39 protein-coding genes and 2 pseudogenes are annotated in these 57,671 nt (G+C 58.3%); 14 read left to right on the top strand and 27 right to left on the bottom strand.

The window, feature by feature from the left end; genetic code table 11:
* Positions 1-15: 15 nt before the first annotated feature.
* Positions 16-846, bottom strand: coding sequence for an alpha/beta fold hydrolase (locus FHT77_RS20705; protein WP_183756791.1), 831 nt, complete (start codon positions 844-846; stop codon positions 16-18).
* Positions 847-1,227: 381 nt separating this feature from the next.
* Here FHT77_RS20705 and FHT77_RS20700 point away from each other — a divergent pair, with 381 nt between their 5' ends.
* The 5 genes and pseudogenes from FHT77_RS20700 to FHT77_RS20685 all read left to right on the top strand — a co-directional run bounded on the left by FHT77_RS20700 (position 1,228) and on the right by FHT77_RS20685 (position 8,282).
* Positions 1,228-1,479: a hypothetical protein gene (locus tag FHT77_RS20700; protein WP_183756790.1), complete on the top strand. Its 252-nt coding sequence runs from the start codon at positions 1,228-1,230 to the stop codon at positions 1,477-1,479.
* Positions 1,480-2,116: 637 nt separating this feature from the next.
* Positions 2,117-3,928, top strand: a complete 1,812-nt coding sequence (locus FHT77_RS32070) for an ATP-binding protein (RefSeq protein WP_183756789.1) — start codon at positions 2,117-2,119, stop codon at positions 3,926-3,928.
* A gap of 268 nt (positions 3,929-4,196) precedes the next feature.
* A pseudogene (locus tag FHT77_RS31485) lies at positions 4,197-4,324 on the top strand (DUF599 domain-containing protein); the annotation flags it as partial.
* A gap of 419 nt (positions 4,325-4,743) precedes the next feature.
* Entirely contained in the window at positions 4,744-7,671 is a 2,928-nt protein-coding gene (locus tag FHT77_RS20690) for a 2-oxoglutarate dehydrogenase E1 component (RefSeq protein ID WP_183756788.1), read from the top strand.
* Between the two features lie 317 nt (positions 7,672-7,988).
* Positions 7,989-8,282, top strand: a complete 294-nt coding sequence (locus FHT77_RS20685; protein WP_183756885.1) for a helix-turn-helix transcriptional regulator — start codon at positions 7,989-7,991, stop codon at positions 8,280-8,282.
* Between the two features lie 6 nt (positions 8,283-8,288).
* On the opposite strand, the gene FHT77_RS20680 is transcribed toward FHT77_RS20685, so the two are convergent.
* From FHT77_RS20680 to FHT77_RS20645, 8 genes are all read right to left on the bottom strand, one after another.
* Positions 8,289-9,287, bottom strand: a complete 999-nt coding sequence (locus FHT77_RS20680) for a GlxA family transcriptional regulator (RefSeq protein WP_183756884.1) — start codon at positions 9,285-9,287, stop codon at positions 8,289-8,291.
* Positions 9,288-9,386: 99 nt separating this feature from the next.
* Positions 9,387-9,938 carry a G/U mismatch-specific DNA glycosylase gene (mug, locus tag FHT77_RS20675; RefSeq protein WP_183756787.1) on the bottom strand — a complete coding sequence of 184 codons (552 nt, stop codon included), beginning with the start codon at positions 9,936-9,938 and terminating at the stop codon, positions 9,387-9,389.
* On the bottom strand, positions 9,935-11,728 hold the full coding sequence (locus tag FHT77_RS20670; RefSeq protein WP_246720011.1) for an acetolactate synthase 3 large subunit: 1,794 nt from the start codon (positions 11,726-11,728) through the stop codon (positions 9,935-9,937). Before FHT77_RS20670 ends, mug begins: the two co-directional genes overlap by 4 nt.
* A gap of 146 nt (positions 11,729-11,874) precedes the next feature.
* A complete protein-coding gene (locus FHT77_RS20665) occupies positions 11,875-12,480 on the bottom strand; it encodes a TetR/AcrR family transcriptional regulator (protein WP_183756786.1) in 606 nt (201 codons plus the stop codon).
* A gap of 56 nt (positions 12,481-12,536) precedes the next feature.
* Positions 12,537-13,490 carry an aldo/keto reductase gene (locus FHT77_RS20660; protein ID WP_183756785.1) on the bottom strand — a complete coding sequence of 318 codons (954 nt, stop codon included), beginning with the start codon at positions 13,488-13,490 and terminating at the stop codon, positions 12,537-12,539.
* A gap of 75 nt (positions 13,491-13,565) precedes the next feature.
* Entirely contained in the window at positions 13,566-14,798 is a 1,233-nt protein-coding gene (locus FHT77_RS20655; RefSeq protein WP_183756784.1) for an adenylate/guanylate cyclase domain-containing protein, read from the bottom strand.
* 33 nt (positions 14,799-14,831) lie between these two features.
* Positions 14,832-16,388: an MFS transporter gene (locus FHT77_RS20650; protein WP_183756783.1), complete on the bottom strand. Its 1,557-nt coding sequence runs from the start codon at positions 16,386-16,388 to the stop codon at positions 14,832-14,834.
* Positions 16,381-17,523, bottom strand: coding sequence for an HlyD family secretion protein (locus FHT77_RS20645; protein WP_246720004.1), 1,143 nt, complete (start codon positions 17,521-17,523; stop codon positions 16,381-16,383). Before FHT77_RS20645 ends, FHT77_RS20650 begins: the two co-directional genes overlap by 8 nt.
* A 380-nt stretch (positions 17,524-17,903) precedes the next feature.
* Here FHT77_RS20645 and FHT77_RS20640 point away from each other — a divergent pair, with 380 nt between their 5' ends.
* Positions 17,904-19,661, top strand: coding sequence for an MOSC and FAD-binding oxidoreductase domain-containing protein (locus FHT77_RS20640; RefSeq protein ID WP_183756781.1), 1,758 nt, complete (start codon positions 17,904-17,906; stop codon positions 19,659-19,661).
* Positions 19,662-19,697: 36 nt separating this feature from the next.
* Here FHT77_RS20640 and tehA read toward each other — a convergent pair whose 3' ends face one another.
* The 3 genes from tehA to FHT77_RS20625 form a co-directional block, all read right to left on the bottom strand.
* Positions 19,698-20,888, bottom strand: a complete 1,191-nt coding sequence (gene tehA / locus FHT77_RS20635) for a dicarboxylate transporter/tellurite-resistance protein TehA (RefSeq protein ID WP_246720002.1) — start codon at positions 20,886-20,888, stop codon at positions 19,698-19,700.
* 254 nt (positions 20,889-21,142) lie between these two features.
* Positions 21,143-21,517 (bottom strand): response regulator, encoded by a 375-nt coding sequence (locus tag FHT77_RS20630; protein ID WP_312859765.1) that lies wholly within the window; start codon positions 21,515-21,517, stop codon positions 21,143-21,145.
* Between the two features lie 326 nt (positions 21,518-21,843).
* A complete protein-coding gene (locus FHT77_RS20625; RefSeq protein WP_183756881.1) occupies positions 21,844-22,512 on the bottom strand; it encodes a response regulator transcription factor in 669 nt (222 codons plus the stop codon).
* A gap of 376 nt (positions 22,513-22,888) precedes the next feature.
* On the opposite strand from FHT77_RS20625, the gene FHT77_RS20620 reads away from it, so the two are divergent.
* On the top strand, positions 22,889-23,329 hold the full coding sequence (locus tag FHT77_RS20620; protein WP_183756779.1) for a hypothetical protein: 441 nt from the start codon (positions 22,889-22,891) through the stop codon (positions 23,327-23,329).
* A 226-nt stretch (positions 23,330-23,555) separates the two neighbouring features.
* Here the strand turns inward: FHT77_RS20620 and FHT77_RS20615 are convergent, their stop codons facing one another.
* From FHT77_RS20615 to FHT77_RS20585, 7 genes are all read right to left on the bottom strand, one after another.
* Positions 23,556-24,503 (bottom strand): AEC family transporter, encoded by a 948-nt coding sequence (locus FHT77_RS20615; RefSeq protein ID WP_183756778.1) that lies wholly within the window; start codon positions 24,501-24,503, stop codon positions 23,556-23,558.
* The gene (locus FHT77_RS20610; RefSeq protein ID WP_183756777.1) at positions 24,503-24,766 is read right to left on the bottom strand and encodes a hypothetical protein; all 264 of its coding nucleotides are present in this window, start codon (positions 24,764-24,766) and stop codon (positions 24,503-24,505) included. The genes FHT77_RS20615 and FHT77_RS20610 overlap by 1 nt, the downstream gene beginning before the upstream one ends.
* Positions 24,711-26,441 carry a ubiquinone-dependent pyruvate dehydrogenase gene (gene poxB, locus FHT77_RS20605; RefSeq protein WP_183756776.1) on the bottom strand — a complete coding sequence of 577 codons (1,731 nt, stop codon included), beginning with the start codon at positions 26,439-26,441 and terminating at the stop codon, positions 24,711-24,713. Before poxB ends, FHT77_RS20610 begins: the two co-directional genes overlap by 56 nt.
* Positions 26,431-27,606: an NAD(P)/FAD-dependent oxidoreductase gene (locus FHT77_RS20600; RefSeq protein ID WP_183756775.1), complete on the bottom strand. Its 1,176-nt coding sequence runs from the start codon at positions 27,604-27,606 to the stop codon at positions 26,431-26,433. Before FHT77_RS20600 ends, poxB begins: the two co-directional genes overlap by 11 nt.
* A gap of 11 nt (positions 27,607-27,617) precedes the next feature.
* Positions 27,618-29,249 (bottom strand): NAD-dependent malic enzyme, encoded by a 1,632-nt coding sequence (locus FHT77_RS20595; protein ID WP_183756774.1) that lies wholly within the window; start codon positions 29,247-29,249, stop codon positions 27,618-27,620.
* A 214-nt stretch (positions 29,250-29,463) separates the two neighbouring features.
* On the bottom strand, positions 29,464-30,114 hold the full coding sequence (locus FHT77_RS20590; protein ID WP_183756773.1) for an HD domain-containing protein: 651 nt from the start codon (positions 30,112-30,114) through the stop codon (positions 29,464-29,466).
* A gap of 234 nt (positions 30,115-30,348) precedes the next feature.
* A complete protein-coding gene (locus tag FHT77_RS20585) occupies positions 30,349-35,955 on the bottom strand; it encodes an AAA family ATPase (RefSeq protein ID WP_183756772.1) in 5,607 nt (1,868 codons plus the stop codon).
* 383 nt (positions 35,956-36,338) lie between these two features.
* On the opposite strand from FHT77_RS20585, the gene FHT77_RS20580 reads away from it, so the two are divergent.
* The 5 genes and pseudogenes from FHT77_RS20580 (at position 36,339) to FHT77_RS20560 (ending at position 39,899) form a co-directional block, all read left to right on the top strand.
* Positions 36,339-37,283 (top strand): sugar ABC transporter substrate-binding protein, encoded by a 945-nt coding sequence (locus tag FHT77_RS20580; RefSeq protein ID WP_183756771.1) that lies wholly within the window; start codon positions 36,339-36,341, stop codon positions 37,281-37,283.
* A 24-nt stretch (positions 37,284-37,307) separates the two neighbouring features.
* On the top strand, positions 37,308-38,369 hold the full coding sequence (locus FHT77_RS20575) for an ABC transporter permease (protein ID WP_183756770.1): 1,062 nt from the start codon (positions 37,308-37,310) through the stop codon (positions 38,367-38,369).
* Positions 38,347-39,090 (top strand): ATP-binding cassette domain-containing protein, encoded by a 744-nt coding sequence (locus FHT77_RS20570; RefSeq protein WP_183756880.1) that lies wholly within the window; start codon positions 38,347-38,349, stop codon positions 39,088-39,090. The genes FHT77_RS20575 and FHT77_RS20570 overlap by 23 nt, the downstream gene beginning before the upstream one ends.
* A gap of 70 nt (positions 39,091-39,160) precedes the next feature.
* On the top strand, positions 39,161-39,577 hold the full coding sequence (locus FHT77_RS20565; protein ID WP_183756769.1) for a response regulator transcription factor: 417 nt from the start codon (positions 39,161-39,163) through the stop codon (positions 39,575-39,577).
* 99 nt (positions 39,578-39,676) lie between these two features.
* Positions 39,677-39,899 (top strand): annotated as a pseudogene (locus FHT77_RS20560) (hypothetical protein).
* Between the two features lie 466 nt (positions 39,900-40,365).
* Here FHT77_RS20560 and FHT77_RS20555 read toward each other — a convergent pair.
* The 5 genes from FHT77_RS20555 to FHT77_RS20535 all read right to left on the bottom strand — a co-directional run bounded on the left by FHT77_RS20555 (position 40,366) and on the right by FHT77_RS20535 (position 47,968).
* On the bottom strand, positions 40,366-44,187 hold the full coding sequence (locus FHT77_RS20555) for a vitamin B12-dependent ribonucleotide reductase (RefSeq protein WP_183756768.1): 3,822 nt from the start codon (positions 44,185-44,187) through the stop codon (positions 40,366-40,368).
* 590 nt (positions 44,188-44,777) lie between these two features.
* The gene (locus tag FHT77_RS20550) at positions 44,778-45,365 is read right to left on the bottom strand and encodes a hypothetical protein (protein ID WP_183756767.1); all 588 of its coding nucleotides are present in this window, start codon (positions 45,363-45,365) and stop codon (positions 44,778-44,780) included.
* Between the two features lie 197 nt (positions 45,366-45,562).
* Positions 45,563-46,060: a xanthine phosphoribosyltransferase gene (gpt, locus tag FHT77_RS20545; protein ID WP_114712411.1), complete on the bottom strand. Its 498-nt coding sequence runs from the start codon at positions 46,058-46,060 to the stop codon at positions 45,563-45,565.
* Between the two features lie 179 nt (positions 46,061-46,239).
* A complete protein-coding gene (locus FHT77_RS20540) occupies positions 46,240-47,082 on the bottom strand; it encodes a universal stress protein (RefSeq protein WP_183756766.1) in 843 nt (280 codons plus the stop codon).
* 109 nt (positions 47,083-47,191) lie between these two features.
* Complete coding sequence (locus tag FHT77_RS20535) at positions 47,192-47,968, bottom strand: competence/damage-inducible protein A (RefSeq protein WP_183756765.1); 777 nt, start codon at positions 47,966-47,968, stop codon at positions 47,192-47,194.
* Between the two features lie 221 nt (positions 47,969-48,189).
* Here FHT77_RS20535 and wrbA point away from each other — a divergent pair, with 221 nt between their 5' ends.
* Positions 48,190-48,786: an NAD(P)H:quinone oxidoreductase type IV gene (gene wrbA / locus FHT77_RS20530; protein WP_016553685.1), complete on the top strand. Its 597-nt coding sequence runs from the start codon at positions 48,190-48,192 to the stop codon at positions 48,784-48,786.
* 72 nt (positions 48,787-48,858) lie between these two features.
* Here the strand turns inward: wrbA and FHT77_RS20525 are convergent, their stop codons facing one another.
* From FHT77_RS20525 to FHT77_RS32065, 3 genes are all read right to left on the bottom strand, one after another.
* The gene (locus FHT77_RS20525) at positions 48,859-48,996 is read right to left on the bottom strand and encodes a hypothetical protein (RefSeq protein WP_016553686.1); all 138 of its coding nucleotides are present in this window, start codon (positions 48,994-48,996) and stop codon (positions 48,859-48,861) included.
* 230 nt (positions 48,997-49,226) lie between these two features.
* Positions 49,227-49,913: a response regulator gene (locus FHT77_RS20520; RefSeq protein ID WP_246720000.1), complete on the bottom strand. Its 687-nt coding sequence runs from the start codon at positions 49,911-49,913 to the stop codon at positions 49,227-49,229.
* A gap of 7 nt (positions 49,914-49,920) precedes the next feature.
* The gene (locus tag FHT77_RS32065; RefSeq protein ID WP_183756763.1) at positions 49,921-51,393 is read right to left on the bottom strand and encodes a histidine kinase; all 1,473 of its coding nucleotides are present in this window, start codon (positions 51,391-51,393) and stop codon (positions 49,921-49,923) included.
* A 381-nt stretch (positions 51,394-51,774) separates the two neighbouring features.
* Between FHT77_RS32065 and FHT77_RS31935 the strand changes: the two genes are divergently transcribed.
* Positions 51,775-57,671: peroxidase family protein (locus FHT77_RS31935; protein ID WP_183756762.1), on the top strand; the 5,897-nt coding region annotated here is incomplete at its 3' end.

Below are 57,671 nucleotides of genomic sequence, written 5' to 3'. Positions count from 1 at the left end.
CGCGGACCCACATGCTTAATCCAGGAAGAACTCCAGCAGGTCGGCGTTGATAACTTCAGGGTGCGTCGTGCACATGCCATGCGGCAAGCCGGCATAAGTCTTGAGTATGCCGTGCTTCAAGAGCTTGACCGAAAGCGGAGCGGAGTCGGCATAGGGAACGATCTGATCGTCGTCTCCATGCATCACCAGGGTCGGTACCGAGATTCGCTGGAGATCCTCGGTAAAGTCCGTTTCGGAGAAGGCCTTGATGCAATCGTAATGCGCCTTTGCACCACCCATCATCCCCTGCCGCCACCAGTTTTCGATGACGCCCTGACTGACCTTGGCACCCGGGCGGTTGAAGCCGTAGAAGGGGCCGGTGGGTACGTCTAGGAAGAACTGCGCACGATTGGCGACGAGCGCCGCACGGAACCCGTCGAAAACCGCGAGCGGCAGGCCGCCGGGGTTCTTGTCCGATTTGACCATGATCGGGGGGACGGCGCCGATCAGAACGGCCTTGGCGACCCGGCCGGGCTTCGCACGCGCGACATAGTGAGCAACCTCGCCGCCGCCGGTCGAGTGGCCGACATGGATGGCGTTCTTGAGATCGAGCGCGTCGGTTAGCGCGATAACGTCCGCCGCGTAGGTGTCCATCTCGTTGCCCTGCCACGTCTGGCTGGAGCGGCCGTGGCCACGCCGGTCATGGGCGATCACCCGATAGCCCTTGTCCAGAAAGAACATCATCTGCGCATCCCAGTCGTCTGCACTGAGGGGCCAGCCATGATGGAAAACAACAGGCTGGGCGGTGGCCGGACCCCAATCCTTGTAGAAGATTTCGGTTCCGTCCGTGGTCTTGATGAATGGCATGATCAGGTCCCTCTCTCTGGATGTGATTGCTTCGATGGTGGCAAGGCACGCCAGCATCCTTCCGACGCCCATATTATGGAGCGTCCGGCTAGAGCTGGCCCACCGCGCTGCCGTACTACGTCATCATCATGACGCGGCTTTAGCGGCGCTGCGAACCAACGGTAACTTGAGGCAAATATTACAGAATGGAAGATGCCGTTTTGAAGAAATGGTGCGCAGGAGAAGTTAGCCGGTCGTGCCTTCGGACGGACGCGGGGCAGGGGACGCATTCGTTATAGATCGGTCCCTGATTGGGAACACGGAGTGTCTACGAATTCAACGGGGCACTGGCCATGATATCGCCAAAGTCAGCATCGACCTTCCTGGAAGGGAGGCGATCTGATGAACGCTGACGAAAACCGCTATATCGAGATCACCACGCGGCTCCGTTCCGCGCAGTCGTTCTGCGAGTTTCTTGCGCACGGCGGCACTGTCCGCATCGCGCAGTCCGACGGTGCGCCATTCCACGACGTGAGTCACCGACTTCTCCAGCAGCATCGCCTGGAGGTCGAAGCCTTGAAGCGTGTCCGTAGGCAACTGTTTCCCGATCGCGTCGATGACGACATCAATCCTTGCCTCTACAGCCTGAACTAGCTGCTCGCTGTCACGCGATCGCATTCGCAGCGATACCGGCGGCGAGGCTGGTGTGATCAACGCAACGTCAAGTTCGAAAACTGTGCGAGTTGCCGAGCCCTCGAATTGAGCTCCAAAAATTATCCTGGATTGCAGTGCCGCCACGTCGTCGGGGATCGTCGCGCGCATGTTGACGTGAGTTCGAGGGTGGGCGGGCGGAACCGTGTCACCAATTCCGGAGCGCCGCCATTGTACGATGGTGTCGGCGAAGACCCTGGTACAATCGACGCTGGCACTCGACGGTGTAGGATCTGGCAGTGTGCAAAGATTTCGCACGGGGAGTTTTGAATGGATCGGATCGACGCGATGAGTTTTCCTTGCGGCAGCGGGCGAGGGCGATCTGGCTGGTGTGGCGCGAAATCGAGAGGCAGCAACGGACTTCTCGATCGTCTGTGCGATCGGCGTCACCAGCTTTCCTGCGCAACCCTTCGCTTAGCGTTCCGACGCGACGTCGGTGATGGCGCTGGACAACGGAACGCAAACTGAAGATCATTGCCGCGAGCTATGCCCTTGGGAGACCGTCTCCTCGGCGGCTTGACGACATGGAGTTGCGCCGAGCCTTCTTCGCGGGCGTCGGCTCCTGAGCGAGGGAGGCGCGGTGGCCGTGGTTTCCGACCAGCCTGTGACTGGCAGTTGCAATGCAAAGAAGCTGGAAGATCGGGTGCGCAGCCTTGAGACTATTCTCAGACGCAAGGTGTTGGAGAATGAGGCCCTGCGAGAAGCTCTTTCCAATGTGCAATCCGAGAAACCGATTGGGATACCCTTTGACGCCGGAGCCGCGATCAAATTCTCGCAGGCTCTTTCCCGCAACCTCCTCCATTCTGCACTCGTTGAGCGTCTTTTGCAGATCTCCGTGGATTATGCAGGCGCCGAGCGCGGCCTCCTGATCTTCATCATCGATGATGAGGCGACGATCAAAGCGGAGGCTGTCGTTCGGGCCTCCGGCATTGAGGTCCAAGCACGAAATGATGCAGTCGGCATGTTCAAGGAGTTGCCGATGGCGATCTTGCAATACGTGATCCGAACGAACGAACCGGTGATACTCGACGATGCATCAACCGACGCTGTCTACGGTCGCGACGAAACGGTGCTCTCGCGAGGAATGCGTTCGACACTTGCGCTTCCGATCCTCTCGCAGTCGAAGCTCATCGCGATACTCTTTCTCGAAAACAACTTCGCACCCTGCGTGTTCACTCCGGATCGAGTCGCGGTGCTCGAACATCTTGCATCGCAGGCCGCGATCTCCTTCGAAAGCGCCGATCTTTACGCCGAATTGGAAAAGAAAGTCGCGCTCCTTGACGTCCTCCCGGTATCCACTTGGATGCTCAAGCCGAATGGCACTCCCGAGTTCGTAAACCGCTCCGGACTGGAATTTGCCGATCAATCTTTGGCTCATATAACGTCACATCCAGCCTCATGGATGGACGCTGTTCATCCGGACGATAGAGAGGCAGCAACTCGGATTTTCCGTCGGGGTGTTCAGCTAGGACAAGACTTTTCCTTCGAGACACGAAGCCTTAGCGCCCGCGATGGAAGCTACCACCTGCATTTGCATCAAGCGGTTGCGCTACGGGACCGCGAGGGTCAGGTGGTGAAGTTCGTTGGAACGACCACCGATATCGACGAACACAAACGCGGTGAGGAATCGCTACGCACAACACAGTCAGCGCTTGCCCATTCAACCCGGCTTGCCACCCTTAAAGCAGTTGTAGCTTCGCTCGCGCACGAGGTGAGCCAACCGCTATCGGGAATATGGGCGAATGCAGACGCCGGCGCGCGGATGCTGGCTTTAGATTCTCCTGATCTCTCCGGTGTTGCAGAGTCGGTCAAACGAACAATGAGAGACGCAGTGAGGGCAACGGAAATCGTCCAACGGATGCGAGCGATGTTCGCTGAGGCCGCGCCGACTTCAGCAGCGGTGAATATCAACAATGCCGTCAATGAGGTCGTAGCGCTTATCGCGGGCGAACTGGAGAAGGGCGGCGCTACAGTACGAACCAGCCTGTCCGACAGAATGCCGCTTGTCGCCGGCGACAAGATCCATTTGCAGCAGGTGATGCTAAACCTGCTGTTGAACGCGATTGAGGCTATGGCTTCCGTTGATGATCGCCCCCGGATTGTCCGGATCGAGACCATCTATGACGATCGGACCGACGGTGTGCTCGTGAGTGTTCGAGACGTCGGGATTGGACTGGACAAAACGAGACTGGAAAAGCTGTTCCAACCATTATTCACGACCAAAGCGAGGGGGCTTGGTGTCGGCCTTTCGATCTGTCGAACGATAGTCGAAAATCATGGCGGGCGTATATCTGCCGCCGCCAACGCGCGTGAGCCGGGAGCATGCTTTTCGTTCGTCCTTCCGACGTACGAAGCGTCGGAAAAGCAGGCCCCGTCGAAATCGTCGGCCTAAGCCGTGAGGGTGCAAATATGATCGTGCAATGGCTCAGCTTGGACGGTCAAAGTAAGCTCCGTTAAGTCATCAACACTCGATGACTAGCCACCGCACCCTTGACGATCCGCTGTCGTCACGCCGTAGCGGACGCTTGTCGTACGATGCAATGGTTTTCGTTGTTTAGCCTAGGTGTGCTGCATCGGGTGACATGGTCGCGAAGGCACGCAGTCGCTGCGACGGTGGGAAGTTTCGAGAGGCACCGGTAAATGCTCGATGTGCTTGCACTCTGCTTTTTGCGATTGTCTGGGTCGCGATCGAGCCGCTGAGGCGCTCGGCTGGCCTATGCAGAATGACAACCTCCCGAAGGATATGGTGGTAGTCCGGCATGCTTGGATGCGCGAGGTGCTGACGCGCCATCGAAAAGGTGGGCCGTCTCTAAGGCGGAAGAGACGGCCCAAGCGGGCCTCCGCAGGCCGCTGGCCCCGGTGGAGGGGAGGGCGCCGGGACATGTCGCCAGTCTTGAACGTGCGTTCGAGAGTGGGAGGTCAACGACAGGTCCAGGGTAACCCGCTGCGGCAGACGATTTAAGTGCACTTAGGTATTGGTCAGAGGGTCTGCGCCCCGTGGAGAAATTCCCGATACCATGGTGCAATTGGAGGAGCGAGCACAGTGGCAGATTGTAGGCGCATCGATCGGCAGGATCTGCAGGGCCTTTGTCCGGAATTGCCTTCTGAAGCCGCTCTCGGACAACAGCCATCCCGCTATTGTGTTGGCACGCAGTCCGCTCGGTCAACGAAGTGCAGTGTGTGAAACAACCGAACCTGGGTGCTGAAATGAACAGCGCGTTTACAAGACAGCCAGCGAACGAGGCCTTCCGCCAGACCGCATTCCTCGACAGCACGAATGCTTCCTATGTTGAGGAGCTACAGGCGATGTTCGCCAAGAATCCGAACTCTGTGGGTCCCGAATGGCGCGATTTTTTCGACCAGCTTGGCGACGACATCGGCGACGTCGCGAAGGGGGCGTCATGGAAGGATGCGAATTGGCCCGTTCCACTTCAAGGTGAACTCATCGCGGCGCTGGACGGCAACTGGCAGCAGACAGTGTCGGCAAAAGCCGAGGCTGATGCGACCGGCGATCGTACGGTCTCTGCAGAGTTTGACGCACGGGACACCGCGCGTGCCCTGGCGTTGATCGGGAGTTACCGGACCAGAGGACATCTTGCGGCGGACCTGGATCCCCTCGGTTTGAGTCCACGCGCACAGAACCGCGAACTGGAACCATCGTTCCATGGGTTTGAAGAGGTGGATCTGGACCGTCCGGTCTACATAGGCGGCGTCATGGGCTTGGAGTCGGCGAGTGCACGTCAACTGGTCTCGGCCTTGCGCAGCGCGTACTGCGGAAAGATAGGCTTTGAATACATGCACATTGCCGACCCCGCCAGGCGCGAATGGATGCAACGGCAGGTCGAAGGGCAGAGGTATCAACCGAACGGGACGAAGAAGCGTGCCATCCTTCAGACACTTGTCGAGGTCACTGGGTTTGAACGCTTCCTCGGCAAGAAGTTCGTGGGTACGACGAGGTTCGGGATCGATGGCGCGGAAACCACGATCGTCGCACTTGAGGAGATAATAGCGCGGGGAGCTGAACTGGGCGTTGCCGAAGTGGTCCTGGGCATGGCCCACAGAGGGCGCCTCAACGTACTGGGCCAAGTCATCAAAAAGCCGCACCGGGCCATCTTCAGCGAGTTCAAGGGGGGATCCTCCTTTCCTGACGACGTGGAGGGATCTGGAGACGTCAAGTATCACCTTGGAACCTCTTCGGACCGCATCGTCGATGGCAGGCAAATGCATTTGTCGCTGGTGGCGAACCCCTCCCATCTGGAGGTCATTGACCCCGTCGTTCTGGGCAAGGTGCGGGCCAAGCAGGAGCAGAGGGGTGACTCCGTCGAGCGATCAAGCGTGATGCCGTTGCTGATCCACGGAGATGCGGCCTTCGCAGGCCAAGGCGTCGTCGCGGAAAGCCTGGGGCTGTCTGGGCTAAAGGGCTATCGAACCGGTGGATCAGTCCATCTTATAATAAACAATCAGGTGGGATTCACGACTGATCCAAGTTATGCGCGTTCTTCCCCTTACCCTTCCGACGTCGCCAAGGCTGTAGATGCTCCCATTTTTCACGTCAACGGAGATGATCCGGAAGCCGTTGCATGGGTCGCGCGGCTTGCGACCGAGTACCGGCAGACGTTTCACCTGCCGGCGGTCATCGATCTGATATGCTTCAGGTTGTTCGGCCATAACGAGGGCGACGAGCCTTCATTCACGCAGCCGGCGATGTACAGGGAAATACGATCGCATCGGTCAAGTCTGGAGCTGTACGTCCAGCGGCTTGTCGCCGAGGGGATTATGACCGAAGCCGACGTTGACGCAGCCGGGGCAACATGGTCGGCTTATCTCGAAACAGAACTGGAAGCGTCAAAGAGCTACCGGCCCAACAAAGGCGACTGGCTCGACGGCCGATGGGCGGGATTGGAACGTGGTGAACCTGAAAGCGAAGAAACGTCGGATAGTCCGACAGGTGTTGATCTCGGAGTGCTACGGGATATCGGGCGGGCGATAACTGCTCTCCCCGATCGCTTTGCAGCGCATCCGACCGTCATCCGGTTCCTCGAAGCTCGCCGCAAGGCAGTCGAGAGCGGACGGGATCTCGACTGGTCTACGGCCGAGGCTCTCGCCATGGGTTCTCTTGCGAGACAAGGCGATCGCGTGCGCCTGTCCGGCCAAGACAGCGAAAGGGGAACCTTCTCTCAGCGTCATTCCGTGATCATCGATCAGGAGACCGGCGACCGCTATCTACCGCTATGTCATCTAAGCGTAGACCAGGCGCCGTGCGAAACCTTCAACTCGATGTTGTCTGAGGTTGCCGTGCTGGGATTCGAGTACGGGTACTCTTTGGCGGAGCCGCATTGCCTCGTCATGTGGGAGGCTCAGTTCGGAGATTTTGCAAACGGAGCCCAGGTGATATTCGATCAATTCCTGTCGTCGGCCGAAAGAAAATGGCTGCGCATGTCAGGCTTGGTCTGCCTCTTGCCACACGGATATGACGGACAAGGGCCTGAGCATTCGTCGGCTCGCCTCGAGCGCTATCTGCAGAACTCCGCAGAGGGCAACTGGCAGGTCGCTAATTGCACTACTCCTGCCAACTACTTCCACCTGCTGAGACGACAGGTAACGCGGCCTTTTCGCAAGCCGCTCATTCTCATGACGCCGAAGAGTCTTCTGCGGCATAAGAGATGCCGCTCCGATCTCAACGAACTAGGTCTCGGATCGTCCTTTCGGAGAATTCTTCGCGACGATGCGGAGAACGACGGCGACCTCGTCGAGACTCCGTCGATGCGAAGAGTTCTCTTGTGCTCAGGCAAGATCTATTTCGATCTCGAGGCAGAGCGACGCAAGCGCGGCGTCACCGACGTCTACGTACTGCGGCTCGAGCAACTCTACCCGTTCCCCGCAAAGGCGCTTGCTCTCGAGCTGAACCGGTTCGGGACAGCCGAAATATGTTGGTGCCAGGAAGAGCCGAAGAATATGGGCGCTTGGTCTTTCGTCGAAGCCTACGTGGAGTGGTCATCGGGGCAGGGACGCGGCCTGGCGCAGCGGCCAACCTATATCGGCCGCCCCGCGTCGGCCTCTACTGCTACTGGACAGATGTCACGGCACGTCGCCGAACTCCAGGCGATAATGGACCGGGCCTTCGCTACCGATTGATCTCTCAAATTGGACGGGCCGATCGAATGGCACTTGAACTTCAAACAGCCAACGAGAGCACCAAGCGTTCGCATGCGGCTGACGTACTTGAATACTACCGGATGATGCTCTTGATACGGCGCTTCGAGGAGCGCGCAGGCCAGATGTATGGGGCAGGCCTGATTGGCGGCTTTTGTCATCTGTACATCGGACAGGAGGTGATCGCGGTGGGAATGCGGGCCGGCCGCCGGCATGAGCCCGCGATCAGTTATGGCGGAACTCTCGAGAAGGCCGTTCGCCAACGCTGCAAACGGCAAATGACAACTAGGATATCAGATATGGATTCCGCGACCATCATCAGAGCGCTGGCCCATCCAACGCGACTAAATATCCTAAAGTGGCTGAAGGATCCTGACCGGTATTTTGGGCCGCAGGAATATCCAATTGATCTAGGGGTTTGCGCGAGCCAATTCCAGCGCGACGGACTGGCTCAGTCGACGGCATCCGGTCATCTCAAAGTACTAACGGACGCTGATTTACTGAGCGCCAGGAAGATCGGGCAGTGGAAGTTCTACCGAAGGAATGAGGCAGCCATATCGAGCTTTCTGCATCAGCTCACAACAGAAATTTAGGCCGGCTCAAGCGCCCGTCGCAGTGAATATTTCTTTTGGCGGTGGGGTGGCGCCCCGACGGAACCGACTTCTGTATTCGACCGGCGTGACGTTGATACGGCGGACAAAAGCTCGCCGAAAGGCGCTCTGATCGTTGAAGCCGCACAAGGCTGCTACGCGCTTCAAGGGAACGTCGCCCTCTTCAAGCATTCTTCTCGCGGCATCCACCCTGACGGCTTCGACGTAGTCCCCTGGCGTCATGTCAGTTTCGCGTTTGAACGTGCGGGCGAAGTTGCGCGCGCTCATCCCAAGACGAGACGCCAGCGTCTCCACGGCGAGATCATTGGCGATATGTTCCGCTACCCATTGAGTTATCTCGCGAATAGGCCCCATTTCAGAGACCTGAGCTTCAAGATGCACGCTGAATTGCGACTGACCGCCTGGACGCTGCAGGAAAAGTATTAGCTCTTTCGCGACCCTCAGCGCCACGCCCCGACCGAAATCTTCCTCGACCATCGCGAGTGCGAGATCCATGCTCGCCGTTACGCCGGCACTGGTGTAGACGGTTCCGTCTTTGATGAAAATCGTATTCGGCTGGACGTCTATCGCTGGGAACATCTTTCTGAGCCTTGTCGTGGAATTCCAGTGCGTCGTTGCGCGTCGTCCGTTGAGAAGGCCTGCGCTGCCCAGCAAAAAAGCTCCGGTGCAGATAGAAGCCAGCCGGCGCACCTGGACGGATCCGCTCTTCACCCAATCGACCAACTTGGGGTCCGCCTCGAAGTCTTGAACGCGCGGGCTGCCAGCAATTAAAAGCGTGTCGAACCCTTCCAGCGATTCGTCGATGGTCCGATCAGGGAGCAGGCGCCCGCCGTTGGACGCCACGACCGGCTCCCTGTCCCGCCCGACGACAGCTAGCTCGTATCCGGTCCTCCCATTAATCAGCTTGTTCGCTTCAGAAAAGACGTCCATCGGTCCCGCGACGTCCAGCATTTGCACGCCGGGCATGGCTAGTATCGCTATGCGCATGAGCCTACTCCTCGCGCCGGCCACCAGAGTCCGCCGAAATCTTCCGCGCCTACTTTGCCGGCGGCGGTGGCTGTCGGACAATAGTACTTTGGCATCGACTTACTCGTAACTCGCTCGGAGACGAGCGTACTCCTCAACAAGGCGCTGCAGCGAAAACGATCGATTTAACCCGCTGGGATTGGGCAGTACCCAGACCTCCGCGCCGGCGAATGTCATGGCTTGCCGGCCCCAGTCAAAGCGTTGCGATGCGCAGACACTGGCAAATGCCGGCTTCCCAAGGAACGCCAGCCTTTTCGGCCGAAAAGCCCGTAACTTGCGTTCGAATTCCGGCGCGGCGGAGGCGTAGTCCTGGGGACCGAGTTCGACGGCGCTTTTTGTCGCACGAGATACGAAGGCCGTGACGCCGCAACCGTATTCCAGAACCTGGCGCTCCTGATCCGCGCGCAACAGATAAGGGGTGAACCCGGAAAGATGAAGGACGCGCCAAAACCGGTTGCTCGGTGATGAAAAGTTGTGCCCGTCCCGGACAGCAGAGGTAGCCGGGTTCAGCCCGCAGAAAACTACAGAGAGGTCAGGCGCCAAGACGTCCGTCAGCCCCGCGGGTGAGACCGTGGGGCCCGGCGCCTCGTTCTGGGGACCTCGCTCACTCATACAAGTGCGCGGCCATCCCCGGTGATCACTGAACTCAGATCGACCGCCTCGTCGGAAAGGATCATTTCGTTGTGGGGTTTTCCGGATGGAATCATAGGCAGACAGTTTTCCGTCTTTTCTACTCGACAGTCGAAGATTACGGGACCGGGGTGGGCCAGCATCTCAAGGATCTTTCCATCCAGTTCCGCCGGGGTCTCAGCTCTCATTCCCTTGGCGCCGTAGGCCTCCGCCAACTTCACGAAATCGGGCAGGCTTTCCGAGTAGGAGTGACTATATCGCTCATCGTGTAGCAACTCCTGCCATTGTCTGATCATCCCCATGTACTCGTTGTTCAAAATGAAGATCTTGACGGGAAGCTTGTACTGCACCGCCGTGGACATCTCCTGCATATTCATCAGGATGGAGGCTTCTCCTGCGATATCGATGACCGTGCTCGTCGGATGGGCGAGTTGAGCCCCGATTGCTGCGGGGAGGCCGTAGCCCATGGTGCCAAGCCCGCCTGAAGTCATCCAGCGGTTCGGTTCATCGAGGCTGAAGAACTGTGCTGCCCACATCTGGTGCTGCCCGACTTCGGTCGTCACATAAACGTCCCGGTTAAGGGTGAGGGCGCGCAATCGTTCGATGGCATATTGTGGTTTGATGACCTCGTCGGACTTCCGGTAGCCGAAGGCGTTGCGTGATCGCCACTTTTCGATCTGTTCCCACCAGGCCGAGAGCTGCTCTTGGCGGCTTGTGGTCGAGGTTTTCGGCCAAGCGGCGATCATGTCGTCGAGCACCGAGCAGGCGTCACCGACAATCCCGACGTCCACCTGGACGACCTTGCCGATTGACGAGGGATCGATGTCGACATGGATCTTGCGCGAACCGGGAGAGAATGCGTCCAGCCTACCCGTGACGCGATCGTCGAACCGGGCGCCCACGCAAAACATCACGTCGCAGTCGTGCATCGCGTGGTTCGCCTCGTAGGCTCCGTGCATCCCAGGCATTCCAATCCAAAGCGGATCGGAAGCAGGAAACGCACCCAGACCTGTCAACGTCGATGTGACCGGGGCGCCCAGAAGAGCCGCGAACTGTCTAAGCCGCTGGCTCGCCGCTGGGCCTGAATTGATTATCCCGCCGCCGCTGTAGATGATCGGCCGTCGTGCTTTCGCCAACAAGGCTATCGCCTGGTCAATAAGTAAGGGGGATGCCTTGGTCTGCGGCTCAAACCGATGCAGAGGTAGCGCTTCCGCTGGCCCGACATATCTTCCTATCTTGACCTGAATATCTTTGGGGATGTCGATGACGACTGGACCCGGCCTGCCAGTGGTTGCGATACGGTACGCCTCATGCAACACGTGGGGCAGTTCGTCGACGCTTCTGACCAAATAGCTGTGTTTGGTACACGACCTGGTTATACCGATGGTGTCCGCCTCTTGGAACGCGTCCGTACCTATCAGATGCGTGGGCACTTGGCCCGTGATCACGATAAGTGGGATCGAGTCCATCAGCGCGTCCGCAATTCCGACAACGGTGTTGATCGCTCCGGGTCCGCTCGTGACGAGCACGACGCCCGGCTTTCCGCTGGAGCGCGCATAGCCTTCAGCCGCATGTGCGGCACCTTGCTCGTGGCGAACCAGAATATGCCGGAGCCTCGGCTCGTCGAGCATGGCATCATAAATCGGCAGAACGGCGCCACCGGGGTATCCGAAAAGCACTTCGACGCCATGATCTGCAAGCGCCCGAACAACCATCTCCGCTCCCGACATTTCGTCCGGCGCGGACGGCATAGCGTATTCGTTTGGTTTCATCCTTAAATTCCATTCGGTACGAGAAAGCTTCCACTTCGCTTTCGTGCCAGTATATAGAATTCGAGCATGACCGAATTGTCTTGCTGGGGGCAAAAACGGACAGATGCGCGTCCATTGCTGCCAGCGTCACTACCGATGCCTGAGCTTCATGGCGCCGGGGGTATTCCAGCGATGTGCGCCATGAGCCTTCTGACGCTCAGTTCCTGGTCAAGCTCGTTCACCAGCAGTTTGAACCAGCTTAGGCCGACCCAGAGAGTTACCTTGTCGTCTACGTCCTCTGCGCGAACCTGACCTCGTTCCGCGCCCCTCTTCAGCATCTGTCTCACGTCGGCGGTGCGGGCGGGCAGGAACCGCTCCCGCAATGCGTCCAGAGCCTCGGACGCGCCCTGCGCTTCCGCAATGAGACTTTTCAATGCTGCGCCAGCAGGATGCGAGGCCCAAAAGCGCCACAAGCTGACAGTGTACTGCTCCAGGTCGTCCAAGAGATCACCGGTATCGGGAACTGGAACTGAAAGATGGCGCTCCGCCGTGTAGATCGCGATGAAAAGGTCCGCCTTTGTAGGATACCATCGGTAGATCGTCGTCTTGCCCGATCCCGCCCGGCGAGCGACTTCCTCGACCGAAAATCCGATGTACCCCTTCTCGGAGATCACTTCGCGCGCCGCCGCAAGCACGGCCGCCTCCGCCTCGGGATTGCGGCGGGCTCCGGTGGACTTGCGAGGTTTGGCGAGAGGCTTTGGCAGACTGGTCATCCTTCAGGGGTAACTCAGGTTGCAGGTCAGGATCAACAGCGAAGCGCGAGCCTTATTTAGAAGCTTGACGGTCGCGCGCGCGGGATGAAGCCCGGAACGCCAGTGTCGACGACCGAATTGAACCGGATTTCGGTCTCGATCTTCTGGTCGATCTCGACCAGCGCTTCCTCTGGAATAGAGAGAAGGTTCGCGTTCTCCATGATGCGACTTGGCGTCACGGACGTCGTCAGAAAGGCCGTTCCTCGCTGAGCGGCCCATGCAAGAGATACCTGCGCTGGAGTCATATGAAGGCGGGCGGCGACGCTCTGGATAACCGGGTCCTCAAGGAGGTTCGGTTCCATGCCATGTCCCAAGGGTGCGAAGGCCAATAATACGATTCCTTCCCGCTTGCAGTACTCGAGCATCTCCCATTCAGGAAGATAAGGGTGTGATTCAACCTGAACGATGGCGGGCTTTATCCTTGCTGCTTCGACGACGAGCTTCAGTTTCGGCAATGTGACGTCGGAGAGACCGATCGCCCTGCATTTCCCGCCATCGACAAGTGCTTCCAGCGCGCGCCATGTGTCGATCAAGTTCACCTGATCATCATAGATGACGGCGCCATGCTCATCGCGTGGATCGTGTTCATCTCCCGGCTGAAAGGCAAACGGCGTGTGTATGAGGTATGCGTCTACGTAGTCCACCTGCAGCCGGCGGCAGCTCGCTTCAAACGCGGCCTCGACCCGCTCTGGCCTGTGATTGGTGTTCCACAGCTTCGTGGTGATAAAGATGTCCTCGCGGCCGACCAACCCGGCGCTGAATGCATCCTGTAAAGCCTCCCCGATCACATGTTCATTCAGATAGCGCTCCGCGCAGTCGAAGTGGCGGAAGCCACTTTCGATGGCCAGCTTGACCGCGCTCTTTGTCGCCATAGGGCTGGGTATCAACGTCCCGAAGCCGACAACCGGAATATGGCCGCGGCCGTCCAGGAGAGGAAGGCGGCGATCGCGAGGCGCTACCGTTTCTTTCATTGTATGCTCCTTGGTTGAGAAAACATCGATGCGACAGCGCTCATTGCGCTACGGCAACAGATGTCTCGGTCGAAATTACTGCGAGGCATCCACGTCGACCCGTCGTTCGATCGTGAAAAGTTCTTGAGGGCGGCTGACCCCTCGTAAAGTGTGAGCGCCAACCGACAGCAGGCAGCCTCCGTTGTCCGCCTCCAGCGCTGAGGCAAATGTCGACGATATCAGGAGGTTCCTTTCGAGCGAGCGGCAGAGCGAGGCAATCCTGCTCACCTCGTTCACCGTCGGTCCGATGACCGTGAAATCCAATCGCTCCCGTCCGCCAATATTGCCGTAGAAGACGTCGCCGAAGTGCAGAGCCAGATAGACTTCGGTCACGGCGCGGCCTTCGATCCTGTGGCGCGCGTTCAGATCAACGAGCTTCTTGTCGAGCAAGCCCCGCCCGTGCAGCGCTGCAGCGCAGGCCTCCTGCGCAGTAGCTCCTCGAAAGATCGCGAGAGTGCCGTCGCCCATCAGCTTGAGCACTTCGCCGCCGGCAGCATTCACCGACGAAATGACCGCCTCTGCGTAGTCGTTGAGCATCGGGATGATCTCCTGCGGATCGGATAGGTCCGAGATGCGGGTGAAGTTTGCAAGATCCGAGAACCAGAGAGCGGCGGCAATCTGATCGGTCTTGTCTCGACGCATCTGGCCGAGCAGCACATGTCGTGCAGCATCCTCACCGAGATAAACCTTGGCAATTGTCCGCGCGACGCCACTGATGGCGACGCACTTCGTCGCGAGCGCCAGACAGGGTGCGAGCGCTTTAAGCGCGTTGAGATCCGCTTTCGAAAAGCCGCCGGGTGCTCGTGTTGCAAACTGCGAAAAGAAGCAATCGATCTCCCCGATCGTTCCGTTGTCTCCGAACCTATGTGCTAAGGCCACAAAATCTGTGAATCCATCTGCCTTCATGGAGTCGAGCAGATAAAAGTCACCCGCATCACCATCGCAAAACCGCCTCCTTACTTCGAGGTCGCCAGTCGTACGCAGGTAGAAGAAGGCGGTCCGTTCCCAGTTTATCGCGAGGCTTCCACCCGTTCCCAATCCGAACTCTGACAACCTCTCGATCGCCTGATTAGCGTCCCATCTGAAAGCGCGACGCTCGTACATGGGATGCAGCGCCTCGATCACCGCACTGGCTCGTTCCACCGGAACGCCAGACGCCGCGCAACGTACGCAGAAGCCGGCCAGCAAGTCGGCCTCGGGCATTCCTTCGATGCCCGACTGCATCAGCCAGGCGGTCAACTCTGCAACTCGGTTGTCTTTTATTGGCATGTCAAAGCAGTCTGTTGGCAAGAATCTGCGATTTTAGCGGGTCGTAAGTGGATGCGCGGGTGAGGGAGCCATGAGAGAGACAACGAGCAGTCCAGCGACCGCTGCAGCGAACGTGAGCCAAAACCCGTCGATATAGGCTAGAACATTAGCCTCCCTTTGCACGATCGAAGCGAGCACGCCCAATCCCCGCTTTAAAGCATCCGCGGACGTCGAACCGCTCGAGGAACCGGAACCGAGACTGGAGAGCATCGAGTTCCATCCGGGCGTCGTGCCGGTGACGTGAAGACCGATGAGGTTGGAGTGCAACTGCTCGCGCTGCCGAATCCAGGTCGTCATCGTGGTGGCGACGGTTTCAGAGCAGATCAGACGCATGACCTGAACATATGCTGTGAGCGACACGGCCCGCGCAGGATTCACGTTGCTGAAAAGCGTTGCCACGGCGGCAAGGAACACCAGCTCTTCTCCAAACGTTTGAAGAACGACTATCAGGCGGTATTCGGGTAGCGCCCACAGGTTGGTGAGTTCGGTGCCCAACCATGCCGAGACAAGAAAACATGAGAACCCGAGGATCAGGGTGGCCCTCTGCTTGATCGTCCTTACCAGCACCACAGCGGTGCCGGTGGCTACCAGGAGGAGTGCAATAGCAAGCGGCGCCGAAAAGTCGCCCACTTGCTCGGGGCGCAGTCGCGTGACCGAGACCAGGAAGTTCGGCTCGAGAAGCGAGCTCCCCAAGCTGGTGGTCATGAAACAAGCGATTGCCGCAAAGCCCAAGGCCACATTCCGAGAGAAGAGCACGGAAATATGCGCCCACGGATGCGTTACGCGCGCCTCATGCAAGAGGAATACGAGGACTAGAAAAGCGCTGGCGATCATCAATGAAACGACCATTCCAGATCGAAACCAATCCAATCGATTCCCCTGATCCAATGCAAAATAGAGCGTGGTCAACGCGACGCCGAAGAGCGCCATGCCGCCCCAGTCCGCACGGCTCAGCAACTCCCGGTCCGTTACGACCGGCTTCGCGCCGTACCAGAACAGGATTCCGACCATGGGAGCAATCAAGGCGCCCTGCCAGTACAGCCATTGCCAACCGATCGTCTGGGTGTAGCTTCCCGCCGTGTAGAGACCCAGATTCTGGGCGAACGGTATCCGGAGCACGTAGAAAGCCAGCGCGAATATCCAGTACCTGCGGTCGAGATTCTTGAACGCTATCATCAACGTTGCGCCGACGAACATTCCGAGGACCACAGCTCGCAGCGCGTGCAGAACTGCAAGCACTTCGAACGAATGCTGGAAGGGGATGAGAACCGACACCGTCGAGTAGAGCGCCACGGGCACAGTCATCACTCGCTTGACGCCAAAGACGGCTATCAACCAGCCGACGCTAGGGGCGACCAGTATCTGAGGCGCTGTCGCAAACGTGCTCAGCCACGCGCCTTCGTCGAAGCTCAACCCGAACGCTCCGCGCAGGTCCGCAAGGCCGATGTTTGCCGTCCGAACGTCGAACGCGGTCAGTATCGACGCCAGAACCATTGCCACGGCAACAAAACCTTGCCGCGGCAGGTCGCTGCCATTTCCGGTCTTAATCATGGCCTTCGGCCTCGGTGTCTATCTTCGTGATGACCGACATTCCTGGCCGAAGCCTTTCGAAGTGCGGCTGCTTTGCATCGAGCTCGACGCGAACCGTCAGGCGCTGAGCAACTTTGGTGAAATTGCCGGTGGCGTTGTCGGGTGGAAGCAGGGCGAAGGTCGAGCCGCTGGCAGGCGAAATCTTCGAGACGGCGCCATGAAACGTCTCTCCGGGAAGGAGGTCCGCTGTCACCTCTACCGATTGCCCTTCGCGAACTCTCGAGAGCTGGTTTTCCTTGTAGTTCGCAAGAACGTACACGTGGGGAAGAGGGACGATCGAAATGAGACTGGTGCCAACGCTCACATAGTTGCCGATTTGCACATTTCGTCTGGCGACAATGCCATCGATCGGCGCACGAACGGTCGTATACCCGACGTCCAGCCGCCGAGCAGCGACATCCGCTTCGGCCAAGTCGACATTCGCCTGCAGGACTTCGCGTTGTTTTGCGAGCACTTCCAGCTTCACCTGTTGCGCATCTACATTCGCTTTGGCGGTCTTGGAGTTCGCCGAAGCTCGCTCGAACGCCGCCGTAGCCTTCTCGAGGTTTTGAACGGAGCTTGCTCGGCCGTCCAAACCCAGCCGGGTCTGACGCTGGAGCTCCTTGTCCGCCTGGACCTTATCGGCTTCCGACGCTTCGCGTTGCGCTGCAGCTACGTCGATCTGCGTGAATTGAAACGTACGCTGCGTCGAATTGTCTTCGAGCTGGGCGCGCGCGGCCTCAAGCTTCGCCTCGGCGGAACGCAGTGCCACTTCGTATGGCTTCCGATCGATCGAAAAAAGAAGATCGCCGGTTTTGACACGCGTGTAATCGGCTACAGGCACCAACTCGACTGTCCCGCCGATGCGCGCACTTACGGACGAGACATCGGCAAAAACCGCTGCGTCGTCGGTAGATTGAACGCTTCGCGCCGCGACCCATGAGTCCCAGTTCGCCCCGGCTGCGACCACTGCGCCCAGTGCTATAATGATTGCCGAACTGGGGACGATCAACGATGAACGGTTGCGGACTGCGGCCACCGGAGCCTTGGGAGCCGCCGACGCTTTTGCTTCCCCCGGCTGCGGCACGAGCGCCGTTACATTGTTTTCGTGTGCCAAGCTCCAATTCCTTTTCTTTGACCACGCCATGACTTCATCCGTCGTGATGGACCTCGCGGTCCGCGATTGCAGAATTCGTTCGCCGCTTCCGTCGCTGGAAGGCGGGCCGTCTCGTCGACGGACAACCGTAAGAATCCTGAGACGCTTCATATATACGATACGTATCGTATCGAAAAGGACTGTTTCATGAATTCTCGCCGGTACTGCTATTCGTTTTTGCTGACACTGGACCGGGGTATCAGATCATCCGGCGGCGCTACACGCCACAGGACTTAGGTATCGCCGATACTATCGTATGATGGCTCGACAGGTTGTGAGATGGTTCGATAGGCGCGCTGGACGCTCCGCCCTCGATGGCAACGAGACTTTGAGGTAACCCGATGGCCCGACTACTATCTGTCAACGTAGGTTTGCCCAAGACCATCTCCTGGCACGGCAGGGAGGTCCGGACCGGCATCTGGAAGGAACCCGTTGCCGGGCCCAGGATGGCAAGGCGCCTGAATATCGATGGGGACGGCCAGGGTGATCTGGCGGGGCACGGCGGTGAGAACCGTGCGGTGTACGTGTACCAGATCGAATCCTATGACTACTGGCAACGTTTCCTCGGTCGGAGTGACTTTGTCTTCGGACAATTCGGCGAAAACTTCACGGTAGAAGGGCTGTCAGATGCGGAAGCGTGCATCGGAGACCAATACCGGATTGGCAAAGCGTTGTTCGAAATCTCGCAACCACGCGTGACCTGCTATCGCCTCGGGATCCGTATGGATGTCCCAGAGATGGCGTCGCTTCTCGTCTCCCATGGTAGGCCGGGGTTCTATATGCGGGTCTTGGAGGAGGGGCTGGTCGAGGCGGGCGACGACGTCGAGATGGTCGCCGCCGGACTCAACCGGTTGACGATCTCGGAGGTCGACGCCCTGCTATATAAACCCGACCATCCCATCGACCGTCTCGACCTTGCGATCGACAATCCGGCATTGAGTCTGGGCTGGCGGCAGTCCTTCGAGAAGTTGAGGGACGCTAGCCTCAACGGTCGGGCCAGCGGAAACGCAGGTCTGGCCGCGTACCCGCAGCCTGATCCGGCCTGGGAGGGATTTCGCGAATTCCGAGTGAGCCGGAAGACATTCGCGAGCAGCGACGTCGTCTCGCTGGAGTTGGAGCCGCGCGACGCGCTCCCGATCGGCGACGCCCTTCCTGGGCAATTCGTCGTAATCGAGTTGAAGCCGACCGCTTCGACCCCGTGGCTGAGAAGCTACTCCCTATCAGCGCGGCCGGATAGTAGAGGGTTTTCCATTAGCGTGAAGCGTGAAGTCGGCGGAAGCGCTAGCGGCTACATCCACGACACCCTGGTCGTCGACGACGTCGTCGGCTTGAGCGCCCCGCGTGGCTCGTTCGTTCTTCCGCAGGGTGACGGTCCCGTGGTGTTAACAAGCGCCGGGATTGGAGTGACGCCAGTGCTTGCAATGCTTGAGGCGTTGGCGGAAGAGGGGACAGAACGGGAGATCTGGTGGCTCCACGGCGCGCGGAACGGTCTGCAACATCCGTTTGGTGAAACTGCCCGTCGGTTCCTGTCATCGATCCCACGCGCCCACAGCGTGATCTGCTACAGCTCACCGACGTCGATGGACGTCATTGGACGCGACTACGACCGCAAATCCCGGCTGAATTCGGATGTGCTCAAATCCTTGTCCTTGCCCCTCGACGCCGAATACTGCATCTGCGGTCCCGCCGAATTCATGAGCGATCTCATTGAGTTTCTCCGATCGTCGGGAGTCGATAGGAGCCGCATCCACTCCGAGGCATTTGGGCCGGTTTCCTCGATCACGCCCGGCATCGCGGCGGTCGAGGGACGTCGTCCGCATCAGCCCCCCGGAGAACGGGGAACTGGACCATTGATCACATTCGCCAGGAGCGGGCTCAGCGTCGCCTGGAGTTCAAACTACGACAGCCTGTTGAATTTTGCCGAAGCCTGCGACGTCCCGGTGCGCTGGTCTTGCCGTGCTGGTGTCTGTCACACGTGCGAGACGGCGCTAATTTCTGGTGCCGTCGTCTACGATCCCCAGCCGTTGGACACGGCTGCGAAGGGAAACGTCCTCATCTGCTGTTCCAAGCCCAAAGCGAATGTAATCCTCGATCTTTAAGTTTATGGAGCCGCCCGCTGTTGCTCGTGCCGTGATTTATCGCTTCAGGAGCCATCGAATGCTCCCGATTGCGATGGCCAGCACGATCGCACTTGAGATGATAAGGAGGAACGGCGCGATCATCCCCAGCACTGGACCATCAGTCCGCGCTGCCATTTTCATCGATGCACTGGTGAGCGCCGTGAGCCCGAACGTAATTCCCCAGTAGGATAGATCGAGAGGCTGCCGCCTGATCCACGGGATCAAACGGGCGAGTATCAGTAATTGAAGCAGGCCATATCCAAAGAGAGCATGCGAAAGCGGATCCGGGTGCCCGGTGGTGCCACTCAGATATGCAAGGCACCCGACAGCAGGCGGCGCCAGTTGAATGCCCAGCATGGGGCGGAGCAATTCTGGCAACTCCTTGTTCGTGAGAAGCCTGTGCAGGACCACCGACTCTATCGCCAACCAGGAGAAGAACCCGGCGCCAAACGCCAACTGGCTCCAGTCTGAATGGCCGAAAGCGCTTGCGGCGATCGCGGTCACGAACGATCCCGCGCCGGCTGGGAGATATAGGGCGGCCGTGGTGGAAACTGGATCGCGGTTTCCCTCCCACAAGGAACCTGTCAACCAGACTCCGAAAACGACCGTGAATATAGCCCCAAATGCGAATAGGCTCACTCCCGCGAGCCAGGAATATGGCAGGACACCGAGCGCAATGAGCATTGACGACACGCCGAGAAGGCCGACGAAGCAGCTCTGCACCGGATTGGAGAATTCGGCGAGTGCTTCATCTCTCGCGAGCGCCCATTTGGTTAGAAACAGAAGGCTGAATACTACCCAGATCGCGCCGGCACACAGATACAACGCCTCGCCGATAATCGTCGGAAGCCTCCACAATTCCGCAGCGAGGCGCCAGTTCGTCGCCAACCCGGATAGACCCAGAACGCACCCGAAATAACTTGCCTGGACTCTAGGAAATAGCACCGCACCATAGGTGGATCCCAAGCTTCCGTTGGTCGATAATCTGCTCACGAACGCCTCCATTTTTATAGTCAAGCGCCTTCGATGGTCGCCGACGGTCTCCGGATCGGGCAAACGCGTTGCTCTGACGCGCCTCGACAGGTGGGTGCGGTTGATCCAGAGAGGCTCCAAATCTGAAAGGATGAATATCTGCGGCAGGTTCTGCAGCGGTCGCGTCGCGGCAGGAAAGGACAATCTGCACCGCAGCCGAAGCTGCGCCGGCAAGCACCTTCCTACGGATGTGATGCGCAAACGCAATCATCGAACACTCCTGCCTTTCGAAGCGGAAAGCCTCTCACTGAACCGAGTTTCGATCTATTGCACCATGGTGTCAGGGAGCCGGCGAAGCGATCTATGTTCAGTCGTTCGGACCGTCCGAAGGAAGCCGCGGCTACCCCTGTGTCGCGTCGAGAGCTCAGTAGCGCCCCCCATGTGGGACCGTCGTCAGAATCTCGAACCGTCGGCCGACCGAGGCTTTATCAACGATGGAGTGCAGAGGCGACTGCCTTGCGAAGTTCGTCAACGCACAGCGGCTTATACAGGCAGTCGATCGCTCCCATTGATATCAGCCGGTCTCGAAGAATTTCGTCCTCGACGCCCGTGATGAATACGATCGGAATATCGCGTCCGCTGGAGATCATTGATTGAAAAAGTTCCGGGCCAGACATTACCGGCATCGCGACGTCCAGAACGATGCATTCCACCTCATCTATCCGAGGAGAGCGCAGAAAATCATTCGCGGATGAAAATGTCTCGACGTCGAACCCGAGAGAACCAAGCAAACCAGACAGAGATTCGCGCACCGACACATCGTCGTCTACGACGGATATGAGCGCACGCAGATCCACCATCATCACCTCCGGAATTGGGTTCCAGCTTGCCCTCTTTTGCGACCACCTCTGGATGTCTCATGGCGCACAATCAGGCATATGCTTCCGACAACCAAGAGTATATTGGACAATGGTATCGGATGTGCTCTCGATTGCGGTACGGCTCGATCTCGAACACGAGCTCGATGGGCACCATCACGCGAAAGAGGGAGGGATGATATTGTACGAAGGTGTGTTCGCTACCTCGGTAGCGGGTCGAGGAGGCAGGCAGGATCGGACAATCGCGGTTTCACTAAAACCGGCGCTCTCGTCTGTCGGCACGCTCATGGGCTCGCCGCGAACGCGTTCCCCTAGCTTTGCTTCTTGACGTTCAACAAAGCCGCCATGGTCACAAGATCGGGAAGCGAACGGGCATCCATCTTTCGCATGACCTGGCCTCGGTGCGCCTTCACCGTGATTTCGCTAATGCCAAGCTCGTATGCCACCTGCTTGTTCAGCAACCCGGCAACCACAAGTGCCATCACCTCTCCTTCGCGCCGCGTCAGGGAACCGTGTCGCTGGCGTATTTGGCTAAGGTGATTTTCTTCCTGTTGGATGGACTCGTTTTGTGCGATCGCCGTCCGTATCACCGCAAGGAATGCGCCCGGATCGATTGGCTTGGTCAGGAAATCGCTAGCTCCGGCCTTCAGAGCCCTTACGGTCATCGGTATGTCGCCCACGCCTGAAACAAACACTATGGGCACCCGGCTTCCCCTGCTGGTTAGAGCCGCCTGTAGGTCGAGGCCGTCCAGTCCGGGCATATTAACGTCCAGAACCAGGCAGCTTGGGAGCTGCCGTGGAAGATGCGATAGGTAGTCTTGCGCAGATGAAAACAGCAGGGGTGTCCACCCCACGGAGCGTACGAGCAATTCCAGCGATTCTCGAACGGAAGCATCGTCATCAATGATGATGATAACGGGACGTGGCGGCACCGACAGCGCACTAGGCGCCGATTGGCATCGATCTGTTGGAGGGTTCATGTTCTGCAAGACATCCTCCTGTGCGACGACCGTTGGAAATCTGCCATGCCTCAGCGGCCTGTGCCAAAGGCCTTCGACCCGGCAGCCGGATCACACCGTATAGGCCAGTGTAGCATAACACACAGGCCGAGCTTCAATTGTCCGAAAGTATTGGTTTGAAAACAAGTCGCGGGCGCGCCGCGTCATCACCAAGAATAATACATCCTACGTCCGACGCTCGATTCACACCCCGACTCCTTAAAAAAGAAGGGCTACTGGACGATGGTGTCGGCAATACTTTGGTGTCCCAGATACCTTCGCACAAGTGCGCTCCAGCGACCCGTTGCACATACTTCGCCTGAAGCCTCTAGGAGCAGCGCTTCGACAGGAGCAGGCGATGACAAATCAGGACGAGAGACCACGCCAGGGCTGCGGCCTTCCGCTTTTCGCTATCGCTGCCGCTATGACTGCGATGGCCGCATCACTGGCCGTCGTACGGCATCCAGCCATCCAGACTCGGGTCTGGGTACCAGGCCTGGAGCAGATGTCGGCTGATGGAGCCGAAACTGCGCGGCGTGGATTTTGTGACAAAGAGTTATTTCAAGGCAAGGGCAATATGTTCAGAACATTCGATAACCAAGCTGCCAAAAAGCACTTGGACGGCGCGGAAGTCGCTATGTTGCGCGTCGTCCTGCGAGACTTCTGCGAGACCCACGGCTTCGCGCTGGACGATCAACGAACACTTCACGCGGCTCGCAGACTTATCCGCCTTTTTCAGAGCGGAGAGAGTGACTGTGCGCGTTTGCGTATGTTGATGGACATGCAATCACTGAGCTGAGATCGGCGGGAAGGCACGACGAGGAAGATACTTCTGCCGGCGCATCTCCTGATCAAGCTGCTCGCCGAGCGCCACACTCGCCGAGGGGTTCGGTGTCTCATTCGATACCGGGCCGATATCGCATCTCTGCAACGTGAGGCCGACATTGTATGATGGGGCAAATTGAGGGAGGGCGAAGCCAGCATCGACCCACGCTTGGAAACTGCCCGCTTGGATGCTCGTGGAGCTACTCGTCAAGCAGCACGGCGACCGAGACGCCCGCCGCGATGGTGAATATGCTTGCCAGCACACTGGCCAAGGTACTGCCCGCGGCCCGATCCCGATAAATATTCCTTGAGACCGCTATGGCGGAAACCTCTGTTGCTGTGGGCAGTACGCCCAGTAGAAAAGTCTGGGCCAAAAGCGCCCCTCGCAACCCCACGAGATAGGCGGTGCCAAAGATCACAATGGGTTGCAAGATGTTCTTCACGAACACATTGAACGTCACCTCCTTGTTGAGCTGCAAGCTGATCCCCGACAAAGTCAGACCAAGGGCGAAAAGCGCTGCGCCCCCAGCCGCTACGCCGATCTCGCTTGCTGCGGTCACGGCAAGTTCAGGCAACTTGAATCCGGACGCCGCGAAACCGGCGCCTGCAATAGGCAGAAAGACCAGGGGCTGCTTTGCCGCATTCCACAGCGCCCTGCCGATCCCGATCCGATGCTCTTCATCGGTAGCGCTCCGTGCAAGGACGACAAGCGTGATCGGGACGACGATCAGCGTCACGATCAGATTTCCGGAGACGACCATCAGAAGCGCCGACGACCCGACGGATGCGACCAGAACCGGTGGGCCGCAGTAGGCGATGTTCGGGAAGGAGCAGGCCAAGGCCTGCAGAGCGCTGTCCGCCTCTCCATGCTTGAAAAGCAAGTGTCCGGCAGCCCAGCCAATGAGGAACGTCAGGCCAAACCCGATCAGGAGAGAGAGTAGGATCCTGGCGTTGAAGATGTCTGCCGGATTGGCCTTCGCCGCCGCGAGAAAAAGTGCGATCGGAAGTGCGAACAGCACGACGAATCTCGCTAGCGCGCGTCCGTACTCGATCGGCATCATCCCGAGCTTCCCAGCCATCCATCCCAAGGTTATGCAGAAGAAGATGGGCGCGAGTGAATGAGTCGTGGTCGCAAGAATGCTCTGCATCAGTAATGCTCCTGTTCTGGGCTCACCTTGCCTTTGAAAACGAAGTAGACGAGCAGGGTGTAGACGATCGTGATCTGCAGAACGAAGATGCCCGCTCCCCAGAACATGGAGGCTAATGTCGATTGGGGCGCGACCGCCTCTTCCAGAGTCACCGCAGGAGGGATGACATAAGGGTAGAACGACACGGCGAGCGTCCCATCCTCCTCCTCAGCGCCGCAGGAAGTTCGATACGGTGAGATCGACGAGTTGATCGCCTCGGCCATTCATTACCGCCTTCAAAGCCCATACGCCGAAGCCTTTCACCTGCGCGGCCTCGATCTTCGGGGGCATTGAAAGCTCCTCGGTATTCGTGACCACGTCGAGCAGGGCGGGGCCGTCATGCGCGAGTACCTCGCGCAGCGCGCTTTCCAACTCGCCTGGATCCTCGACGCGAACACCGTGGATCCCTGCCGCCGCGGCTACCGCAGCAAAATTCGGGTTTGAGAGATCGACGCCGGTTTCAAGAAAGCCCGCGGCCTTCATTTCGAGAGCAACGAATCCCAGAACCGAATTGTTGAAGACAACGATCTTTACCGGAAGCTTCTGTTGCACGAGCGTCAGGACGTCGCCCATCATCATCGCGAAACCTCCATCCCCGGAAAGGCTTATTACCTGTCGGTCGGGGTAGGCGGCTTGAGCACCGATCGCCTGCGGAAGCGCATTTGCCATCGAACCGTGCACGAGCGAACCGATCATCCGTCGTCGGCCATTCATGACAAGGTACCTTGCGGCCCATACGGTGGGGGTCCCGACGTCGAACGTGAAGACCGCGTCGTCGGCAGCGAGATCGCTTACGAGCTTGGCGAGGTACTGTGGATGGATCGGCTTGCGGCCCGGCTTGCCGGATGCGAGGTCATCGAGGCCTTCGCGAGCTTTTGCATAATTTTTCAGACTGTCGGACAGATGCGAGGTGTCCGACTTTTCGTCAATCCTAGGCAGCAACGCTCCGACGCTGGCCTTGACGTCGCCAACGAGGCCAATGTCGAGAGGCGCGCGGCGCCCAAGGCTTTCCGGTCTGATGTCGATCTGAGCGATCTTGGCGTCGGTGGGATAAAACTGCCGATAGGGAAAGTCCGTGCCGAGCATCAGCAACGTGTCGCATGCGAGCATCGCCGTGTAGCCCGAAGAGAACCCGATGAACCCTGTCATGCCAACATTGTAAGGGTTGTTGTGTTCGATGTATTCCTTCCCACCAAGGGCATGCACTATGGGCGCCTTCAGGCGTTCGGCGAGAGCGATAACTTCGCCGTGGGCGCCCCGGCATCCTCGACCACAAAGGATTGTCGTCCGCTCACTCTTGTTCAGGAGGGCTGCGAGGCGATCTAGTTCAGGATCTCGTGGGAGTACCGTGGGTGCATGAATCTTGAGCCCCTCGGGCTGCGAGATCGGGGCGTCGTAGTTCGCCAGCGCAATGTCGCCCGGTATGACCACCACCGCCACGCCCTTCTTGCCGATCGCCGCCCTGACAGCGGTCTCCAGAACCCCCGGGAGCTGCTGCGGGTTTGAAACCAGTTCGCAATAGTGACTGCATTCCTTGAAGAGGTTGTCTGGATGCGTCTCCTGGAAATAGCCGCGGCCGATCTCCGTGGAGGGGATCTGTGCGGCGATGGCCAGGACGGGTACTCGAGAGCGATGTGCGTCGAAGAGACCGTTTATCAGGTGGAGATTTCCCGGTCCGCAGCTTCCCGCGCAGACCGCGAGCTCACCGGTAAGGTGCGCCTCGGCGCCCGCGGCGAACGCCGCGGTTTCTTCGTGCCTGACATGCACCCATTCGATGTCGCCTCGACTTCGCATAGATTCTGTCAAACCGTTGAGGCTGTCTCCGACGACGCCGTAGATGCGGCGCACGCCGACGGCGTGCAGGACTTCGGTGATGATATCTGCTGCTTTATGCGGCATGACCGCCTCCTTGAGTGGCGCTATCCCGCTTGAGCGAGCGTTGGACATCCGAGGGTACCGGAGTGGCAAAAGATGAAGGGTCGCCGTCTGATATGAGTCTGGCGCTCCGCTGACGCGTCACGAACGCCCAGATCCAGTCGAGCGCGACTGAGGTCTTGCTGCGAAATCCGATGAGAAACATCACGTGCACGAGTGACCAGAAGACCCAGCCCGTGAAACCGGATAGCGAGATCTTTCCGACGCGTACCACCGCGGCCCCGCGTCCGATAACAGCCAGGTCTCCTTGATGACGATACTTAAAGGGTGGGGGCAAGGGCTTCTGCGCCGCATGTGCCTCGATCACCTTTGCGACATAACTGCCCATTTGCTTGGCAGCGGGAGCGATCCCCGGAACCGGCTTCCCATCCGAAGTCGCGACGCACGTATCACCGATCACGAATATCTCGGGGTGATCACCTAGGTTAAGGGTTGGCGACACAGCGAGCCACGACAAGCATTTTTCAGAAAGTTCCACCGGAAACGCGCGAAGAAGTCTTGGCCCGGCCTCGACCACCACAATCCGCATCGATTGCGTGTCGATGGTCCGGAACTCGCCCTTCAAGGTCCTGTGTGTCAGCTCCGCGGCGGCACCCGCCATTTCGACGCCAGTTGCACCGCCACCGACGATCACTGTCGTCAAGCATCGACGCCTCTCCTCTGCATCGGGCGTCTTGTCCGCAATTTCATAGGCGCGTAACAAATTTTCGCGCAAAGCCCTTGCGTCTTCAATTGTCTTCAATCCGGGGGCGAAGGGTTCCCATCCTTCGTTGCCAAAGTACGCATGCCTGGCGCCCGTGGCGAGTACAAGATAGTCGTATGGGACGATGGAGCTGCCATCCGTAACGGTACGCGAGCGAGTATCAACGCCGCTGACCTCCATCATCAGGACGCGTGTGTTCCTTTGAGCCGAAAAGATGCTTCTCACCGGCCAGGATATCTGGCCCGGCGACAGCGATGCCGTGGCGACCTGGTAGGGCAATGGCTGGAAGAGATGTAAGTTTCTCCTATCCAGCAACGTGATATCAACCGGCGCAGACCTGAGACCCCGTGCGACAGCAAGGCCTCCAAAGCCCGCGCCGACGACGACGACGCGGGGCCGGGGTGCAGCGGGAGGACGGTTTGCCACGACCAACCCTCTCAATTCAAATGCCGGTAGACAGGCCTGTACGTCTTGCTGCTGATGAGTTGGGCGACGTCGGCTGGGCGTTCGACATTCGCCAGACCTTTGTCGAAGATATGCTCGGCAATTTTGCGGGCGACGTGCAACGAAGCCTCGAGGATCTTGCTCTGTGGCGGATAGATCAAACCGGCGTTCAGGCTATCCTCGTCCACCTGTTCTGCGACGGCCTTGGCTGCAACGATAAACATCTCGTCGGTCACAAGTTTGGCTTCGGTCGCGTAAACGGCCATCCCCATGGCCGGAAAAATGTACACGTTGTTTCCCTGGCCGGGAACCAGACGGTGCCCGTTTAAGGTCAAAGGCGGGAAAGGGCTCCCGCTCGCGAACACCGCTTTTCCTTGCGACCACGTGTACGCCTCCTCGGCGGTGCATTCGGACCGCGAGGTGGGATTGGAATAGGGGAAGATGATCGGGCGATCGTTTATCGCCGTCATCGTCTCGATGACGGTTTTGGTGAAAAGCTTCGGGACGGTGCTGACTCCGATGATCGCGGTGGGTTTCAGAAGCTTGATCGCATCGACGAAGTCCGCGACGGGTTCGTGATCGACGACGAACGGCTTCTGGAAGTCCTTCACTGCGCGGGACGCCACGAGGAGACCATCGACGTCGAACAGCGAACTACGACGACGAGCTTCCGCAAAGGGAAGACCCTGCATCGCCATGCCCTGAGCGATCAAATCCGCGATGCCGGTTGCAGCAGATCCGGCTCCAAGGAATAGGAACCGCTGATCCGTGAGCTTTCCCCCCGTGATCTTCAGCGCTGCATAGATGCCTGCGAGAGCGATCGAGGCGGTGCCCTGGATGTCGTCGTTATAGGTGCAGATCTTCGTCTTGTAGCTCGACAGGATCGGGATAGCGTTGAAGTTGGCAAAGTCTTCCCACTGGATGCAGCATTTCGGAAAGAGGTCCGTGACCGCCGCGACGAACTCGTCAATGAACGCGTGATAGTCATCGCCGCGAATGCGGTCATGCCGAAGCCCGAGATAGAGCGGGTCGTCGAGTAGCGCGGGATTATTGGTCCCGACATCGAGAGTGATCGGAAGGCACACCTCCGGAGGGACGCCCGCGCATGCCGTATAGAGAGAAAGCTTTCCTATTGGGATTCCCATCCCGCCAACGCCGAGATCGCCCAGGCCAAGAATTCGTTCTCCGTCAGTGACCACGATGAAACGGACGTCTCTCTGCGGCCAGTTCGAGATGAGTTCTCTGATATGTCCCTTGGCGGATATCGGGATGTAGAGCCCGCGAGCTGAATGAAAGATGTGGTCGAACTTCTGACAGGCCTCGCCAACCGTGGGAGTGTAGACCAGCGGCATAAAGCCTGCCGGGTCGGACATCAGGACTGCGTAGTACAGGGTCTCGTTTCTCGCCTGGAGGTCCGAAAGCAACAGGTACTTCTGGAGGTCGTCCTTCAATGCGCCGAGCTGCGCATTAATTCGCGCAACCTGGCTTTCGATCGATGTAGGTGTCGGCGGAAGAAGCCCCTCAAGGCCATACCTGTGGCGCTCATTGCTGTCGAATGCAGTCCCTTTGTTCGTGTGGGGGTCACGCAAAAGGGCATAGCCGTTGGACATAGCTTCTACAGCCATGGTCAAGCTCCTTGGTTGTTTGATTGTTCGGATTGTAGGCCAACCGAGGCCGGACGGGTGTCTCGATACGGGCTCGAGACACAGTCTGCCTGCAGGGCGTCTTGCTTTCGGTCTTGCCCTACGGTGCACGACCACTCGCTCGAGGCTTCCTTAACTCTGACGGAAGACTAGGCTTGGGGACTGTCTCCGGCAACACGTACGATGGTATCGATCCTTACGTCGTCCATTTCGAGGCCAGAACCGCTTCCGTGAAATCCGTCCGCCTGTAGGTCGGGTCCATTTTCGAAAGTACGTCCGCCTTGATGTTTCCGAAAGTCGTCTCAGGTTTTCGGATGGTGCCCATGCAGAATGAGGAAAGGATGCCTTGCTTGAATTTCAGGCCCCGCGGATGGCACGCACATACGTCGTTCCGCTGTTTGGACGTGAACTCTTCGAAACCGATGCCGAGGACGTCCATTTCGACGCCTGCAGCAACCAAGGACACAGTGGATCGCTTGTGCTTTGGGATCCCCGGCGTCGTATGTAGGGCAATCGAATCCCATACGTCGTCGACATCCCGCTCGGGCAGTCCATAGGATTGGAGAAAGTTTCGGGCGGCATTCGCTCCATCCACCTCGAAGCGTTCGTTGGGGCTCGCATGTGCATCCATAAGGCCAATGTCATGAAACATCGCCCCGATGTAGAGTAGCTCGGCGTCATACGTGACGCCCCGTCGTTCGCCAGTCAGCGCGCCAAAGAGGAAAACGCGTCTGGAGTGGTGATAAAGGAGCTCCGTTTCAGCGTCACGAACGAGTTCTGTCGCTGCCTGGGCCATCGTGCTGTCTGGAATTCCCACTCCTGCAATCGTTCTGGGATCTGTGGACATCCGTGCTCTCCAACCGTGAACACCGGGCCAGCCGGCTGCAAATTTCACCTGAAAGTTATCTGCAATTCGGCGGGAGCGTATTGGACGAGAGTACGATTGACGGCGAGCGCTTTAGCGGCGCCGTCTGGCTAATACCTAAGTGCAATGGAAGCAGGAGCTCTCAGCGGTATTCTCGACGCCGGAACAGACGAAGAAGATCAGTAATGATCGTGTCGGAGGACGGGAAGCTAAATTTCAGTCGCCGACGGTTCTATCGGTGGGCGCCGTCGCGGTACCGTGGACGTTTGGTGAATCTGTGATGCGTTTTTCCTCTGGGGTAGGAAAATGAAGATTGAAGACGGCCCCTGTCGGCAAAGCTGGCTCGGCCCACAGCTTGCCGCCATGCGACTCGATAATCGACCGGCAAATCGAAAGGCCCATTCCCAATCCTTCGGGCTTCGTGGTGTAGAACGCCCCAAAAACCCGCTCTAAATTTTCCTTCGCAATTCCCGGCCCAGAATCCTGGACTGATACGTGGACTCCACCCGACTGGGATTTGGCCGAACTGACCAAGATGACGCCCCGCCCACCGGCAACGTCGTTGATAGCATCCAGTGCGTTCATGATCAGATTCAGCACTACCTGCTGCAACTGAACCCGGTCGCCTTGGACAGGCGGCAAGCCCTTGGTGAGTTTTGCCTCCAGTAGAATGCCACTCTTCTGCGCCTGACTGCGGGTCAGGCTGATGACCTCATCGATAACATCGTTTATTTCGAGTGACGATTTCTGCGGAGGCGCCTTTTTGATGAGCGTACGGATCCGGCCGAAAACTTGACCGGCGCGGGTGCCGTCGCGCACGACGCGAGCTAGGGCCTTTCGGGCTTCGGGCAAGTCAGGCTCATCGTTCAAAAGCATAATTGCTGTTTCGGCGCTAACGACTACACCCGAGAGAGGCTGGTTCAGCTCATGGGCTATGGACGCTGCCAAGTGTCCCATGGCGGAGACACGGTTCGCGTGCGCGAGAGCCAATTGGCTCTCGTGGTAGCGCCGCTCGCTGTCACGGGCTAATCCCTCGGCCCGCCGGCGATCCGTAAGGTCGATAACGAACGCAACACCTTCCATTGGTCGTCCGTCAAAAAACGCGGCACCAATCAGAACGGGAACCCGTGAACCATCTTTCTTGACGTATTCTCCCTCAAACGGGGTAGCGACGCCGGTCGCGCGCATCTCCTCCATCACGCGATCGTTTTCTGGATCCCACTCGCCCGGCATCAGGCTCTTCCAGCGTAGGTCACCTTCCTCCAGATCCTCACTTTCGTAGCCAACAATCTGAAGGAATGCATCATTAGCATCAATGATCCTCCCGTCGAGGTTCCAGGTAAATATCCCAATGATATTGGCGTTGAAGAGGCGCCGAATACGAGATTCGCGTTCTTGAAGGTCTCCGTAAAGACGAGTGTTCTCCAGTGAGATAGCAGCTTGCGTCCCCACGAGCTCCAAGAGCCGCGCTCGATCGCTCGTGAAAACGTGCGATGCCAAACTATTTTCAAGATAGAGAAGACCACTTAGATAGCCTTGACGAATAAGTGGGACGCATAGGATTGACCGTGGGCTCTGCGCGGTCATGTAGGGATCATCGGAAAATAGGTGGCGCTCTGCAGCGTCGTCAACGATCAGCGTTTCTTGGGTTCGCATGACGTATCGGATGATGGATCGAGGAACTGGTGGAGCTGTGAAATCTTTATGACGCAGAACAACCGAGTCTCCTTCCAGCACAGCCTCAGCTTCGATGCTGTACCCACTCGGATCGGGTAGGATCAGGAGCCCGCGGTCGGCACCTGCTGTCTGCATGGCGATCGTCATTAAACGTTCAACCAAATGAGGCAGTAAAATTTCGCTCGACAGTGCCTGCGATGCCTTGAGAACAGCGTCGACATCGACATCGACGCCTTCAAGGTCTGAGTTGCCAGCAGCTCCCGGCTCCTCACGGCCCGAACGATGTTGCTTAGCGTTCAATAACTGGGGATGGAGCGACTCAAGCTGTTTCACTTTGCCTAGCGCGCCCCAGCGTAGGTAACAGTCTCGCGCCTTCGTAAGGTAGGTATCGCAGAACTCCTGAAAGCCCTGGGCGCCGTAAAACTGTGCGGCAGTTTCATAGGCTATCGCTTCGTTATGGAGAAACCCGTTTGCGCGAGCAGATTGGATCGCGAGTTCGTAAAGTCGCTGGGCCTCGAAATCGCGCCCTTCGAGTCTCGCAAGTTCGGCGCCGACCAAAGCGGCGCGGTTCTCAAAATTTTCTGGGCAATTCCCTGCCCACGCCATTAGCTGTCTGTGATGAGCACCCAGAACATCGATGGCGGCCTTTGTAGCTGCGGCTCCAATCCTACGCTGATTTCCAGCAACAGATAAGGCTGCGTAGAAATGGTACTCTGCCAGTTCGAACATTGCGGCAGAAGTCCAGAGTAGTTTTTTCGCTTTCGCAGCGGCGTTCAAGGCCACGGAGAAATCCCCAGCAAAAAAGCGTGCTTGCAGCTTCCGAATCCAATACCAACACTCGGGTTGCTTGGTGGAAGGGTCGATTGCATAGCGCTCTTCCAAGTCGCTCTCAGCGACTTGTTCGTCGTCGAAGGAGCCAAATCTGTATGTAAGTCCGCGCAAACTTCGGATAACGCCGAGCTGCGCCTTCATGATGTCCACGATGTGGCCGTAACGAGCGCGCTCAGCAAGCTCAAGGCCGACGTCGGCTTGGCGCTCCGCCTCTTCGAGGGGATCTCCGGCGGCGAGCAAATTGGTATTGAGGTTGTCGCAACAATATACCGCGAGAGTTGGGTCGCCGCCTTTCGTTGCGGTCTCAAATGCCTTCATAACCACGATCCGACTTGCACGGACGTGCTCTATCCACATTAGTGAAAATTGCGCGAACCAGAGGTAAGCGGGAGCGCGAAACCTCTCAAGGCCGCGCTTGTCCACCAGTTGATAGCCGAGGCTCGCGAACCGATACCCCGCATTGTAGTCATTGAACTGTGGTCCCGCTATTTTGCTAAAAAAGACGTAAGCGACACATGATCCGTCGCCATGTCCCCGCTCAAGGCTAATGTTGACCGAATGACAGATAGCCAGCGAGAGAAAGTTGGCATCAACGAAGAGAGCCGACGGTAATACTCGCGTGAGAACATCCAACGTAGCGAGGGCGACCTCGTCGGTCATCAACGGCACATCGATAAGTTCCTCGATCGTCCGATCTCCAAGGTTTTTCCAAATTCTGTCGTACTCGCGCTTGACTTGGGACCTTCTTGGATGGGGAGTCCAATAGAGCCCCAAAGACTGCAGATACTCAATGCAGATGCCGACGGCTTTGTCGCATTGGTCGAGGGTGGAGTACAAGTCGATGCGCAGGCATGCCACGCTCGCCCGATCGAGCGTGTTCGCTGATCTCAATGAAAGCCTAGCTAGCCGATCATCAGCAGATTCAATCTTTCCGACGAGAAACTCGCATTCAGCCTGGTGCAATTCCAGGGCGAACGCGGTCAGATGACGGTCCACCCACATCTTCGCCGTGAGTAGCGATGCGCCAACCGCGAAATATTTTAGTGCCTGATGGTAAGCCGTCGACGCCCTCGCACGTCTGCCAGCCGCCAGATTCAATTCAGCAAGTTGGGCTCGCTCGTCATCCGAAACGATCAATTCTTTTCCGCGGTTGAGGTGAGTGACAATGTCGAAGATAATCTCCTCTCGTTGCTCAGCCCGTGTTTGCGAGACCAGGAGACGCCCAATGTGCAGATGCGTCTCGGCGCGATGTTCCGGCGGAATGAGCGAGTAGGCTGCCTCCAATACTCGGTCGTGTATAAATCGGTACGAGCGTTCGGTGTGCTCAAGAAATTCGCGTCGGGTTGCCTCCCACAATACAGCGTCGACTTCACGCTCAGACGTTGCGAGTACCATGGACAGTGTGGCAGTGGTCGCACTGGTGCCCAGGCAGGCAAGTTGCTGCATTGCAGCACGTGTCTCTGCAGGCAACTGGCCGATCTTGTTGACCATCAGTTCGGCTACGTTCGCGGTATATTGCTTACGCCGGATGGTATCGGTATCCCACGACCACCGACGCTCGCTGGCATCGAAGGCAACGAGACCCTCTTCGCTGAGCCCAGACAAGAACTGCTTTATAAAAAAGGGGTTACCACCGGTTTTCTCGTGTAGAATCTGGGCTAATGGAGCTGCCCTCGACTCGTCGCAATGAAGCGCTTGGGCGAGAAACTGTTCAAGGTCATTTCGACCGAGCGCGCCCAGCACGATCAACTCGCTTTCGAACCCACCGTCTCGGATTGATTGAAGTCTTGAGAGAAGTGGATGGCCGGCTCTAAGTTCGCTTTCTCTGTAGGCGGCGACGAGCAAAAGGTACTGCATGTCGGCATGTGACATTAGATCTTGAAGGAGATCCAAGGATGCGGTGTCGGCCCAATGTAGGTCATCAAGAAACAATACGAGGGGATGCCCTACCGTGGCGAACACTCCGACGAAGCGGCGAAAGGCGATCTGAAAAGCCTGCTGGGCCTGCTGTACCGGAAGGTTGGGAGCGGCTTTTTGCGTCCCAATGACTAGAGCCAGTTCGGGCATAAGATCGACCAAGGCTCGCGCCTGTGTTCCCAAGGCTTCCAGCAAAGACTGTCGCCAGAGATCCAACTCCGCTTCATCCTTGCTTAGCAAGCCGCGAATTGGTCCTTGAAATGCTTGGGCGATAGTCGCATATGGCGCGTCGCGTTTTTGCTGGTCGAATTTGCCAGACGCGAACATGCCTTGGGATTGCACCAATGTCCGTTGTAGTTCGTTGAATAGTGTGGACTTTCCTACGCCGGAATGACCGCAAATTGTTACCAGCTCGGCAGTTCCGGTGGTGGATACGCGACCAAAGGCGTCCACTAGAGAGGCGATTGCCAATTCTCTTCCGTAAAGCCTCTCCGGCATCAACAGTCGATCAGGAATATCGAAACAGCCCACGTCAAAGGGATTGATGTGTCCACCGGTCTGTAAGTCCGCTAAACAGAGCCCGAGATCGTATTCGACGCCAGCGGCTGTCTGGTAACGGTCGTCGGCCGTTTTAGCCAGGAGCTTCGTTACGATCTCAGAAATTGTGGCTGGGATACTCCGTATTCTTTCATGCGGCGGAAGAGGTGCCCGAGCAATGTGGCAATGAATCAATTCTAATGGGTCAGACGTGGGAAATGGCAATTCCCCCGTCAGCATTTGATAGAAAATCACTCCCAGCGTGTAGAGATCGCTTCGCGAGTCGATCGAGCGGTTCATCCGGCCCGTTTGCTCGGGCGCCATGTAAAGAAGAGTGCCGGCAATAAACTCTGGGGGATCCAAAGCTTGGCGTTCGCGAGGTAGTCGGGATGCATGTCCGAAACCGGTCAGATGCACGTTAACGCCGGCGCTATCCGCCAGGATATGAATCGGCCTGAGGTTTTTATGAATAAGCCCGGTCCGGTGCATCTGCCGAACCGCTGCAACCGTTTCTATAGCCAAATGGAGAAACTGGAGGATTGGCATTGGTTTGCCAAGTTTGCGATCCAAACCCTCGCCACCGGGATCGGACAATATTAGCATTGTGTTATCCCGCTCCCGAACGAATTCCTTCGGAAGGACGGCCCACGCACTGTCCAGGTAATCTCTGAGTTGATACTCGTTCTCAAGCTGAGCAATACTTGTAGGTCGGGGATAGGGTGAAGCTAGACGCAACGTGAGAAAGTTGTGAGGTGACCCATGACCATCACGAAACGCCTCTCGAGAGAGAATGCGCTCGCCGTCTTCCCAAAGGACGTTCGTACCGCCTCCGCGCGGGTCAGGCGAGGTCTGGGAATCCATCCGTCAAGCTCCACGGTTCGTCGCAAATGAGTGCCGAGGGTCATTTCAAAGGAGCACAGCCGAAACACCGACCATCGCCGTGAAGGATCCGACAACTACAGGTGAGATTTAGGACGTCGCTTCGTTATTTGAGGCGCAATGCTCGACAAACAGTGTTAAGCTCAAGCCAGAATTCCTGATCTTGTTGCTCGCCGCCCTCACGTCCTTTCGGTGTCTCAGCGATCTTGCACCTCGGTAGTCACCGGCAGCTCAGCGGAAAATACCATCTCTAGCTGACAATTATATTCTGTTTTGCGATAAATGAAACATATCATCCGACCGGCCGCGAACTGACAATCACGGCCCCCTGAAAGCACCCGTTTGCATGTGAGGGAGGATTTAATATGAGGAAACTCGCGCTGGCGGCGCTCGTAGCCGCAGCCATTTGGGTGCCACAAGGTCTGGCGTTCGCTAGCTCCACCATCATTATGGTAACTCATTCTCCGCCGTCCGATACGTATTGGGTGAGTGTAATAAAAGGATTGGAGCAGGCCGGGAAAGATTTGGACCTCAGCGTCCAATATCGAGGCGTGGAGAATAACCTCAACGATCCCAATCAGCAGCGTCGAAATCTCGAAGCTGCGATCGCGGCGAAGCCTGACGGGATCATAGTTTCCGATCCGACGCCATCGTCATTGAACGCCACCATCAAGAAGGCGTCGGATGCTGGCATTCCGGTCATTCTTGTAAACCAGGGTGGCGATCAGGTTGCAAATGTGGGTGCGCTTGCCTTCGTAGGCGACGACCCCGGTACACAGGGCCAGATGGGCGCTGCCCAGTTCAATTCATTCGGGTCCAGAAAAGCGCTGATAATAACAGCGCCTCCCGGAGCTTTACCTTTCCTCGATGCGCGCACGAACGGGTTTAAGAAAGCATTCAAGGGAACGTCGACACTGGCAGAAATCCCGCTGTCAGATTTCAACAACGCCAATCGGATAAAATCGATCACGGAGTCGGAACTACAGAAAGACGGATCGATCGATGCGGTCTTTTCCATTGGCGGCTGCTGCATCACGGCGATGATGCAGGTCAGATCAGACCTTGGGGAGCGGGCGCGGAATATCCACTGGGGCACGATCGATATGACGGCCAGCGCAATTCGATCCTTGAAATCTGGAGAACTTGACTTTGCTCTCGATGCCCAGCAGTACGCGCAGGGCTACTATCCGGTGGTCATGTTAGACTTATATGTGCGTCAAGCGATCCGACCGGCCGAAGCCCGGCTGATCACCGGTCCCGTAGTTATTACCCCAAGCAACGTGAATCATATCGAGGCCACTGGTCGATGACAGTCGAGCGTTGGGGCGTATGATATGGAAGCGTCATCTCAACAGGGGTGCAACGAGAAGGCAGGGGCAAAAAGCGGCTTGTCAATACTAGCACGCCCAGAATCGACCGCCCTGGTTGGCACTGTCGTGGTGTTCAGTTTTTTTGCCTTCTTTACCGGCCACGCTGGGTTTCTGACGTTACCAATGACGCGCAATTATCTGGAAGTCGGAGCTGAGATAGGGATTATCGCCGCGCCCGTGACGTTACTGCTCGTTGCGGGGGAATTCGACCTCTCTGTCGGGGCGAACGTTGCACTGAGCCAATCAATCTTGGGTTATTTGATGGTGTATGGCGGTTGGCCGGTCGCCGACGCGTTCTTAGCCGCCATTCTCATCGCGTCAGTTGTTGGCGCGGTCAATGGGATCTTGGTCGTCAAGACTAAGCTTCCTTCATTCATCATAACCCTTGCCATGCTTTTCATCCTTCGAGGTATCGCCCAAGGCGGGCTGCGAATGCTCGTTGGCACGACGACGATCGACGGAGTTCGAGATCATGCCAGCGAGGACCGACTCTCGTTTTTGTTCGCGTCTTCGATTGGTCCGTTCTCAGTTTCGCTCGTTTGGTGGCTTGTTGTGACAATGCTTGGCGCATGGGTTCTCGAAAAAACGGCCTTCGGCAACTGGATTTTTGCGACGGGGGGAGATCGCCGTGCCGCGCTTCAGTTGGGGGTCCCAGTGCAAGTGGTGAAAGTGACCCTCTACATTGCCGTTGCAGTCTCGACAGTGTTCGTAGCGGCACTGGACATTTTTGCGATCAATCAGAGTGATGCGAACGCGGCGACAGGACGGGAATTCGAAGTGGTGACCGCCGCAGTGATTGGTGGCGCCCTGCTTACGGGGGGGTATGGCTCGCCGATCGGTTCGTTTTTGGGCGCTCTCTTGTTCGGTATGGTCGAACAAGGCTTTTTCTTCACGCCACTGCCCGACGTTTGGTTCATGACGTTTCTTGGCGTCGTGCTCCTTCTCGCGGTGCTGGTAAATAACTACACCCGACTAAAAGCTTTGAAACCACGGAGGAGCGGCGATATCGGGCGAACCCTACCTTGAGACGGTGAACGTTACAAAATTCTACCGCGATGTGGCAGCGTTACGGGACGTTTGTCTTTCCGTCCGATGCGGAGAAGTGGTCTGTTTACTTGGCGACAATGGGGCCGGCAAGTCCACGCTAATCCACATTCTGAGTGGGGTAGAGAAGCCCGACCTCGGCACGATACGTGTGGGTGGGATCGATGTGAAATTAGGTTCTCCCGCCCAAGCACGCGACAGAGGTATCGCCACGGTGTTCCAAGATCTCGCTGTCGTACCGATGATGCCTGTGTATCGCAATTTCTTCCTCGGGCGTGAGCCCACAATTGGTTGGGGCCCGTTCCGACGGTTCAACTCAAAGGCAGCGATCGCTATCGCCGAGAAGGCTTTGCGCGACTTCGGCGTCAGTTCAGCTTCCGTGCGCCTTCCCATAGGGACGCTTTCCAGCGGTCAACGTCAAGGCGTAGCGGTAGCAAGAGCCCTCCATTTTGGCGGTCGTATCCTCATTCTTGATGAACCGACGTCAGCCCTTGGGGTCAGACAGGTCGAAGTAGTGCTCGGGTATGTAAGGCGTGCCAAGGATGCGGGCGTGGGCGTGATACTCGTGACCCACAACGTGCAACATGCCTACGCGATCGGAGACACCTTTGTTGTGCTATTTCTCGGACGTCACGTTGGAACATTTGACAAATCGAACTTAACGGAGGCCCAACTGACCAGGATGATGGCGGGTGTTATCTGAAAAAGGACGGCCCTTCTCCCGAAGCGTTTGGGCCCAGCTACCCACTGATCAAAGCATAGGAGTGGTTGAAATGATTACGAAGCTCGTTCAGCCGCGCTCGAATAGCGATCCGCATAAGCCAATTATTTTTATAGTTGATGATGACGTGTCCGTCCGAGAGTCACTTGGACATTTGGTTCAGATTGCTGGATGGAAGCCGGCAGTGTTTGCGTCCGCGGAGCTTTTCTTGGAAAACGCTGCGACTCCAGGTCCTTGCTGCTTGATTTTGGACATCAATATGCCGGAGCTCAATGGGTTGGAACTTCAACGCGTCATGGCGGCGAAGGGGATAAATATGCCAACTATCTTCGTGTCCGGGTACGAGGAGGCGCGCAATACTCACGCAATGAATGGAGGCGCCGTCGCATTTTTAACGAAACCCATCAACTCCGCTGAGTTGCTGGAAACCGTGAGCACGGCGCTGGCTTCCTGGGAACCGTCCCCGTAAACATCGTTGCGCCTTGCCGTTGGCACCGTCGGCTATCAACCCGGGCATCAAAAGGCATACACGCCGTCCGGTTTCCAAGACACCGTCGCGCCTCGGGCAATGGACCTGAGCGACATCTCCCGGACGGTTGCAGACTATGCCAAAGCGGCATGCCTAGCGCAGTCGGCAGGTTTCGATGGCGTGGAGCTGCACGGCATCAGCACCTACTTGATCCCGACCTTCCTCTATGAACGGCTCAATCAGAACGGATGACTACGGTGGTACAGCTGAGAACCGGGCACGGTTCCCTCTCAAGGTCATCGATGCCCTTGTGGACACCTGAGCGCCTGGACGCGTTCGAATGAAGCTCAGTCTGAAGGCATCGGAAATCTGGTCGCTGCAAGAGCGACCTTGGCGACCTTCGAGTATCTGGTTGCGATCAGGTTACGAGGGTGAACGTAGAGCCTGGAGCCGCCTTCTTGACCGCATCCTGAGACGCCTTCGGGCCATCGGCCTCGTATGAAACCTCAACGACATGGGGCTTCTCCGGGTCGCGCAGATCGGAGGCATGTATCCAGAAGAAACGAGCTTGGTAATCATGCCCGTGCCAGTTTGCAATTACTGCGTCTGCGATGTCCTTTCACCTGCCGAAGTTGATTCCTGCTTTGTTCCCTAAGGGATTTTCCGGGCACCGAAGTGCCCGGAAAATATCCGCGCGTTGACCAAGATGGTCACCTTAGTGGCATTCCCAGCGGCGCAATGAAGAACTCAGTGGCTCCCTGCAGCGTCGTCGTCGTCGGCACCAGCTATCAGCTGCAGCCGCTCGTTGCCCCGCATGTGTCGCACTTTTCGCATGTCCCGTTGCGGACCATCGTGAAGTTCTGGCACTCGGAGCACATGTTGCCCGTGTAGCCCTGCATGATGGAGCGGGCGCGGCGTTCGGCTTCGACCTTCTTGGCTTCCGTCTTGGCCGAAGCCGCGTCAGCGGCTGCCTTGTCGGAAAAGAGGGCGGTTGCCTGCTGCTGGGCCTCGGTCGTGACTTCTTCGAGCACTTCCTCGGCGATCTCTTCGGCCAGTTCCTTTGCCCGCTCCTCGTAGTCGCGCTTGAAGGCGACGATTTCGGAGGAGGAGACAGCAAGCGTCGGTTCGATCTTGCGGGCCGCAGCGCCCGCAAAGGACGTCACCGTGGCGCCGGAGGAAGCACGCGCCGGAGCTGCGGTAGCAGAGCCCTTCGGCTCACCGCCGGCCTGACGTTCATTGCCCGTTACCAGCGTCGGCTTGTAGCCGCGGGTCCAGCCGGTCGAGACGAGGTTCGTCTTGCCTTCCTGGATGCCCTTGCCGAGCGCCGTGTTCGAGAAGTCCGACGTATCGACATGCGCCAGATCGTGGCGGCCGAGGTAGGAGACGGCCAGTTCGCGGAACACGTAGTCGAGGATCGACGTGGCGTTCTTGATCGCGTCGTTGCCGATGACCATGCCTGCTGGTTCGAACTTGGTGAAGGTGAAGGCCTCCACATATTCCTCGAGCGGCACGCCGTACTGAAGGCCGAGCGAGATCGCGATGGCGAAGTTGTTCATCATCGCACGGAAGGCGGCGCCTTCCTTGTGCATGTCGATGAAGATCTCGCCGAGGCGGCCATCGCCGAATTCGCCGGTGCGGAGATACACCTTGTGTCCGCCGACGGCGGCCTTCTGGGTGTAGCCCTGACGGCGGTTCGGCAGCTTCTCGCGTTCGCGGGTGACGCGCTCGACCACACGCTCGATGATCTTTTCGGTGATGGTGACGGCCTGGGCGGCGACCGGCTGCTGCAGCAGATCGTCCAATGCGTCCTCATCGCTTTCGTCTTCGATCAGCGAGGCGTTCAGCGGCTGCGACAGCTTGGAGCCGTCGCGATAGAGCGCGTTTGCCTTCAGGCCGAGCTTCCAGGAGAGCATGTAGGCGCTCTTGCAATCGTCGACCGTCGCGTCGTTCGGCATGTTGATCGTCTTGGAGATCGCACCCGAGATGAACGGCTGGGCGGCAGCCATCATGCGGATGTGGCTGTCGACCGAGAGGTAGCGCTTGCCGATCTTGCCGCAGGGGTTGGCGCAATCGAAGACGGCGAGGTGTTCGTTCTTCAGGAACGGCGAGCCTTCCAGCGTCATCGCACCGCAGACGTGAACGTTGGCAGCCTCGATGTCCTTCTTGGCGAAGCCGAGGTGCTCGAGCAGGTTGAAGCTCATGTCGCCGAGCTGCTCGTCGGTGACCTTCAGCGTGCCCTTTAGGAAGTCGGCACCGAGTGTCCACTGGTTGAAGACGAACTTGATGTCGAAGGCCGACTTCAGCGCGGCGTTGACGGCTTCCACCTTCTCGTCGGTGAAGCCCTTGGCCTTCAGCGAGCCGGGGTTGACGCCGGGAGCCTGGTTCAGGTTGCCGTGGCCGACTGCATAAGCTTCGATCTCGGCGATCTGGCTCTCGGAGTAGCCGAGCGTCCGCAGCGCTTCCGGAACGGCGCGGTTGATGATCTTGAAGTAGCCGCCGCCGGCAAGCTTCTTGAACTTCACCAGCGCGAAGTCGGGCTCGATGCCGGTCGTGTCGCAGTCCATGACGAGACCGATCGTGCCGGTCGGCGCAATCACGGTTGCCTGGGCGTTGCGGTAGCCATGCTTCTCGCCGAGCTCGAGCGCCTTGTCCCAGGCGCTCTTGGCATGTGCCGCCAGATCCTGGTCCGGGTTTTCGGAGTGGATGAGCGCGACCGGGTTGATCGACAGGCCTTCATAGCCAGCGGTCTCGCCGTAAGCGGCGCGGCGGTGGTTGCGGATGACGCGCAGCATGTTCTCGCGGTTCGGCGCGAACATCGGGAACGGTCCGAGCTCGGAAGCGATTTCCGCCGAGGTGGCGTAGGAAATGCCGGTCATGATCGCGGTCAGCGAGCCTGCGATGGCGCGGGCTTCATCGCTGTCATACGGAATGCCCGACGACATCAGCAGGCCGCCAATGTTGGCATAGCCGAGGCCGATCGTGCGGTATTCGTAGGAGAGCTCGGCAATCCGCTTCGACGGGAACTGCGCCATCATCACGGAGATTTCGAGAACGACGCTCCACAGGCGAACGGCATGTTCGTAGTCTGCGATGTTGATGCGCTTGGTGGCCGCATCCTTGAACTGCATGAGGTTCAGCGAGGCAAGGTTGCAGGCCGTGTCGTCGAGGAACATGTATTCCGAGCACGGGTTCGAGGCACGGATCGGGCCGGCGGCCGGGCTGGTGTGCCAGTCGTTCATCGTCGTGTTGAAGTGCAGGCCCGGATCGGCCGATGCCCACGCGGCGTAGGAGATCGATTCCCAAAGGTCGCGGGCCTTCAGGGTCTTCATGACCTTGCCGTCCTTGCGGGCCTTCAGCTCCCAGTCGCCGTCGTTTTCGACAGCGCGCAGGAAATCGTCCTTGATCGAGACCGAGTTGTTGGAGTTCTGGCCCGAAACCGTCAGGTAGGCTTCCGAATCCCAGTCGGTGTCGTAGGTCTTGAACTCGAGGTCCTTGTAGCCCTGCTTGGCGAACTGGATGACGCGGCCGATATAGTTTTCCGGAACCTGGTCCTTCTTCGCAGCGCGGATTTCGCGCTTCAGGGCAGGGTTCTTGTTCGGGTCGAAGCAATCGCCGTTGTCAGCCTCGCAGTTGACGCAGGCCTTCATGATTGCCTTGAGGTGCTTGGCCACAACCTTGGAGCCGGTGACGAGGGCAGCAACCTTCTGCTCTTCCTTCACCTTCCAGTTGATATATTCTTCAATATCCGGGTGGTCGATATCGACAACCACCATCTTCGCCGCGCGGCGGGTGGTGCCGCCGGACTTGATCGCGCCCGCAGCCCGGTCGCCGATCTTCAGGAAGCTCATCAGACCCGACGAACGACCGCCGCCGGAAAGCTTTTCGCCTTCGCCACGGAGGTACGAGAAGTTCGAGCCGGTGCCGGAGCCGTACTTGAAGAGGCGCGCTTCGCGGACCCAAAGGTCCATGATGCCGCCTTCGTTGACGAGGTCGTCTTCAACCGACTGGATGAAGCAGGCATGCGGCTGCGGATGTTCGTAGGCCGACTTCGACTTCACCAGCTTGCCGGTGAAGGGGTCGACATAGAAGTGGCCCTGGCCGGGGCCGTCGATGCCGTAGGCCCAGTGCATGCCGGTGTTGAACCACTGCGGCGAGTTCGGGGCAACGCGCTGTGTGGCAAGCATGTAGGCAAGTTCGTCCTTGAAGGTGAGGGCGTCTTCCTCGGACGAGAAATAGCCGCCCTTCCAGCCCCAGTAGGTCCAGGTGCCAGCGAGACGGTCGAAGACCTGGCGGGCGTCGGTTTCGGAACCGTACTGCTGGTCCTTGGCAACATCCTTCAGGGCAGCGTCATCGGCAACCGAACGCCACAGGAAGGACGGAACGTCGTTTTCCTCGACCTTCTTGAGCTTCGCCGGGACGCCGGCCTTGCGGAAATACTTCTGCGCCAGGATGTCGGCGGCAACCTGGGAAAACTGCGCCGGAACGTCGATGTTCTCGAGGCGGAATACGATCGACCCGTCCGGGTTCTTGATCTCGCTCGTCGCCTTGCGGAATTCGATGTCCGCGTAAGCGCTCTGTCCTGCCTTCGTGAAACGGCGTTCTATGCGCATTTCTCTAACCTCTAGCTCGCGCGCCCCGTCCCCGTCGACCAAGGCGCAAGTTTCCACCTCAGGCGGCGCCGTGAGGAGCGCAGCCAGTTCTCGTTTCCATATCGTCACAGGAGTGTCATCCGGAGATGTCTTTCCTGTATCTTGTGGTGATGGTGGCTGCAAACACTAAATATAGTATTAACAGCTTATTATCGCCAGCCCCGGATGTCACTTTTCGGAAGATAAAAATCGCGCACGAAGCCCCTCATGGCGGTCATCCATCATGGACGCAACACCCTGATTCTACGCTCGATTTTTGAAGAGAACCGGCCTCGTTAATTCCGGTCCAACTGCCGCAGCAACATCGGAACCTATTAAGTTGGAATCAGGCGATTCCGTCAAGAGGTTGTTTTTAACGAAGCGTTCACCACAACATATTGTGGATCGGGCTGTGGACACTGGGGAAAAGAAAGTCGTGCAAGGAATTCAACGACTTGCGAGCTTTGACCGCTCCAAAGTCGAAAAAATCTAAGAAAAGTTGCGACCGTGTTGATTTGGTTGCAGCTTTTGCTGGCCAAATGCGGCAGCCGATTCGTTGAAGATAATTTCAGTCACAATGCGTCAATCGCAATGGTTACCGTTGCGATCCCTATAGGCGTTCCGTTTTCATCCTTGATGACAAAACTCGCCTGCGTTTCCAGCAATTGCGTCTGTTCATCGCGCTCGGCACGATCGATGAATATCTCGTCGGTCTGTTTGGCGAATGTTTTGAGGAACTTATCTTCGTCGCCCTGCCAGTAGTCGGATGTCATGGTGCCCTGGCCGACATTGAGGCCATGACGATCGGTCACGAACAATTCGACGATGGTGCCCTGCGAATCATCCTGCTTGGTCTTGAGGTATCGCGACACCGGCTTGTTGAGCAGACGTCTGACCATCTCCCAGCCGCCGCTCTGCACTTCGGCGCGGTAGGTGTTGTCGAGCACCTGGATGTGCGCGTCACTGATATTTCCGAACTTAGCGTTCTGATCTTCGATCGCCTTCCGGACGATCGGCGTATTTACCATCGGCTTGACGACCGTCTCGACATATTCCCGTACCACGGACACATAGGCCGGTTCGGCCGACATGGCCCCAGGCGAGAGACAGATGCCAAGCCCCAAAGCCGCAACCGTCCCGACATAGCCCCAACGCATCATATTCGTTCCAACGTCGCGTCCCGCGACCATGCCTCTAAACCAATCCCCCAAGGTGACGCCGTTGTCGCGCGGGATTGTGGCTCGGAAGGATAAGGTCTGCAGCGGGCGCGCGACAGCGGAATCCGAGGAGTTAGTTAAACAAAGATTGGTGCAATTTTAAATTGCCGCCATCCTGCCTGGTTGTGCCGAGGGAGCCGTCAGCCGCGACTGCCCTTGGAAATCGGTTCCTGATAGGTGAAGCCCATGTCCCAAGGGAAATAGATCCAGGTATCCTGGCTGACTTCCGTGACAAAGGTGTCGATCGTCGGCACGCCCTGCGGCTTTGCGTAAACACAGGCAAAGTGTGCCTTGGGCAGGATGGTGCGCACTTCCGAGGCTGTCTTGCCGGTGTCCGTCAGGTCGTCGATGACGAGGACGGACTCGCCTTGGTCGGCAGTCAGTTCCGGCGCGATGCCCTTCAGGAGCATCATTTCCCCCTGATTCACATAGTCATGGTAGGAGGCGACGCAGACCGTTTCGATCAGCCGGATATTGAGCTCGCGCGAGATAATGGCAGCTGGTACCAGGCCGCCGCGCGTGATGCAGACGATCGCTTTGAAATCGCGCTTAAGGCCGGCGAGGCGCCAGGCGAGTGCGCGCGCATCGCGGTGGAACTGATCCCATGAAACGGGAAAGGCTTTATCGGGAAGGGACATGGTTTGCTCCGCGGCATGAATGATGACACGCCGTTCGCCGGCGGCCGGGACAAGACATTCCGCTCGGCCAAACGCAAATCGCGCAGCCGAAACTGCGCGATAAGAGGACCGAAGCCGGAGCTCGTCATCGGTCGCCGCAATTAGCGGAATCCGGGGGCAAAACGCAAGCCCCATGATTCCTAGCGCGACAGCAGCGTCAAGGCCGTCATCGATTGCAGCAGCGTTTTTGTCGTGCCGCCGAAAATCATCTGCCAAAGCCGCGAATGGGTGTAGGCACCCATGACCAAGAGATCGATACTGCTGTCCGACAGACGATTTTCAATAATTGTTGACGCCGATTTGTCCGCACTTTCTGCGGTCGCCAGGGTGACTTTGACGCCATGGCGGGAGAGAGCAGCGGCAATGTCCGCACCGGCGACAGCCGCGGACTGAAGTGCATTGTCGACGGGATCGACCGAAAAAATCTCGACTTCATCGGCCGCCTTCAGGATTGGCAGGGCATCGAACACCGCGCGCGCCGCCTCGCGTGAGCCGTTCCAGGCGACGAGCACCCGCTTGATCGGTTTCGGTCGGCGCAGCACAAAGGGGATCATCAACACCGGGCGGCCGCTTTCGAAGAGAAAGTTGTCGATGTCGACGTGACTGTCCGACGGCCTGGCCGGATCTGCCTGTGACGCGATGAGCAGGTCAGCGCTTCGAGCGCTTTCGATCAAGGGTGCCGTGCCGTAGCCGGTGGACGAGGCAAAGCTGCGCCACTGAAAGGAGACACCTTCAGCCGCTGCCTTCTTGCGGAAGATGCGTTCGACTTCGACCGTTTCCGCATGCGCCATATCCTGTAGCGCCTGCACGGCGACGGGATCGGGTATTTCCATCGGCGCCACGAGCGGCACGACAGCGACGGTTTCCGCATGAAGGCCGATAACATGGGCATTGGTCTCAGCGGCAATGGCAAATGCAAAATCCGCTACAGCGGGAGCGTTGTCGACGGTATCGAGAATGGCAAGTATGGTTTTGTAAGACATAAACAATTCTCCTTATGCGGATGAAATTAGTTAATCTTCAACGAGAATGCGCCGGCGAGGGCGCCGGTTCCTTGATGCACATCAAAGGCGATGCGGAACCTCTCTCATACTAGGCCTCTGCCGAGCGGTTTTCCGCAACCTCCTTTGCCTGGCGAACGGTTTCGATCATGGCGCGCACGTCGGCTCCTGCCGCGTCGATCGCATTCTGGGAGCGGCCACGGACGACGATTTCGGTCGAGAACGCTTGCCCGACGTATCGGGGGTAGGAGCCTATGCTCGTCTCCGGATGAGCTTTTTGGATGGCAGCCAGCGGCGTGCCGATGTCACCCTCTCCGAAGGGGCAGGAGATGCCAAGCGAGAGCACCCGCGTGCCGGTGCGCAATGTCGGGATGACCGCATCGACCATGGCCTGGAAGACTTGCGGGACGCCGGCCATCACGTGAACGTTGCCGATAACGAAGCCTGGCGCGGTGGAGACCGGGTTACGGATGTGGCGTGCACCTTTTGGCATCCGGGCCATTCTCTTCCTGGCGTCGGTGAATTCAAGGCCGCGGCTGGCATACATATCGCCGAGTAGTGACATTGCGTCGGCATCGTATTCACACGGCAGCCCGAATGCTGCCGATACGGCATCGGCCGTGATGTCGTCATGGGTCGGCCCAATGCCCCCCGAGGTGAAGACATAGTCGTATTTTGCGCGCAACGCGTTGAGCGCTGCGACGATCGCATCTTCCTCGTCACCGACAATACGGACCTCCTTGAGGTCGATGCCACAGAGCGTCAGCACATCCGCCAGATGGCCGATATTCTTGTCCTTGGTGCGGCCGGATAAAAGTTCGTCGCCAATGGCAAGCATGGCGGCGGTGACAATAGTCTCATTGGTCATGGGAAATTTCCGAACATTTGGATCCCCACATAGGTAGCGCCCTTCGTCGGTCTTGCAAACCGGGTCGTCGCCGCTACGTCACGCGACTGGCTGCAAGTATTTTTTCGTCTATGGCCATTGAACAGTGCGTTCTGCCACGTGGGGCTATGTTGATGGCGACTCGCTGCTAAGTTTCCACCGCTTACGAATTCAAACGCAAATTCCCTGATGGAGATAAGTAAATGGCGAAGGTACTCGTGCTCTACTATTCGGCCTATGGCCACATCGAAACCATGGCCTACGCCGTGGCCGAAGGCGCAAAGTCGACTGGCGCTGACGTTGTTGTCAAGCGCGTTCCGGAACTGGTCCCAGACGAGGTTGCCAAGGCGTCCTACTACAAGATGGACCAGGCTGCGCCGGTTGCCACCGTCGATGAACTTGCTGACTATGATGCCATCATCGTAGGCGCCGGCACGCGCTTCGGAACCGTTGCGTCGCAAATGCGCAATTTCTGGGATCAGACCGGAAGCCTTTGGTTTGCCGGAAAGCTGGTCGGCAAGGTCGGCTCCGTTTTCACCTCGTCGGCGACGCAACACGGCGGTCAGGAGTCCACCATCCTCGGCTTCATCCCTACCTTCCTGCATCAGGGCATGATCGTCGCTGGACTCCCCTATGCTTTCCAGGGCCAGATGGGCGTTGACGAAATCAAGGGTGGTTCGCCCTATGGCGCCTCCACCATCACTGACGGCGACGGATCACGCCAGCCTTCCGCGATTGAATTGGAAGCCGCCAAGTATCAGGGCGCACACGTCGCCAAGATCGCCGCGAAGCTCGGCTGATCGATTCTATCCTGGCAGGCGCGGCTATCAGAGTCGCGCCCGCTTCAAGGCGCAGCCAGTTTGCCGGCTGCGTCAGCCGTAGAGTTCGTGCAGCTTCACTGCGTAGAAAAGAAGCGGTATTCCGAGGACCGCAATTGCGATCATGAGTGCTGTTCCCGCCCGGAACAATTTGAGACGTCGCGTTCTCGTGCCATCCCAATCGTAAACCATCGCCTTACTCCCACAAGACAGCTTACAACCACGCGCAGCCCCAACCGCGATCCTTCTGGCGCGCGCATACAAGCACATTCGAAAGCGATGATAAAGAGCAGCTTCCAGCAGCTGTCTGCTGTGGCTACGGCGCGAGAAGGCTGCGCTGCCGTAGTCAAGGCCCCTTTGGCGGCACGACAAGGCGGACTAATCAGGCTACGATACGACAGCCACCGCAAAATTTCGGACCGCTAAATTTGGCCAGATAGTCTTGAAGCGCCGCCGCCCATTCGGTCTGTGGCGCTTTGTTGTGCCAGTAGCGCTATTTCGACACGGTTTCGCAGGCCAAGCTTGGCGAGCAGTCGCGAGACGTGAAACTTGACGGTCTTTATCTGGACGCCGGTGGCTTCGGCGATCTGACGGTTTGTCTGGCCCCTGCCGATCAACGCGAAGACGGTGGCCTCCTTTGCGGAGAGTTTTGCGACAAGACTGTCTGTTTTCCGGCCTGCCGAGACATTGCGGATCACGTCGTAAAGCCGCATGCCGATGTTCGATGAGAGATAAGAGTTGCCGGCGGCAACCGTTTGGACCGCCGATATCAGATCCGGAGCCATCGAACCCTTGAGCAGGTAGCCCGTGGCGCCGGCTTCCAGCGCTTCCAGAACATCGTCGTCTTCCTCGGACACCGTCAGCATGACGATCTTCACCTCCGGCCATTTTTGCCGGATCTCGCGCGCCGCGGCGATCCCGCTGCCGGGCATGGAGATGTCGAGAAGGATCACATCGGGCCGACACTGTTCCGTCAGTGCGATTGCCTCGTCCTTGGTCGCGCCTTCGCCCACCACCTTGATTTTTCCGGATGCCGAAAATGCCTGGATGACGCCCATTCGAAACAGCGAATGATCGTCAGCGACAATAACCGAAATAGCCGATTGCATGCCCAATTCAGTGCTCCATGTCGATCGTCATCTCCAGCCGCGTACCCTTGGGGGTGCGATTGGCGAAAGTAAGTGCTCCGCCGAGGCTCTCGACTCGCTGCCGCAAGCCGTGAATGCCCATGCCGCCGATATGCCGGGCGGTGGATTGTTCGCCCGGCTTCAGGCCGTCATCACACACTGCCAGCATCAGCTTGCCATCGACAAGTGCGCATTCCACCTTCTGGCCATTGGCGCCGGCGTGCCGATGAGCGTTGTTGAGGCCCTCCTGCAGGAAGCGATAGATGCAGGTCTTGATCGCAACCGGCAGCTCTGGATTGGCCCGGCAAGGCTCGAACAGAACTCTGCTTCCCGTGCGGGCCTCGTGGTTGCGGATGACCCTCGCGACGATCTGGTCGAGGCCGAGGCGCTCGATATCCGGCAACAACAGGGAGCGTGCGATCGTCCGAATTTCCGCCAGCGCCTCCGATAGCGTCGAAGACACCATGTGCAGCGCGTCGTCGCGCTCGCCGCGGTTCTTGGCAACCCGAACGGGCTCGAGCTGCAGTAGGGCGTAGCTCAGGAGCTGGCCCGGGCCATCGTGCAGATCCGCCCCGATCCCGCGTGCGAAATTCTCGTTCATGGTCGCCAAACGCACGGAAGCCTCGCGATCCCGCTTTCGCAATTCCTGCACCTCGTCGCGCGCGCGTTCAGCCTCCTCGGCGCGGCGATTGAGGAGCTTCCGTTGCCGTTCGATTGTCATGCTCGCCCGATGTACGATGCCGAACAGCCCAAGCATCACGAGCGCGGATGTGGCTGCAACTATGCCCCAGCTCTGGAATTGCAGCTGCAAAAGGTGGTCGCCAACCACGGCGGCGTCCTCATGAATTTCGGCAACCGCAAAGACCGCGCCCGTATCCTTGTCGTGAATGGGGCTGTAAATCTCCAGATAGGACGTCGTGAAGTTTCGCTGGGTATGTTCATCCGCTTCCAAGTCGGCGTGTTGCGCCGCGACCTCGCCCGCAAGCGCACGCTTCATGCCCTCCGGAGCATTGAAGCGTCTGCCGACAAGCTCCTTCGAAAGCGAGTAGGCAACCGTGCCATCCGGCAGCCAGACCTCTAGATACGGAAAACGCTGCCGGACCTCAGGCGCGGCAAACAGTCGATCGAGTTCGGCCACCGCGGTGCTCGACAACTGGGTCGTGACCTCAAGTTCCTGCGCGATCGGCTGTATCATCCGCTGAACCAGCAGAGCGGTCGACGCCGCACGGCTGTTGGTTGCGTTGCTGACGAGGATCCCGGCTATTAGATGTCCCGCGATCGTTGCCGTAATCAGAATAAGAAGGCCGCTTGCCAACAGGAAACGAACAGAGAGTGTCTGCCGCGCAATCCAGTCCTGTGTCGGCAATCGAATGCGCGTCGCGGCAGAGGAGACGCCAACAGCCCTGGAAACTCGCGACGTCGCAATATCCGTCTTTCCTTCCGCGGGGATCCTTTCAAGCACCCGTTGCCTCCTCCAGAGCGCACATCTCACCTAGGTAGGTGACCATACTCGCAATATCCGGCCGGATTTCCAGCAGAAAATCAAAACACGATGAAAGTCGATCCGGAACTGGTCAGAGGTCTAGGTAAAGTCTGGGCTCTGACGGATCCAATGTAAAACCAAAGCACGATTTTTCGATCGGACGTTAATCGAATACTTCGTCGGACTTTCTGTCGTTCAAGTAACGTCCGGTATTTGTCATTCTTGATTATGGTCAAATGACGAGTTCATCGAAGCTCGGCTTTCGACAAATGGGAACCGCAGAACCAGCCAGCTGCCGTCAGGCAGGTGGAATGGCGAAGCTTTGAAAAGCCGCGACGATCGCGCACCGTGGAGGATAGAATGGTCCAGCTCAACAAACATGACCTCGAGTTCATTCTGAAGCAGATCAAGTTGGCTGAAGCGCACGCGGCAGGAACGCCGCTGACGGAACTGGTTTCCAGCCAACTCACCCCCTACGGACTGCGCACCGTGGATGGCAGCTATAACAATCTCGCGCCGGGCCAGGAGCATTTCGGATCCTCCGACCAAATCATGCAGCGGCTGCTCGATGCGCAGTTCAACACCGCCGAAGCAGGCACCAGCTATACCCAAACCTCTGGGAACGTCTACGACTCGCAGCCACGCGTGGTCTCGAACCTGATTGTTGACCAATCGATCGGCAATCCAGCCACGATCCTCTCGGCACTCACCAATCTCGGTCACAACGATCCCTATGCCTTCCTGGGCCAGACGGCGAATGCCAATGCCTATCTTGCAGCCGTCGACGCGTACGAGGCCCATGCAGCGGCTGAAAAATCGGTCGCTGCGGCCAAGGGCGCCCTCGCGGCGCTTTACTACAGTCCGCTGCCACCGACACCGGAAGCCGTCGCTTCAGCGCAAGCGGTCATCCTCGCGGCAGAAGAGCAGGCGGATGGGGCGCTGGCAGTCAAGAACCTTGCCTACAGCACGATGGAACAGCTGCTCGGTGTGACGATGGAGGGTGACTCTGTTCTCATCCCCAACGTATCTGCCGACCTCGGTGATACCGCGCCGTTCAATGGATTCTTCACGCTCTTCGGCCAGTTCTTCGATCACGGCCTCGATCTCGTCAGCAAAGGTGGCAGTGGAACCGTCTATATTCCGCTGCATCCGGACGATCCGCTCTACGTGCCGGGAAGCCCGACCAATTTCATGGTGCTCACCCGCGCGCAAAACCAACCGGGGCCTGATGGCGTCATCGGCACCGCGGACGACATTCGCGAACACACGAATGAAACCACCCCGTGGATCGACCTCAATCAGGTCTATACGTCGAACCCATCCCATCAGGTGTTCCTGCGCGAATATGTTCTGATCGACGGCCAACCGATGGCAACTGGCCACATGCTCGAGGGCCTCAACGGGGGACCGCCAACCTGGGCCGACGTAAAGGCACAGGCCCGCGATGTGCTGGGGATCGTTCTGACCGACCAGGACGTGCTCCGCGTTCCTGCGATCGCGACCGACTTTTATGGTGAGTTCGTTCGCGGCATCACCGGGTTTCCGCAACTGATAACATTTACCGGTGCAGTCGAAGGCAATCTTGACGGCACCGTCGCCGCATCGCAGGCGCTCTCGGCCGGCCGCGCATTCCTCAACGATATCGCTCACACAGCAGCGCCTGTCTCTGTGGACGACGACGGCGATCCCTCAACGCCGCCGGTCCTGATGCCCGACGGCGATACCGATGTGGGCAACGCCGTGCCTGTCGACAATCGCGGCAACAATCTTGCCTACGACAACGAACTCCTCGACGCGCACTACATCGTCGGTGACGGGCGTGGTAACGAAAACATCGGCCTGACCTCCGTTCACCATCTCTTCCACCACGAGCACAACCGACAGATCGACGCGATCAAGCAGGAGCTGATCTCGGGGCCTGATGCCGATGTCGCCTTCCTCAACGAATGGCTTCTGGAAGACGTAGCCGCACTCCCGACGAGCCAGGCCGAGATCGACGCCCTTGTCTGGGATGGCGAGCGGCTTTTCCAGGCCGGTCGCTTCTCGACCGAAATGGTCTACCAGCATCTCGTCTTTGAGGAATTCGCCCGCGCGGTGTCGCCGAACATCGACCCATTCGTTTTTTCCAACAGCGTGGACATCGATCCCGCGATCGCGGCCGAGTTTGCGCATGTCGTTTATCGCTTCGGCCACTCGATGCTGACCGAAGATGTATCCCGCCTCAATTTGCTGCTCGGGGGGGACGGCGAAGTGACAGGGCAGGAACAGGCAGACGTCAAACTGATGGACGCCTTCCTCAATCCTGTGATGTTCGCCGCGAGCGGCGTCGACGCGGAGGCGGCCGCTGGGGCCATCCTTCGCGGCATGAGCCGGCAGGTCGGCAATGAGATAGACGAGCACGTCACCGATGCTCTGCGCAACAATCTCGTCGGCCTGCCGCTCGACCTTGCGGCACTCAACATGACACGCGCCCGCGAGACCGGCGTGCCATCCCTGAACGCTGCGCGTCGCGATTTCTATGCGCAGACCCAGGACAGCATGCTGAAGCCCTACGAGAGCTGGTTCGAGTTTGCGCTGTCGCTGAAGAATCCCGCGTCTCTGATCAACTTCATTGCGGCTTACGGGACGCATTCGACGATCACCCTGGCGACGACGCTTGAAGAAAAGCGTGCCGCCGCAACCGCGCTCGTCCTAGGTGGCACGGGCGCGCCCCAGGATCGTCTGGACTTCCTCAATGGTACGGGTGGGTGGACATCTCAAGCAAATGGTGTGACGACGACCGGCCTCGATACCGTCGACTTCTGGATCGGTGGGCTTGCCGAAAAGAAGATGCCGTTCGGCGGCATGCTCGGCTCGACCTTCAACTTCGTTTTCGAAGCCCAAATGGAAAAGCTTCAGAACGGCGACCGCTTCTATTACCTGAGCCGTACTCAGGGCCTCAATCTCCTCAACGAGTTGGAAGCGGATTCCTTTGCACAGCTCGTCATACGCAACACCGACACCGAGGACCACAATGCTCATCTCAACGGTGCGGCCTTCCAGACGGCCGACTATATCCTCGAGATCGATCAGGCAAAACAGTTCAACGCCGGTTTGGATGCGGCGGATCCGATCGGCACCAATCCCATCCTCCAGGCGATCAATCCGCTCGTCATTCGCCAGGATCTCAATGGCGACGGGACTGTGGATTATCTCCGTTTCACAGGTGGAGAACATGTCGTGCTCGGCGGCAGTTCCCGCAATGACACGCTCATCGGTGGCGAGGGTGACGATACGCTGTGGGGTGGTGCTGGCGACGACCGGCTGGAAGGCGGCTTCGGCGTCGATCATCTGCACGGCGGCGATGGTGACGATATCATCACGGACAGCGGCACGGACGTTGGCGCTGCCGACGTCATTCATGGCGATGCCGGCGAGGACGTCATCAACGGCGGCAACGGCCTGGACCTGATCTTCGGTGGCGATGACAGCGACTTCATCTACGGAGGCAGCGAAAGCAAGACGATCAGCGGCGGCGAAGGCAACGACTTCATCCGCGGTCCAAGCGGCCCGAGCTTCATTGCCGGCAACGAAGGGGATGATTGGCTCGAAGGTGGCGACGGCTTCGACACACTTGCCGGCGAGAACTCGGAGCTGTTCTTCAACTCGACGATCATTGGGCACGACGTTCTGAACGGTCGCGGCAACGACAACGACTACGACGCCGAATCCGGCGACGACATCATGTTCCAAGGCCCCGGCATCCAGCGTAACAATGGCATGGCCGGCTTCGACTGGGCGATCCACAAGGGTGACACCCAACCTGCCAATTCGGACATGAATATCTCGATCTTCGTCAACCAGCAGAACAACATCCTTCGGGATCGGTTCGACCTGGTGGAAGGCCTCTCCGGCTGGACCGGAAACGATGTGCTGCGCGGCCGCGATGTCGTGATCGGCGCATATGACGCCAACGGAAATGCCACTCAGGTCGATCCCGACGCCCCACTGGACTCCTACTCGAACGCGCTGCTTGCCAAGAACCTGCATCTTATCGACGGGCTGGAAGAGCTGACGGCGCATCTTCAGCGCACCGAGGTGACGGTCGCCGGCAAGACCGAAACGATCGTCATGGATACATCCGATGCCTCGGACATCATCCTTGGCGGTGCCGGCAGTGACGTTATCGAGGGAATGGGTGGCAACGACATCATCGACGGCGACAAGTGGCTGAACGTTCGTATTCTTGTGACCCCAGACGCATCTCGCGGACAGAATTGGTCAGCGTTCAGCATCGATACGCTATCCGACATCCAGGCGAGAATGTATTCGGGCGAGATCAAGCCCGGCCAATTGCAGATCGTGCGTGAAATTTTGAATGGCGGTAGTGCCGACGATGTCGATACAGCGATGTATTGGGACAGCTTCGAGAACTACACCATAACCGGCAATGCCGATGGCAGCCTCACGGTCGCCCACACGACGGTCGGTCCGGCGGTCGTCGACCAAACCACTGGCCGAGCTCGCGAAGCGGATGGCACTGATCGATTGTTCAACATCGAGAAGCTTCAGTTCGCCGACAGGATCGTCGATACGGATATTTTCTTCAACTCACCCGCGACAGGCGCGCCCGTCATCTCAGATCAGACCCCCTTGGAAGGCCAGACTCTAACGGTGAACGTGGCATCGATTGCAGATGCAAACGGGCTGGGCACCTTCAGCTACCAATGGCAGTCCTCTGTCAACGGAACAACGTGGACGAACATTGCCGGTGCGACCAACGCGTCGTTTACCCCTCAGGACCTGCCGTTGACGCTTTTCGGCGCTCAGGCAGGGCTTCAACTCCGCGTCGTCGTCAATTTCGCGGACGGATTTGGCAATGCGGAGCAGGTTATTTCGGCTGCCACCGCTCCTGTTGGCGTCAACTGGAGCAGCCTCGTTGGCCTGACGCCGTTCAACGGCACGGATGGCGACGATGTCGCGAATGGCGCACTGCTCGGTGAGACGCTGAACGGAAATGGCGGCAACGATATCCTGAATGGCGGCGGTGGCGGGGACACCATTACCGGCGGTGCAGGCAATGATACGATCAACGGTGGCGCCGGCAGTGACACCGCCGTCTTCAGCGGACCTATCACAAACTACAGCTTTGCTGCGACGCTCGCCGGCCAGACTGTGACACTCACCATTACCGATACGAACGGGGCGGAAGGAGTCGATGCGCTGACGGCCGTCGAAACGCTCCGTTTCGCAGGCGTCAACTATGCGATCGTGACCGGCAGCAATCTCGCCAACGCCAATCTCAATGGTGCGGCGGGAGCCAACGGATCACAGGCGATCCTCGGGTTCGATGGCGTCGATACGATCAATGGCGGTGCCGGGAACGACATCATCCTGGCCGGTGCCGGCAACGATACGATCACGCAGACCGGCAGTACCGGAGGTCGGGACTTCATCGACGGTGAAGCGGGCATCGACACCTACCAGCTCAATGGTGCCGTAGGCGACGAGGCCTTTGTCATCTATACCCGCACTGCCGCGGAGGCGGCCCTGAGCGGCATCGCGTTCCATCAGGCAACCGAAATCGTCGTCACCCGCAATGGCGTGGTGATTGCCGAACTCGATAATATCGAGGAAATCACCGTCAATACGCTTGCTGTCTCGCAAAATGACGGCAACGGAGTCCCCAACGGCGGTACGAGTAACGGCGACACGATCACGGTGGTCGGCGATTTCACCGAAACCAGCTTGAATTTCAGCACGATTACCATCGACGGAACGACCGGCAACGACACCATCGACATTTCAGCACTGCAGTCTGCGCACCGGATCGTGTTCAGGTCGAACGGCGGCAGCGACACAATTGTTGGGACGCTGCGGCCGCAGGATGTGATCGTGTTGGCGCCGGGCGCGGTCCTCGCCGATTACGCCGCGACTGACGCAGATGGCATGACCACGCTTTCGAACGGCACGCATACGGTCAGCTTTGCGAGCTCGGGCGCACCGAGCTTCCGGGAATGGGCCAATGACGACGAAGACGATCACGACGATGGGCAGAATGGGGGTGACGACGATGATGATGACAACGGTGATGGCAATGATTGCGGTGACGATGATGGCCAGGGCGGCGGCGATGACGATGGCTCCGGTGACGGCGGCACGGATCCGCTTCCTGTTGCGGCACGGACGTTGATCGGGACTGTTGCTGGGGATGTTCTGATTGGCGCGGCGGGGGCCGATACGATCCTTGCCGGTGGTGGTGGGGATATCGTTGCCGG

The organism is Rhizobium sp. BK181 (assembly GCF_014193305.1).
In the GTDB taxonomy this organism is placed as follows: Bacteria; Pseudomonadota; Alphaproteobacteria; order Rhizobiales; family Rhizobiaceae; genus Rhizobium.
This window is presented reverse-complemented; position numbering and strand designations above follow the sequence as displayed.

Bases quoted from the DNA above. Each gene is read 5' to 3' on its own strand.
- FHT77_RS20705 (WP_183756791.1), bottom strand. From the start codon at position 846: ATGCCATTCATCAAGACCACGGACGGAACCGAAATCTTCTACAAGGAT.
- FHT77_RS20700 (WP_183756790.1), top strand. From the start codon at position 1,228: ATGAACGCTGACGAAAACCGCTATATCGAGATCACCACGCGGCTCCGT.
- FHT77_RS20690 (WP_183756788.1), top strand. From the start codon at position 4,744: ATGAACAGCGCGTTTACAAGACAGCCAGCGAACGAGGCCTTCCGCCAG.
- FHT77_RS20685 (WP_183756885.1), top strand. From the start codon at position 7,989: ATGGATTCCGCGACCATCATCAGAGCGCTGGCCCATCCAACGCGACTA.
- FHT77_RS20680 (WP_183756884.1), bottom strand. From the start codon at position 9,287: ATGCGCATAGCGATACTAGCCATGCCCGGCGTGCAAATGCTGGACGTC.
- mug (WP_183756787.1), bottom strand. From the start codon at position 9,938: ATGAGTGAGCGAGGTCCCCAGAACGAGGCGCCGGGCCCCACGGTCTCA.
- FHT77_RS20670 (WP_246720011.1), bottom strand. From the start codon at position 11,728: ATGAAACCAAACGAATACGCTATGCCGTCCGCGCCGGACGAAATGTCG.
- FHT77_RS20665 (WP_183756786.1), bottom strand. From the start codon at position 12,480: ATGACCAGTCTGCCAAAGCCTCTCGCCAAACCTCGCAAGTCCACCGGA.
- FHT77_RS20660 (WP_183756785.1), bottom strand. From the start codon at position 13,490: ATGAAAGAAACGGTAGCGCCTCGCGATCGCCGCCTTCCTCTCCTGGAC.
- FHT77_RS20655 (WP_183756784.1), bottom strand. From the start codon at position 14,798: ATGCCAATAAAAGACAACCGAGTTGCAGAGTTGACCGCCTGGCTGATG.
- FHT77_RS20650 (WP_183756783.1), bottom strand. From the start codon at position 16,388: ATGATTAAGACCGGAAATGGCAGCGACCTGCCGCGGCAAGGTTTTGTT.
- FHT77_RS20640 (WP_183756781.1), top strand. From the start codon at position 17,904: ATGGCCCGACTACTATCTGTCAACGTAGGTTTGCCCAAGACCATCTCC.
- FHT77_RS20630 (WP_312859765.1), bottom strand. From the start codon at position 21,517: ATGATGGTGGATCTGCGTGCGCTCATATCCGTCGTAGACGACGATGTG.
- FHT77_RS20625 (WP_183756881.1), bottom strand. From the start codon at position 22,512: ATGAACCCTCCAACAGATCGATGCCAATCGGCGCCTAGTGCGCTGTCG.
- FHT77_RS20620 (WP_183756779.1), top strand. From the start codon at position 22,889: ATGACAAATCAGGACGAGAGACCACGCCAGGGCTGCGGCCTTCCGCTT.
- FHT77_RS20615 (WP_183756778.1), bottom strand. From the start codon at position 24,503: ATGCAGAGCATTCTTGCGACCACGACTCATTCACTCGCGCCCATCTTC.
- FHT77_RS20610 (WP_183756777.1), bottom strand. From the start codon at position 24,766: ATGGCCGAGGCGATCAACTCGTCGATCTCACCGTATCGAACTTCCTGC.
- poxB (WP_183756776.1), bottom strand. From the start codon at position 26,441: ATGCCGCATAAAGCAGCAGATATCATCACCGAAGTCCTGCACGCCGTC.
- FHT77_RS20595 (WP_183756774.1), bottom strand. From the start codon at position 29,249: ATGGCTGTAGAAGCTATGTCCAACGGCTATGCCCTTTTGCGTGACCCC.
- FHT77_RS20590 (WP_183756773.1), bottom strand. From the start codon at position 30,114: ATGTCCACAGATCCCAGAACGATTGCAGGAGTGGGAATTCCAGACAGC.
- FHT77_RS20585 (WP_183756772.1), bottom strand. From the start codon at position 35,955: ATGGATTCCCAGACCTCGCCTGACCCGCGCGGAGGCGGTACGAACGTC.
- FHT77_RS20580 (WP_183756771.1), top strand. From the start codon at position 36,339: ATGAGGAAACTCGCGCTGGCGGCGCTCGTAGCCGCAGCCATTTGGGTG.
- FHT77_RS20575 (WP_183756770.1), top strand. From the start codon at position 37,308: ATGGAAGCGTCATCTCAACAGGGGTGCAACGAGAAGGCAGGGGCAAAA.
- FHT77_RS20565 (WP_183756769.1), top strand. From the start codon at position 39,161: ATGATTACGAAGCTCGTTCAGCCGCGCTCGAATAGCGATCCGCATAAG.
- FHT77_RS20555 (WP_183756768.1), bottom strand. From the start codon at position 44,187: ATGCGCATAGAACGCCGTTTCACGAAGGCAGGACAGAGCGCTTACGCG.
- FHT77_RS20550 (WP_183756767.1), bottom strand. From the start codon at position 45,365: ATGATGCGTTGGGGCTATGTCGGGACGGTTGCGGCTTTGGGGCTTGGC.
- gpt (WP_114712411.1), bottom strand. From the start codon at position 46,060: ATGTCCCTTCCCGATAAAGCCTTTCCCGTTTCATGGGATCAGTTCCAC.
- FHT77_RS20540 (WP_183756766.1), bottom strand. From the start codon at position 47,082: ATGTCTTACAAAACCATACTTGCCATTCTCGATACCGTCGACAACGCT.
- FHT77_RS20535 (WP_183756765.1), bottom strand. From the start codon at position 47,968: ATGACCAATGAGACTATTGTCACCGCCGCCATGCTTGCCATTGGCGAC.
- wrbA (WP_016553685.1), top strand. From the start codon at position 48,190: ATGGCGAAGGTACTCGTGCTCTACTATTCGGCCTATGGCCACATCGAA.
- FHT77_RS20525 (WP_016553686.1), bottom strand. From the start codon at position 48,996: ATGGTTTACGATTGGGATGGCACGAGAACGCGACGTCTCAAATTGTTC.
- FHT77_RS20520 (WP_246720000.1), bottom strand. From the start codon at position 49,913: ATGCAATCGGCTATTTCGGTTATTGTCGCTGACGATCATTCGCTGTTT.